The sequence below is a fragment of the Monashia sp. NPDC004114 genome (assembly GCF_053603855.1).
In genome coordinates this window covers 65,245-115,898 of record NZ_JBSGGK010000017.1, presented here as the reverse complement: position 1 = coordinate 115,898, position 50,654 = coordinate 65,245, and the positions used below count along the sequence as shown (strand labels likewise).

Below are 50,654 nucleotides of genomic sequence, written 5' to 3'. Positions count from 1 at the left end.
AGCTTCGACGGTAATAACCGCCGAAGCTCGCGACTGCTCGGTGTGTTGCGCGATCCGGGGGATCCGAATGGCCAGTCGACGTGGGACGTGGGTTCGGATCGCGGGGTGCGAGGATCGGGGGATGTACGTGCCTGCGTTCAACGCGATGGATGACGACGAGGTGCGGTCCTTCCTCGCCGCCCACCCGGCCGCGCACCTGGTCACTGTGGGCCCCGACGGGCGGCCCGACGCCACGCTGCTGCCGATCATCATCGACGAGTCCGGCGACAGCCCGCGAGTGCTCGGCCACTTCGCGCGGAGCAACGACCACTGGAGGCGGATCGCCGACGGTGGACCGGGACTCGTGGTCGTCTCCGGCGCCGACGCCTACATCTCGCCGAGCTGGTACGCCACCAAGGCCGAGCACGGCCGCGTCGTCCCGACCTGGAACTACTCCGAGGTGCACCTGTCCGGCCCCGTCGCCGTGCACGACGACCCGGACTGGGTGCTCGACATCGTCACCCGCCTGACCGAGCGGCACGAGGCGCATCGCGACCCGGCGTGGTCGCTCACCGACGCACCCGAGAAGTTCATCCACACCAGGCTCCGCGCGATCGTCGGCGTCGAGCTGGTCGTCGAGCAGATCGAGGGCAAGGCCAAGCTCGGCCAGAACCGCTCCGAGGCCGACCGCGCCGGAGCGGTCGCGGGGCTGCGAGCGGAAGAGGACCCGGCGGCATACGTCGTGGCTCGTGAGATGGAGTCGACGCTCGACTGAGCGCCGAACTGCTTGGGGCACAAGGGAACCGGGCTCCATCGGAACTTCAGTGGCTTGTCACAGACGCCCCACAGCGCCGGCCCCGAGGCTCGTCACATGGACACCACACCCCGCCCCGCAGACCCCCGTCCGACCGTCCGCACGGCCCTGCGTCGCGGGCTCGGCGCCGCTGGCGCCGCCGTGGCGGTCGCATTCGTCGGCACGACCGGCCTCGGGGCCGCACAGGCCCACGCCGCCGGCATCGCCGGAGGGCTGGAGTTCGTGGGCACAGCCAAGCCGCATCACCACAGGGTGCCTGCCGCCCACCCGGCCAACCTGCCCGCAGCCACGACCGTCGCCGTGCGCTACTCGTTCAACAACGGTGAGCTGATCCGGCTCTGATCGAGCCGACGCCGCCCCGCGGGGGTCAGCTGCCCGGAGACAGCCACGCGTGCACGAGCGGCACGACCGACGCGCCCTCACCGCTCGCGGCCGCCACACGCTTCATCGACCCCGACCTGATGTCGCCCGCCGCGAAGACGCCGGGCACGGTCGTCTCGAGGCTCTCGGGCGGCAGGCCGTTGCGCCACTTGTCCTGCGGCACGTCGCGGCCGGTCAGGACGAACCCGCGCTCGTCGCGGGCGAGCGCGTCCGGCAGCCACTCGCAGTAGGGCGCGGCCCCGATGAGCAGGAACAGCCCACGGCACTCGCGGCGTCGCACCGTGCCGTCGGCAGTGTTGCGGATCGTGACCCACCCGAGCCGGGCGTCGTCGCCGGGGCCGCCCTCGACCACCTCGGAGCACGGCTGCACGGTGATCCTCGGGTTGTAGTGGATCTCGCCGACGAGGTACTGCGACATCGTCTCCTCGAGCGAGTTGCGACGCACGAGGATCGTCACCGACCGGGCGAACCTCGCCAGGTGGATCGCGGCCTGACCCGCCGAGTTGCCACCGCCGACGACGATGACGTCGTAGCCCTCCATCTCGCGGGCGGCGGTCATCGCGCTGCCGTAGTTGACGCCGAGCCCGATGAGAGGCTCGATGCCGGGCGCGTCGAGGCGGCGGTACTTGACGCCGGCCGACACGACGACGGCGCGGGCCCGGACGTCGCCGCCCTCGGTGCACAGAACATGCGGCGTGCTCGTGCCGTCCTCGTCGGGCTCGCCCGGGACGAACGATGTCACGGGCCAGCCGGTGAAGAACCGGGTGCCGAAGCGGATCGCCTGGTTGCGGGCGCGCTGCGACAGGCGCATCCCGGAGATGCCGCGTGGGAAGCCGAGGTAGTTGCGGATCATCGACGACGTGCCGGCCTGCCCGCCGATGGCCTCGGCCTCGAGCACGATCGTCGACAGACCTTCGGACGAGGCGTACACCGCCGCGGCCAGGCCCGCCGGCCCGGCCCCGACGATCGCAAGGTCCACGACCTGGTCGACGTCGATGTCGGCCGGGCGCCCGTAGATGCGCACGGCGACGTCGTGCACGCTCGTCGCCGTGCCGATCGTCTTGTCCATGGCCTGCACGATCGGGAAGACGGGCTCGCCGTCGACGTGCGAGAGCACGAGCCGCCCCTCCTCGCTGTCGGGTGCGTACACCCGGTTGGGCATTCCCATCCGGTCGAGGTAGTCGCGGATGCTCAGGGTCAGTGCGTCCTGGACGGGTGACACGATGCGCACCGTCACGACCTCGGGCTCGGCCACGGTCGAGCCCCAGTCGGACAGCAGCTCGCACACCGCCGTGTGGAACTCCTCGTCGCGCACGCCGCGGGGCATGAGGAGGTATGCGTCGTACTTGCCCTTTGCCAGGCCGGACCTCAGGCCCTCGGCGTCCTCCCGGAACATCGACCAGTGGGCGGCGATGAGGCGTCGTGCGGTCGGCACGGTCGCGCGCCACCAGTGGAACGCCTCGAGCACATTGGCGTCGGGCAGCCGTGACTCGGACACGAACATGGCGACCTGGCCGCCGTCGGCGACGACCTGCTTGGCCACGGTCTTGGCCTCGGCCGCAGACGTCGCGGTGCGGATGTCGTAGTCGCGCCGGTAGCGGCCGAACTCGTCGGCCAGCTGGTCGGTGCGGGTCTCGGACACGAGGATGAGGGCCGGCATCACCCCATCGATCCTAGGAGAGAACGGCCCGCGGGTACCGAGGCGGCAACGCTTTCGTCATTTTGGGGTGAACCGTCCACCCCTGGTGCCAGGCTACGTTCGATCGTGGATGACCGCACCGATCGAGGGACTCACGACAGGGACCGAGGGAGCCACCGATGTCACGGATGTTCAGGCACACCACCGCAGTCGCCGCAGCAGGCTTGGCCGGCATGCTCGCCCTGGCCGCATGCAGCTCGAGCGACACGCCCAGCAACACGACGGGCGGCTCGCCGAGCGCAGGCGGCACAGGGGGAGGCGGTGGCGCGACGATCACGTTCTTGGTCCCGTCGGGCAGCCCGGCCGACGTCACCCTCATCCAGAACGTCGTCAAGCCGTGGGAGGACCAGACCGGCAACAAGGTCGAGGTCGCCGCGGCGGCGAGCGACATCGGCAAGGAGCTGACCGATGCCTTCAAGGCGGGCACGCCACCGGACCTGTTCTTCACCGACGCCGGGGTCTTCGCCACCTACGCCAAGGACGGCAACCTCTTCGCCTACGGCGACCAGCTCGACATGACGAGCGACTTCTACCCGCAGCTCGTGCAGACCTTCACCAACGGTGGCAAGTTCTACTGCGCGCCGACGGGCTTCACGACCCTCGCCCTCGTCATCAACCCGGACCTGTGGAGCGCAGCCGGCCTGACGACGACCCAGGTGCCGACGACGTGGGGCCAGCTCGAGACCATCGCCCAGAAGCTCACGGCCAACGGCGTCAAGGGCCTCGTCGTCGGCGACACCATCGACCGCGTCGGCGCCTTCATGCGCCAGGCCGGAGGCTGGATCGTCAACGCCGACCAGACCAGGATGACGGCCGACACCGCGACAAACCTCACCGGCGTGACCGAGGTGCAGAAGCTGCTCGAGGGCGGCAGCGCGGCATACCCGAAGGCACTCGGTGCCACGACGAGCGCCGAGGCGTACGGCATGGGCAAGGCCGCGATGACGATCGAGGACAACACGATCAAGGCGGTGCTCAAGAACAGCTACCCCAACACGAAGTTCATCGCGGTCGAGCTGCCCGCCGGTCCGGCGTCGAAGGGCACCCTCGCGTTCGCGGACTGCTACGGCATCGCCGCCGCGAGCAAGAACCAGCCCGCCGCCGTCGACCTCGTGAGGTTCCTGTCGACGACCAACCCGTCGATGCAGCTCGCGGGCGGGCTCGGATTCATGCCCCCGCTCCGGTCGGCCCAGCAGGCCTTCGTGGGGCAGTTCCCGTCCGACAAGGCGTTCGTCGCCGGGGTGACCTACGCGACGCCGCCGGTGACGGTCGCCGGCATGGAGACAGCGCTCGACTCGTTCGACGCGAAGCTGGCCGGCCTGCCCGATGCGGACCCGAAGGCGATGCTGCAGCAGCTGCAGAAGGACGGCGACGCGGTCTTCCAGCAGTGAGCTGACACCCCTTCGACTGTCATGGCGGTGCCCTAGGGTCACCGGCATGACAGTTGTCGGAGCGGACGGGCTGGCCAGACCCACCTGGGCGTCGGTGGATCCACTGCTGATGGAGTACTACGACACCGAGTGGGGGATGCCGGTCCGCGACGAGCACGGGATGTACGAGCGGATCTGCCTCGAAGGGTTCCAGTCCGGCCTGTCGTGGGCCACGATCCTGCGCAAGAGGCCGGCATTCCGGGCGGCCTTCGCCGACTTCGACCCCGACGTCGTGGCCGGGTTCACCGACGCCGACGTCGAGCGGCTCATGGGTGACGCGGGCATCGTCCGCAACCGCGCGAAGATCCGGGCCGCGATCACCAACGCGCGCGCGACGGTCGCGCTGCGCGAGGAGGGCGGGCTCGTCGACCTCGTCTGGGGCTTCAAGCCGGCCGACACGCCTCGTCCCAACGACTACTCCGAGCTGCCGACCGTTTCAGAGGAGTCGAAGGCCCTGTCGAAAGCCTTGCGCAAGAAGGGTTTTGCCTTCGTCGGTCCGACGACCATGTATGCGCTCATGGAGGCCGTGGGCATCATCGACGCGCATCTCATGACCAGCCATCGTCGCGGGTCATCGGGCATCTGGCCCGCCTGACGAGCCATGGATCAAGGGGCTCACCGCTCGAGGATCGCCCGGGCTGCGTTGTGACCGGGGATGCCGCTCACACCCCCGCCGCGGCGGGCTCCAGCGCTCGCGAGGACGACGTTCCCGTATGCCGTCTCGACGCCCCACGAGCCCACGTCGCCGGGCCGCTCGGCCCAGGGCCACTGCAGTGAGCGGTGGAAGATGTGACCGCCGGGCAGCCCGAGCGCGTGCTCGAGGTCGACCGGGCTCCGGGCCTCGATGCACGGGTTCCCGGCGGCGTCGTGCACGAGCAGGGGCTCGAGGGGCTCGGCGAGCACGGAGTCGATCGACCGGATGGTGGCCTCCAGGGCCTGCTTCGTCGCGCCGTCGTTGTCGACCCTGAAGAGACGGGCGGGCAGGTGCAGCGCGAAGACCGTCAGGGTCTGCACGTCCGTCGCAGCGAGCGCCGGCCCGAGGATCGACCGGTCGCTCAGGGTGTGGCAGTAGAGCTCGCACGGCGGAAGGTCGGGGATGCGACCGGCGCGGGCGGCGGCATACGCCCGCTCCAGCTGGGCAAAGCCCTCGTTGACGTGGAAGGTGCCTGCGAACGCGGCACGCGGGTCGACCGACTCGTCACGCAGGCGCGGCAGCCGGCTGAGCAGCAGGTTGACCTTGAGCTGCGAGCCCTCGACGTCCTGCTCGGTCGGCACCGGCGGTGCGCCGCTCGCCGCGAGCAGCCGGTTGAGCACCTCCGGGGCGCACCCCGCGACGATGGTGGACGCCCGGGCGGTGTGCGTCGTGGCCGAAGTCCGGCCGGCAGACCACCGGTCGGCCGGCGCGGCGGAGTCGGTCCACGCGACCACACCTGTCGACGGGTCGACGGAGCAGACCTCGGCGCTCGTCACGACCATCGCTCCCGCTGAGACCGCAGCTGCCGCAAGCGAGTCCGTCACTGCGCCCATCCCGCCGACCGGCACGTCCCAGTCGCCGGTCCCGCCGCCGAACAGCATGTAGAGCAGACAGATGTTCGGTCGCAGGCCGGCGTCGTCGAGGGACGCGAACGTCCCGATCAGCGCGTCGGTGGCGATGATGCCGCGCACGGTGTCGTCCGTTGTGACGGCGCGGACCAGGTCACCCACCGGTCGGGTCGTCAGCGCGTCGAAGAGGTCGTCGTCGCCCACGAGCCCTCGCAGGTGCTCGCGGGATCGCAGCGGCTCGAGCGTGGTCGGGAAGACCCGCTCGGCGAGCCGGCCCATGCGCGCGTAGAAGGCCGACCACCCGGCATAGGCCGCATCGCCGCCGGTGAGGTCGCCGAACCGCGCGCGTGTGGCGGGCTCGTCGGCGCTGTCGACGAGCACACCCTGCTCGGGCCGCGCTGGGAACGGGGTGTACGACGAGAACCGGCGACGCACGAGCCGGACGTCGAGACCGAGGTCGGTGACGATCTGCCGCGGGAGCAGCGACACGAGATACGAGTAGCGCGACAGGCGGGCGTCGACGCCGTCGAACGGCCGGGTGGACACCGCTGCGCCGCCGACCCACCCCGACCTCTCGAGGACCAGGACGCGGCGCCCCGCCCGCGCGAGGTACGCGGCGGCGGTCAGCCCGTTGTGACCGCCGCCGACGACGACGTCGTCAAACCGCATTCATCAATGGTGCGTCGCAGCCCAGGCCGCGTCCTGCTTCGCGTTGGCGGCGCGGTCCGCGGCGTCGATGCTGGCCCGGCTCGTGAGGTCGACGCCTGCCTTGGCGGCTGCCGCCTTGGCCTGCGGTGTCGTCAGGTCAGGCAGCACGAACTCCTTGGGCGCGATGAGCCGGTCGGCCGCGGCATACCGGGCGGCATCCGTGGTGATCGCGCTCGCAGAGTAGGTGGCGGCCGCGGCGGCCACCACGGCGACGCCGAAGGCCGGCTTGGTGACGACGGCATAGCCGTCACGGTGCCCGGCGATGTTGGGGTGGTAGCTCTCGCCGACCGGGTTGGACAGGCCGTTGATCCACTCGACGGAGTCGCACACCGCGTGCCCGACGAACTTCGAGGTCGGGTTGACGAAGGTGAAGCCCTTGGCCGCGGCGGCGGTGGCGGTCCGTGAGTTGAGCAGGTCGGCCGTCGCGTTGAGCCGCGTCTCCTCCGCCGACGAGAACCACGTCAGCAGGTTGCAGTCCTGGCCGTTGAAGATCCGCGGGTACCCGACGACGATCACCTTCGCGTTCGGCGCCTTGCTCCGGATCGAGGTGTACAGCGTCGAAAGGCGCCCGGGCAGCGTGTTGTTGATGATGTTCTGCGCCGTGTCGATGGCCCCGTTGCAGTTGCTCAGCCATCCCGGCTTCGCGCACTCGGTGAGCACGCTGGCGAAGCCGGCGTCGTTACCGCCCACCGAGATCGTCACGTATGCCGTCGCACTCGTCAGCGCGGACAGCTGGGTGTTCGTGACGTCGGCGACCGTCGCGCCCGAGCAGGCGCGGAAGGTCAGGGCCAGACCGAGGGAGGCGGCGTCGAGCGACGGGTAGGCGTAGACCGACCGCTGGCAGGACGTGCCGTCGTTGATGTAGGTCCGGGTGCCGGTGCCGGAGGAGTACGAGTCGCCCAAGGCGACATAGCTGGCGGCCGCGGCCACGGCGGGTGTGGCGGCCGCGAGAGCAGCGCCGGTCCGGTGAGGATGGCCAGCCCGGCGCCGACGAGCCGGCGGCGGGTCGTGCGGCGGGTCGGGTGGCGGGTCAGCTGGCGGGTCACTGACTGGGGGATGGGGATGACGGGCCTGCTCTTCACGACGCACTCCTTTGTGGTCGAAGGCTGATGACCGGACAGTAGGACGGCGGGCACGGGTCCGCAGGCTGAATCGCTCATTCCAGCCGGCGGTCGCCGAGCAGCGCCCCGACCCACCGCGTGCGGGGGTCGACGTCGACGAGCAGCGCCTTGGCGAACAACGTGAGGGGGACCGCGAGGATCGCACCGACGGGACCGATGATGGCCGCCCAGACGACGAGCGACAGGAACGTCACGGTTGCCGACAGCCCGACCGCATCACCGACGAGCCGAGGCTGGATCACCGACTGGATGACGAGGTTGACGACGCTGTAGGCCACGATCACGGTGAGGCACAGCTGCCAGCCACCTTCGAGCAGTGCCAGCACGGCCGGCGGGATGAGGCCGATGACGAAGCCGATGTTGGGGATGTAGTTGGTGATGAACGCCAGGAGCCCCCAGAGGAGCGGCGCCGGCACGCCGAGGGCCCACAGCATCAGGGTGTCGATGACGGCTACGACGAAGCCGAAGACCGACGACACGATGAGGTAGCGCCGGGTCAGGTGGGTGAAGCTGCCTAACGCCTCGACGAAGGCCGGACGCTCGTCCTGGAGGCGCTCGAGGGAGGCCGTGAACCGGCTCGCGTCCATGCAGGTGAAGAGCACCAGGGCCAGGACGAAGACCAGGCTCGTCAGCGCCGACACCACCCCACCGAACAGCCCGGCGAGCCACGAGCTGAGGCCGTTCAGGTCGAGGGACGACAGCATCGCGTCACTCTGTGGTGCCTGGACACCCAGCCCCGCCAGCCACGACGTGACCTCGCCGACGAGGTCGTCGAACTTGGCGGCATACGTCGGTATGAGCTCGGCGAACCGCGCCACCGACACGACGAGGAGCGCGACGAACACGATCAGGCCGACGGTCACGACGAGGATCGCGGCGGTCGCGCCGAGCCAGCGCGGGGCGCCGCGGTCGACCAGGAGCGTGCGGATCGGGCTCGCAGCGACCGTGAGCACGAGAGCGAGGAAGGCCGGCGCCACCAGGCCGGAGATCCGGTGCAGCCCGAGCACGAAGACGAGGCCCGCCGCCAGGCCGACGATGACGACGAGCCCACGCGGCAGCAGCTGCCCGCCGGCCGGCACAGGGGCGCCCGGCGGCACGTGGGTGGATGGCTCCGGTTGCGACGGCATGGGCGCCGCGGGGGCGGCCTCAGTCCTCGCCGAACGTCGCGAGCAGCTTCGCCTCGTCGTCCCCGGAGAGGTTGGACTGGATCAGGGTCGGGCGGAGCTCCTCGAAGGCCGGCAGGACCTTGTCGAGCACCGCGTCGGAGGTCAGCGCGAACAGCGCCGACGTGCCGGGCGTGACCTCCTTGCGGACGTTGTCGATGAAGGAGTCGTCGATGCCGACGTCGCTGAGGGCACCGGCCAGCGCGCCGGTCGCGGCACCGATCGCCACACCGAGCAGGGGCACGAAGAAGAGCAGCCCGAAGAGCAGCCCCCAGAAGGACCCGCCGAGGGCGCCCTTGCCGGCGAGGTTGTTCAGCTGGCGCGTCTTCGGCTTCTTCTTGTCCGAGGGCCAGGACACCGTGGCGGCGTCGTGCAGGGTGATGAGCTCTTGGCTGACGAGATCACGCAGGGTCTCCACGGCCTGGTCGGCACCCTCAGCCGAGTCGAACTTCCAGACGGTCAGGGTTGCCATGTGTTCCTCCCGGTGAGGGTCGGTTGGTGGACGGGAGTCGGGCGAGCCGACCCCTGCAGCGTCCTCCCGCGGTCGTCCGGGAGACCTCATCCGGCGCGGGTGAAGCGACCTGGGCGGGACACGGCGGTGATGCGTCTCCGCGGGGCATGCCGGGGCCTAGGCTGACGGCATACGACCGTGCGCGGGGTGGAACGGCACGGTCGACCCGGACAGGAGGACATCGTGGGGTTCCCGGAGAACGTGCTGGCCAAGGGCGAGCGCGTCGAGCGCAGCCTTCATCCGCACTGGCTCACCGTCGTCATCCCGACCCTGTTCGGACTGGTGCTCGCGGCCCTGTGCGTGGTCGCCGTGTGGGCCACGCCCAACGACAGCACCGGCAACCGGATCCAGCTCATCGCGGTCATCCTGCTCGTCCTCGTCGCGATCCCGCTCGTCGTCGTGCCGTACCTGCGGTGGCGGACCACCCACTACGTCATCACGACGCACCGGGTCATGGTGCGCCGCGGCATCCTGACCAAGAACGGCAAGGACATCACGCTGTCGAAGATCACCGACGTGAGCTTCCAGCAGACCCTCCTGGACCGCATCATCGGTGCGGGGTCGCTGCACATCGAGTCCGCCGGCGACAGCCCGGACGAGAACCTCAGCTACATCCCGCGCAGCAACGAGGTGCAGCAGCTGATCAACCGGCTCATCGACCAGGACGACCTACGCCGCCGGTCCTACGGCCGTGGCGGGTCCGGCGACGACTACGGCAGTGGCACCGGCAGTGGCACCGGCAATGAGAACGGCGATCACTACGACGACGACACGACCGACGACACCCGGGCGATGCCCAAGGGCAAGCGGGACCGGCCGGAGCTCGCCGAGGAGTGACCGCGCGGCCGGCGCGGCCTGAACGACCTCCAGAGGCGGGTGTGGCTGTCGTCACGGGCACTCCCGCCTGTTGCTAGGACGTCCTACAGTCTGATCATGGCTTCGACGACGAGCTCCCCGACGACCACCACCGACACCTTCCGGGCGGCCCGCGACCAGCTGCTCGCCCTGCGCGGTGACCACGAACGCGCCGTGGCGGAGTTCCGCTTCCCCGACGTCGGCGACCGCTGGAACTGGGCGGTCGACTGGTTCGACGCGGTCGGCCGGGGCAACGACCGGGCCTGCCTGACGATCGTCGAGGAGGACGAGTCGGCGCGATCGGTGACGTTCGACGAGATGGCCCGACGCAGCGACCAGGTCGCCGCCTGGCTCGGGTCGCTCGGCGTCCGCCGCGGCGACTCGGTGATCCTCATGCTCGGCAACCAGGTCGAGCTCTGGGAGGCGATGCTGGGCGTCATCAAGCTCGGCGCCGTCCTCATGCCCACCACCACGGCCGTCGGGCCGGGCGACCTCGTCGACCGCATGGAGCGTGGCGGCGCCCGCGCGGTCATCACCAACGCGCGCGAGGTGCACAAGTTCACCGAGGTGCCCGGGGACTACGTTCGCGTCGTCGTCGGGTCCGCCGACGGCGAGGACGTCACCGGCTGGGAGCCTTATGCCGCGTCGAACGACGTCGAGGCCGGCCCGGCTCCGCATCCCGGCACCACCCCCGACGACCGCATGCTGCTCTACTTCACCTCCGGCACGACGAGCCGTCCCAAGCTCGTGGAGCACACCCAGCGGTCCTACCCGGTGGGCCACCTGTCGACGATGTACTGGATCGGGCTCAAGCCCGGCGACGTCCACCTCAACATCTCGAGCCCCGGCTGGGCCAAGCATGCCTGGTCGTGCTTCTTCGCACCGTGGATCGCCGAGGCGACGATCTTCATCTACAACTACGCGAGGTTCGACGCCGCGGCGCTGCTTCGGGTGCTGCGCACTCACGAGGTGACCTCGATCTGTGCGCCGCCGACGGTGTGGCGCATGCTCATCAAGTCCGACCTGTCCGGTGGCCCCGGCTCGCTCCGCGAGGTCATCGGGGCCGGCGAGCCGCTCAACCCGGAGGTCATCGCCCAGGTCGAGAAGGCGTGGGGCCTGACGATCCGCGACGGGTACGGCCAGACCGAGATGACCGCCGCCGTCGGCAACACCCCGGGCTCGCTGCTCAAGCCGGGGTCGATGGGGCGGCCGCTGCCCGGCTGTCCGGTCGTCGTCGTCGACCCGGTCACGAACACGCTCGTCACCGAGCTGGACGCCACCGGCCACCGGGAGGGCGAGATCTGCCTGGACCTGTCGGCCCACCCGGTCCCGCTCATGACCGGCTACCAGGGCGACGAGAAGCGCAACGCCGAGGCGATGGCCGGTGGTTTCTACCACACGGGCGACGTCGCGTCGGTCGACCCCGACGGCTACATCACGTACATCGGCCGCACCGACGACGTGTTCAAGGCCAGTGACTACAAGATCAGCCCCTTCGAGCTGGAGTCGGTCCTCATCGAGCACCCCGCCGTCGCCGAGGCTGCGGTCGTGCCGGCCCCCGACCCGGTCCGGCTCGCCGTGCCCAAGGCGTACATCGCGCTCGCCCCCGGCCACGAGCCTGGGCCCGAGGTCGCCCTGTCGATCCTGGCGCATGCCCGCGAGAAGCTCGCGCCGTGGCAGCGGGTCCGCCGGATCGAGTTCTACGAGCTGCCGAAGACGATCTCCGGCAAGATCCGCCGCGTCGAGCTGCGCGGGCGCGAGAACGACCTGGAGGCCACGCACGCGCAGCAGCCGGCGCTGGAGTGGCGCGACGACCAGTTCCCCGAGCTCAGGGCCTGATCGTCGAGGTGGTGGGCGTCGGCGTCGCGGGGGTCGTCCCGGTGGACGTGCTCCCGGGCTGCGCCGGGTCGCCTGGCGGCGGCAGGTCCCGGATCGTCGTGTCGTCGACCCGTCCGCAGGTCCGCTTGTCCGTCGACGCCGGCTGCCCGGGCTGCTCCCTCGTCTCCGGTGGTCGGTACGGGTCGATGCGGGCGCCGCTGATCACCTGCACGCTGTCGTAGGCCGGCCGGCCCTCGAGCAGGTTGCGGAAGCTGTAGCGGGTCAGTGTCGTCAGCTCGCATGCCGGGCCGAACGAGAGGATGTCGAAGGAGTACGGCTGCCCGTTCAGCTCCTCGCCCGGACCCGCCACGTAGTGCGACACGACCCCGCCCCCGGTGAACGTCCCCACCTGGATCCGGTTGCCCTCCAAGGCCGGCGAGTGCATGTGCCCGTTGACCAGGAGACGTCCGGCGTCGACGTACCGGGCGGCATACGGCTCGTGCGTGACGACGATGTCGGGCTCCGGCTGGTCGGCCAGGGTCGCGTTGTACGCGTCGACGGCGGGCTTCTCCTTGGCGACGGGGTCCTGGTTGTCGTCGCCGAAGTAGCGCGGGTCGTTGAAACCGGTGATCCGCAGGCCGTGGAAGGTCAGCTCGCGAAGGGTGCCCCCGCCGTCCTGCAGCAGCACGACGTTCTTGATCCGCGCCAGGCGGGTGAGCAGCGCCCGGTCGTGCGGGGACGACTGGTCGTGGTTGCCGGAGGTGAAGATGTAGGGCACGCCGAGCGACGCGATCCCGCGGAACATCCCGGCGACCTCGGCCTCCTGCACCTGGCCGAAGTTGAGCAGGTCTCCACTGTCGACGACCGCGTCGATCTGCTCCTCCTCGATGATCGAGCGCATCAGGGCGTACTGGTTCGCGCCGTGGATGTCGGAGACGAGCAGCAGCCGCGCCGAGACCGGCTCCTCGACGTTGCCCTGGACGTACTTCTGCTGGAGCGCCTGGGTCACGGCGAGCAGGTTGCGGAAGTAGGGCGTGACCTGGGCGGCGCGTGCCTCGACGTTGGCGAGCAGGCCGGCGTTGCGCTGGACGACACCGAGGACGCCGGTCGTGCTGTAGGCCGCGAAGCGGCTGGGCTGGTACGTCGTGGCGATGCCGACGAAGGTCACGGCACACGCGGTGACCATGGCACTGACCACGACCGCGACATGGTGCCGGCGGGTCTGGCGCTGCCGGATGTAGTGGGAGGCCGTGGCGAGAGCGAGTGCCGCGACGGCCGCCCCGCCGGCGAACCGGATCCCGACGCCGCTCGCGGCCTGCATGATCGCCGCCGAGATCTCGTCGTTCGAGGGCTGCAGCGCCCGGACGTCGACGTTCTTGCGCGTGAAGAGGTTCATGATCTCCTCGCGCACGGCGACCTCGATGTCGATGCCGGGCGCGACGAGCGGTGAGTCGAACTGCACGTCGACATCGCCGATGATCGTCGGGGCGTGCAGGTCAGGCGTATGCCGGGGGATCGGGTCGAGGCGGAGCACCGCGCGGTACTGGGACGTCTCGACGACGGTCGGTGCGAGGTTGGTCGCCGCGACGCCGCCGAGGTAGCAGACCGCGAGCATGGCGAACCAGGCCACCACGTGCCTGCCGCGCCGCATCCAGGTGCTCGCAGCGACCGTCCGGGCCTTGTCCATCAAGGAGTGGTCCATCGCAAGACGCATCGTCCCCACCCTAGGGCGGCGAACCTGTCGAGGCCGGTGACGTGAGCTTTCGCGAAGACCGTCGGGGCCGCCGCGGGTGGAAATCGTTACCGAGCCGGCCGTGTTCGGTAAAGACCCCGGCCACTCGCCGAGACGACACCTCGACTGCACTCGAAGTTCACCCGCGCATGCTCCGATTGGACAGCAGAAGGAGGAGCCATGGGGTCAGCTCATCGAAGGGGCATCGTCGCCACCCTCGCAGCCGTGTATGCCGTCCTCCTCCTTTTCGGGCAGCGCCTCCTCGGCGACCGGGCCGGGGTCACGATCCTCGTCGCAAGCTTCGTGGTCGGCTTCATGGTGCTGTTGCTGATCGTCGCCCCCTGGGCGGCTCGAGGGCGTCCGGGGCCCAGCCGTCGCGTTCCGCCGGGCCCGCGGCGATAGCCCGCCGGCCGTAGTCTGGCCCGGTGACTCTCGAGCACCGCCCGGAGCGGATCATCCTCGTGCGCCATGGGGAGTCCGAAGGGAACGTCGACGACACCATCTACGAGCGCGTGCCAGACCACCGGATCGGTCTGACGCCCAAGGGTTTCGAGCAGGCCCGCCGCACCGGGGAGAAGATCCGCGGGCTGCTCGGCACCGAGTCGTGCGAGGTCTATGTCTCGCCCTACCACCGCACCCGGCAGACGCTGGAGGCGCTCGGGCTGCCCGTGGCGGAATACGACGTGCGGCTCGAGCCGCGCCTGCGCGAGCAGGACTGGGCCAACTTCCAGGACGCGAAGGACATCGCCCAGCAGCGGGAGCTGCGCGACCGCTACGGCCACTTCTACTACCGCTTCACCGACGGGGAGTCGGGATCCGACGTCTACGACCGGGTGTCGACCTTCCTCGAGTCGATGTTCCGCAACTTCGTCACGCCGACGGCGCCCCGCAACGTCGTCATCGTCACGCATGGCCTGACGATGCGGCTCTTCTGCATGCGCTGGTTCCACTGGAGCGTGGAGTACTTCGAGTCGCTGGAGAACCCTGAGAACGCGCAGCCGGTCGTGCTGCTGCGGCAGCCCGACTACAAGTACAAGCTGGCCTCGCCCTTCAGCCAGTGGGACCCGTCGTGCGTGCCGACCGAGCGCGAGCGGTCGAGCTGGCTGTGACGAAGCGGCCACTCGACCAGGAGACACACGTCGAGTGGTCACTTCGATACATCACACGCGCCGCCGACATGCGCCAGAGTCGGACCACCGACCGGCTCTGACCTGATCTCAGGGGAGGTCTCAGAGGTACTGGCCGGTCGGGCCGCCCTCGCGCCGCTGGTCCGGTCCTTGCTGGTGGCCGGGCGGGATGCCGTAGGAGGCCCCGGGCCCCGGCGGCAGGGCGCGCATCTGGGCCAGCTGCTGCTGCGCTGCCATCTGCTGGGCCACGAGCGCGGTCTGGATGCCGTGGAACAGGCCCTCGAGCCAGCCGACGAGCTGGGCCTGCGCGATGCGGAGCTCGGCGTCGCTCGGCTCCTCGTCGCGGAACGGCAGGGCGATCCGGTCGAGCTCTTCGACCAGCTCCGGGGCGAGGCCGTCCTTGAGCTCCTCGATCGACCGGTGGTGGATGTCGGCGAGGCGGCGCCGGCCCGCCTCGTCGAGCGGGGAGTTGCGCACCTCTTCGAGCAGCTGCTTGATCATCGACCCGATGCGCATCACCTTCGCCGGCTCCTCGACGAGGTCGGCCGGGTTGGTGCGCTGGCGCTCGGGACCGTCGTCGGCGGGCCGGTCGGGCGACTGGCCGTTGGGCGCCGTGGCGACTCCCATCCCGTCGGGGGTGACCACGACGATGCGCGGGTCGTCCGGTGTGATGCCTTCGATGCTCTGGCCCTGCTGCGTCGCGTCGTCGCTCATGTTTCCATCCTGCCTCACGCCTACCCCCAACCGCGCGGCTCGCGTCACCAGGTGGTGCGGCGGGTCACCACGGGGGCACGCCGGATCGACACCCAGGCAAGGATCCCGGCCACGACGGGAACCGCGCCACGCCGACGACCGCACCGATGGGCGAGAGGTAGACCGCTTGTGACGCAGCCATCGCTCGCCTGCTGCGCCGCGTGGCTCCGACGCCGCCGAGCGTGCCCAGCAGCGGAGCCGACTCGGACTGGCCGAGGGCGCGGGCGATCGCGACCCGCTGCTGCTGGCCGCCGGACATCTGGTCGGGGTACCGGTCCGCGAGATCACGCAGCCGCAGCTGCTCGAGGGCGTCGAGCCCCTGCCCTCGGGCGCGCCGCACGGACCACCCGTCGAGCTCCAGCGGGAGCCCGATGTTCTCGGCGGCCGTCAGGCTGGGGGATGAGGTTGAGATGACACCGTCAGCGACGCATGGCTCAGCGCGACGACCTCGGTCTGTCCCGCGCCGTGGACGCGAGTCACGTCGTCGAGCACGAGAGCGGGGCGGGCGGTGGGCGGCGCCGCGGTCACGACCGGCCCTCCCGTCCAGAGCCGGCACCGGCAGCGCTGTGCGACCGGGCCGCGTCGCGAAGGTCGTCGTCCTCCGTGACGTCGCCGGCCGGCATACCGAAGGGGCCGTGCAGCGAGCCGTGGCGGGCGAGTGTGGACTCGACGTGGTCGAGCCAGCGGACCTCCGCCTCGGCCGCGAAGAGCAGGTTCTCCAGGACGAGGAGCCAGGCGATGTCGCGTGGTGCCACGCCCTCGTCCGACGAGTCCTCGGCGCGGCTCTTGAGCCGCGTGAGGTCGCGAAGGTGCTTCAAGGTCGCCGTGCGCTGGGTCTGGACGACTCGCGGCACGTCGACACCCGGGGAGGAGACCGCGAGCGCGAGCTTGATGACGAGCTCGTCGCGCGGGGTGCTGTCCCGGTCGACCGGCGTGAGCCACCAGGAGGCGGTGGCGGCGCGGCCCCGGTCGGTCAGGCGGTAGACGATGCGGCCCTCGTCGTCGGCGGCCTCGGGCTTCGGCGCGGCGGGCTCGACCAGACCGTCGCGCTCGAGGCGCGCGAGGGTCTGTAGACCTGCCCGACGTTGAGCGGCCAGGTCCCGCCGGTGCGGGCCTCGAACTCGCTGCGCAGCCGGGCGCCATACATCGGCTCCTCGGCGAGCAGCGCGAGCAGCCCCTGCTTCGCCGACATGAGCGACCCCCTGGATACTCGGTATATAACCTGCTCAGGCGATGAATACCGAGTATCTCAGGGGGAGCGCAAGCCCGTCGCGTCCAGTGTGCTCAGCGCATGCCGGCCGAGGCGAACCACGGGTGGTGCAGGTCGTGGTACGACACGTCGCTCATGGCCGAGTTCATGTCGGACATCTGGTCCATCATCTCGGCGGGCATCTCCTTCATCTCGCCCTCGCGCGCCTCGGCCTCGGTCGTGAACGCGATGGTCTGGGTGAAGAAGCCGTCCTTGTCGATCGCGATGGTGCCGCCGATGATGTCCGGCCGTGCCTTGTGGAGCATGTCCATCGGCTGGTCCATCATCATCCGGAACTTCTCGGAGTCGCTCAGGCGGCCTTGGATGACCTGGACGAAGCCGGCGGAGTCGGAGCCGCCGTCGAGCATCATCGTCACGTCGTCGCAGTCGTGGAACGTCGCCTCGCCGTCGAAGAGTCGGGCCGTCTCCTCCCACCAGGCGCCCTGCTCCGGACGCATCGAGTTGTGTTCTGCCGACTCACGCGAGTCGAAACGCACGATCCCCATGAACTCGTTGTCGTCCGTCACTCCGTACGTCCCGCCGAGCCAGCCGATGGCGCCCGGCTCGAGCTCGTCACGCCACCGGTCCATCTGCCGGTGCATCGCGTCGACGTCGTTGCACGTGCCCTGGATTACCTGGATGAACACCTCAGAAACCTCCCGCGGGTCGGGGGCCGCTTCCTGCCGAAGTGGTCCATCTGTCGACGGTACGCCGCCGTCGGCGCTGCGTCACCGGACGAGTCGGACAGGTCAGGTGGTCAGCAGGATCTTCCCGATGTGGCCGGAGGCCTCCATCTCGCGATGGGCGTCGGCGGCGCGCCCGAGGGGGTGCCGCGAGTGGACGACCGGCCGCACGTCACCGGACTCGACGAGCGGCCAGACGTGCTCGCGCACTGCCGCGACGATCGCCGCCTTCTCCGTGGCCGGGCGGGCGCGCAGGGTCGTGGCGATCACGGCGCCCCGCTTGGCCATCAGCATGCCCATGTCGAGCTCCGCCTTGCGGCCGCCCTGCAGGCCGATCGTCACGAGCCGGCCGTTGGTGGCGAGGACCTCGACGTTGCGGCCGAGGTACTTCGCGCCCATGTTGTCCAGGACGACGTCTGCGCCGTGGCCGCCGGTCTCCTCGCGGACCTTCTGGACGAAGTCCTCGTCCTTGTAGTTGACGAGGATCTCGGCGCCCAGCGCGCGGCACGCCGCGAGCTTCTCCGCGCTGCCGGCGGTGACGGCCACATGGGCACCCACAGCCCTGGCGAGCTGGATGGCCATCGTCCCGATGCCCGAGCTGCCGCCGTGGACGAGCAGGAACTGTCCCGGCTGGATGTTGGCGACGAGAAAGACGTTGGACCACACCGTCGCGGTGACCTCGGGCAGTGCGGCTGCCTCTTCGAGCGTCACGCCCTGCGGCACGGGCAGCAGCTGGCCGACCGGAACGGCGACCCGCTCGGCGTAGCCGCCGCCCTCGAGCAGCGCGCAGACCTCGTCACCCACGTGCCAGCCCGTGACGTCCCGGCCGAGCGCCGCGATGCGTCCGCTCACCTCGAGGCCGGGGTACTCGGAGGCGCCGGGTGGCGGGGCGTAGTGACCCTGCCGCTGCATGATGTCGGCGCGGTTCACACCCGCGGCGACGACGTCGACGAGCACCTCGCCCGGGCCGGGCACCGGGTCGGGAACCTCGTCGAGGACGAGCTGGTCGGCATCTCCTGGCTCCTGGACCGTGATGGCGCGCATGGCCCCACCCTAGGGTCCGCGCCCACTCGGGCTGAGCCGGCGGGAGATGTCCTCGGCGGTCGCGCGAGCCCGCGCCACGAGGTCGGCGACGTGCTCAGGCGTCGCGTCCGTCGACCGCAGGGTCACGGCGATGGCGGCCAGGGGCCGGCCGACGCGGTCGAGCACGGGGACGGCGACCGAGGAGAGGTCGGGCGTGACCGTGCCCTCCTCGCGGGCGTGGCCGTCGGCGCGGGTCCGCGTGAGTATGCCGCGCAGCTCGGCAAGTGACCGCGGTCCGGTGCCGTTGCGCTGCACGAACGAGGCCCGGTCGGGATACAGCGCGCGCACCTGGCTCGCCGGCAGTGCCGAGAGCATGGCGAGCCCGCTCGCGGTGAGGTGGCCGGGCAGCCGGACCCCGACATCGGTGACGAGCATCGGCTGCCCCGGCGCGCGCTCCTCGAGCAGGTAGATGACGTCGCGGCCGTCGAGCGTCGCGAAGTGGGCGTTGCGGCCGCACTGGTCGACGAGGCGGCGCATCGCAGCCCGCGCGACGCGCGCGAGCGGAGCCTGGCGCTGGTACGCGGAGCCGAGCTCGTATGCCGCGGGGCCGAGCCCGAAGCGACGCTCCTCGGGGTAGTGGGTGACGTACCCGCGGGCGGCGAGGACCTTGAGCAGGTGGTAGACCGAGCTGCGCGGCAGCCCCAGGTCACGGGCGATGGATGCCGCCGGGACGGGCTCGGCGTGACGCGAGAGGTGCTCCAGCACATCGAGCGCGTTGGCGGCCGCAGGTGCGTTGGACGTCGTCCCCACCTCCTCGACCCGCGATCGTCAGCGTCTCGTATCCCAGACAATTGTGCTCCTGCGGGGGGTGAATCGCCACCGTTCTGGCGGTTCCATGGTTGTCATGAGCACTGAGTTGTTGGCGCCTCGCTTCGCCCCGGCGCGTGCCGCGACGCCCCGGGGGCGTGGCCTTCCTCCGCTGCGCTCGCTCGTTCCTCACTCGCTCCGCTGCGTCCAGGCCACGCCGGCGCCGCGGCTGTCTCAGAATGGTGATCTCGCATGAGCACTACGCTTCCAGGGACCTCGACGACAACCGTCTCCGTCGGTGTCGGCCCGCTCTCCTTCGAGGACGTCATCGCGGTGGCCCGGCACGACGCCCGGGTCGACCTGTCGCCGGACGCCGAGACCGAGATCGCCCGCAGCCGGTCGGTCGTCGAGGCCCTCGCCCACGACACGAAGCCGCACTACGGCGTCTCCACCGGTTTCGGCGCGCTGGCCACCCGGCACATCCCCTCCGACCTGCGAGCCCAGCTCCAGCGGTCGCTGGTGCGCTCCCACGCCGCCGGCACCGGCCCGGAGGTCGAGCGGGAGGTCGTGCGGGCCCTCATGCTGCTGCGCCTCTCGACGCTCGCCACCGGGCGCACCGGCGTACGCCTCGAGACCGCGCGGACGTATGCCGCGATGCTGAGTGCGGGGATCACCCCGGTCGTGCACGAGTACGGCTCGCTCGGCTGTTCGGGCGACCTCGCGCCCCTCGCGCACTGCGCCCTGGCCGCGATGGGCGAGGGCCCCGTCCGAGACCGCGACGGCAACCTGACCGACGCGCGAACAGCGTTGGTGGCCAACGGCATACAGCCGATCGAGCTTCGTGAGAAAGAGGGTCTGGCCCTCATCAACGGGACCGACGGCATGCTGGGCATGCTCGTTCTCGCCATCGACGACCTGCGGCATCTGCTCAAGGTCGCCGACATCTCGGCCGCCATGAGTGTCGAGGGGCTGATGGGCACCGACAACGTGTTCCGCGCCGACCTCCACGAGCTGCGCCCGCATCCGGGCCAGGCAGCATCGGCGGCGAACATCCTTGCTGTCATGGCGGACTCGCCGATCCGCGCCTCGCACGACACCGACGACGACACTCGGGTCCAGGACGCCTACTCGCTCCGGTGCGCCCCGCAGGTGCACGGCGGCGCCCGCGACACCGTCGAGCACGCCGCGCGGGTCGCCGCCGCAGAGCTCGCCTCCGCCGTCGACAACCCGGTCGTGACCAAGGACGGCCGCGTCGAGTCCAACGGCAACTTCCACGGTGCTCCGGTGGCCTACGTCCTCGACTTCCTCGCGATCGTCGCCGCCGATGTCGCGTCGATGGCCGAGCGCCGCACCGACCGGTTCCTCGACAAGGCCCGCAACCACGGGCTGCCGCCGTTCCTGGCCGACGACCCCGGCGTCGACTCGGGCTTCATGATCGCGCAGTACACCCAGGCCGCCATGGTCTCGGAGCTGAAGCGGCTCGCGGCGCCGGCCTCGGTCGACTCCATCCCGAGCTCGGCCATGCAGGAGGACCACGTCTCGATGGGCTGGTCGGCTGCGCGGAAGCTGCGCCGGTCGGTCGACGCGCTCAGCCGGGTGCTCGCCATCGAGCTGCTCACCGCGGCGCGCGGCATCCAGCTGCGGGCTCCCATCGAGCCGGGTCCGGCGTCCGCGGCGGTGATCCAGGCGATGGACGCCGTGACGAACACCGCGCCGGGGCCCGACCGCTTCCTGGCGCCGGACATCGAGGGCGCGTGGCACGCGGTGCAGGACCGCTCCGTCGTCGCCGCCGCCGAGACCGCCACCGGCCCCCTCCGCTGATCCCCGATCCCCACCCCACCTCGAACCCGACCGAAGCTCGCCGAGCCGAGAAAGGAAACTGACATGGACGGTGCACGTCCCGTTCGCGCCCCGCGCGGCACCCAGCTGACCGCACAGTCGTGGGCCACCGAGGCTCCGCTGCGCATGCTCATGAACAACCTCGACCCCGAGAACGCCGAGCGGCCCGACGACCTCGTCGTCTACGGCGGCACCGGGCGCGCGGCCCGCGACTGGAAGTCCTTCGACGCGATGGTCCGCACCCTGACCACGCTGAAGCAGGACGAGACGATGCTCGTCCAGTCGGGCCGACCCGTCGGTGTCTTCCAGACCCACGAGTGGGCGCCGCGCGTGCTCATCGCCAACAGCAACCTCGTCGGCGACTGGGCCACGTGGCCGGAGTTCCGGCGACTCGAGCACCTCGGCCTGACGATGTACGGCCAGATGACGGCCGGGTCGTGGATCTACATCGGCACGCAGGGCATCGTCCAGGGCACTTACGAGACCTTCGCCGCGATCGCCGAGAAGAAGTTCGGCGGCACGCTCGCCGGCACGCTGACCCTCACGGGCGGCTGCGGCGGCATGGGTGGCGCCCAGCCCCTGGCGGTGACCCTCAACGACGGCGCCTGCCTCATCGTCGACGTCGACCCCGCGCGCCTGCACCGCCGGGTCGAGCACCGGTATCTCGACGAGGTCGCCGACAACCTCGACGACGCGGTGGACAAGGCCCTACGCGCCAAGCAGGAGCGGCGCGGCTGGTCCGTCGGTGTCGTCGGCAATGCGGCCGAGATCTTCCCCGAGCTGCTCCGGCGCGGCGTGGACATCGACATCGTCACCGACCAGACGTCGGCGCACGACCCGCTGTCCTACCTCCCCGAGGGCATCGCGCTCGAGGACTGGGCCGAGTACGCCGAGAAGAAGCCCGAGGACTTCACCGACCGCGCCCGGGCCTCGATGGCCAAGCACGTGCAGGCGATGGTCGAGTTCCAGGACGCCGGCGCCGAGGTCTTCGACTACGGCAACTCGATCCGTGACGAGGCGCGACTCGGCGGGTACGACCGCGCGTTCGAGTTCCCGGGGTTCGTGCCGGCATACATCCGGCCGCTCTTCTGCGAGGGCAAGGGCCCGTTCCGGTGGGCCGCTCTCTCGGGCGACCCGAAGGACATCGCCGCGACCGACAAGGCCGTGCTCGACCTCTTCCCCGACAACGACCGCCTCCACAAGTGGATCCGTGGGGCGCAGGAGCGGATCGCGTTCCAGGGCCTGCCGGCGCGCATCTGCTGGCTCGGCTACGGCGAGCGCGACAAGGCCGGGCTCGCCTTCAACGAGCTGGTCCGCACCGGAGAGGTCAGCGCCCCGATCGTCATCGGCCGCGACCACCTCGACTCCGGCTCGGTCGCGAGCCCGTACCGCGAGACCGAGGCCATGGCCGACGGCTCCGACGCGATCGCCGACTGGCCCCTGCTCAACGCCCTCGTCAACACGAGCTCCGGCGCCAGCTGGGTGTCGATCCACCACGGTGGCGGTGTCGGCATCGGGCGCTCGATCCACGCCGGCCAGGTGTCCCTCGCCGACGGCACGGACCTCGCCGCGCAGAAGCTCGCCCGCGTCCTCACCAACGACCCCGGCATGGGCGTTATCCGGCACGTCGACGCCGGGTACGAGATCGCCGACCGGGTCGCGCACGAGCGTGGCGTCCGCATCCCGATGCAGGAAGGCTGAGCACGACAGCCCCATGCCCGGTCGAGTGAGCGCCCAGTCTCAGCCGTACCACCGCCCCGTGGGACTGGTGGGGCGCGTGGGACGGAGCGCTCACCCGACCGGGACGGACTGGGGCGCCCTGGCAGCGTGGAGGTCGGCGCAGCCGGAGAGGCTGGCGCAGGCGGAGAGGCTCGCGCAGGCGGAGAGGTCGGCGCAGGCGGACTCAGCCTGGGCGGCGGACCTCTTCGTCGGAGATGTCGGCCACCGTCGCGCCCAGCTCGCGGATCACGTCGTCGCCGCTCAGCGTGAGCCCGACGCCGTGCGCACCGCCGCCGAGCGAGATCGTGCGGCCGACGAGGTGCGTGTCGGCGATGACCGGCAGGCGCTGGGCGGACCCGAACGGCGTGATGGTGCCCCGCTCGTAGCCGGTCACCGCCTTGGCGGCCGCGGCGTCGGGCATCGAGATGCGGTTGGTCCCGAGCAGGGCCCGGACCTTGGGCCAGGAGAAGGTGCGGTCACCGGGTACGAGGACGAAGACATGCTCGTCCTCCGACCTGCGCACGACGAGAGTCTTGATGAGGTCCCGCGGCTCGATGCCCCTGGCCGCGGCGGCCTCCTCGAGGCTCCCGACCCTGCCATGCCGGGTGACGGTGTGCGAGATGCCGGCGGCGCGGACCGCGTCGATCGCCGGCGTGCGGATCGGCGCCGAGTCGCTACGCTCAGCGGTGTCATCGCGGTCAGGGTCCATGTGAGCAAGGGTAGTGACGACGTCGGTGTGCTCCACCGGCATACCGAGGAGTGATGAGCGCAGTGACGACCAGCTTCGACCGGATGTGGGCCGACCTCGAGCCCATCGGTCGGGCCGCCGACACCGGTGGCTACCGGAGGTACGCGTGGACGCGCACCGACCGCGACCTGCGGGAGTGGTTCGCGGGCGAGTGTGCCGAGCGAGGGCTCGACGTGGTCGAGGACCGCGCCGGCAACCAGTGGGCCTGGTGGGGTGACCCCGACACGACGCCGGGTGTGGTCATCGGCTCGCACCTCGACTCCGTGCCCGACGGGGGCGCCTTCGACGGCCCGCTCGGGGTGGTCAGCGCCCTCGCGGCGGTCGATGCGCTGCGCGAAGCGGGCGTCGAGCCCGACGTGCCGCTCGGGGTGGTGAACTTCGTCGACGAGGAGGGCGCGCGGTTCGGCATCGCCTGCGCGGGCTCGCGCATCATCACCGGTGCCCTCGACGCCGACCGGGCCCGGTCCCTGACCGACACCGACGGCATCTCGATGGCGCGGGCCTGGCAGGACGCCGGCCGCGACCCGGAGCAGCTCGGGCGCGACGAGGAGACGCTGCGCCGCATCGGTCGCTTCGTCGAGCTGCACGTCGAGCAGGGCAAGGCGCTCGCGCTCGCGCCCGACGGCAGCGAGGTGCTCGACGACCCCGCCCGCGCGGTCGCGGTCGGCACCGACATCTGGCCTCACGGCCGCTGGCGCATCGACATCCCGGGCGAGGCGAACCACGCCGGCACCACGCGCATCGAGGACCGCCGCGACGCGATGCTCGGGCTCGCCGCCGTCGTGCAGGCCGCCCGCTCGTATGCCGTCGGCCTGGGTTGCGTCGCGACGGTCGGCAAGGTGGTCGTCGAGCCCGGTGGCGTCAACGCGATCCCGAGCCACGTCACCGCATGGCTCGACGCCCGGGGGCGCAGCGAGCACGCAGTCCAGTCGACGGTGGACGCGGTCGGGTCGGTCGTGAGCCGCGACGGCGGCACGACGACCCTCGAGTCGTGGACTCCCACGACGCGCTTCGACGCGTCCCTCGTGTCCCGGCTGCACGGCATACTGCCCGATGCGCCCCTGCTCGGCACGGGGGCGGGCCATGACGCGGGAATCCTTGCCACGCATGGGATTCCGAGCGCGATGCTCTTCGTGCGCAACCCCACCGGCGTGTCCCACTCACCCGCCGAGTGGGCTTCTCCCGCAGACTGTCACCATGGGGTCCAGGCCCTCACCACGGTCGTCACCGCGCTGTGCACACGGAAGGACGCTCATGAAGGACTCGACGCGATGAGCAGGAAGCGATGAACTCCTTCTGGTGCGAGAGTGCCTGGCTCACCGGTGGGTTCGCACGCCGCGTGCGGCTCGTCACCTCGGACGGGCTGCTCAAGGAGGTCCTGGTCGACGCCGACCCGGAGCCGAGCGACGTCCAGCTGCGCGGCGTCACGCTGCCCGGGATGGCCAACGCCCACAGCCACGCCTTCCACCGCGCGCTGCGCGGTCGAGTCAACGGCGGGGGAGGCAACTTCTGGAGCTGGCGCGAGCAGATGTATGCCGCCGCGGAGCAGCTGAACCCCGACACGTACTTCGCGCTCGCGCGGGCGGTGTTCGCCGAGATGGTCCTGGCGGGCATCACCGTGGTCGGCGAGTTCCACTATGTCCACCACCGGCCCGGTGGCCAGCGGTACGGCGACCCCAACGCGATGGGCCTCGCCGTGCGGCAGGCGGCCGAGGAGGCCGGCATCCGGCTCACTCTCCTCGACACGTGCTACCTCGAGGGTGGGCTCAACGGGGGCGGGCACGTCGAGCTGCACCCCGGCCAGCTGCGGTTCAGCGACGGCTCGGTCGACGCGTGGGCGGAGCGGATGGCTGCCCGCAAGCCCTCGAACCGCGTCCGGCTCGGCGCGGCGATCCACTCGGTGCGAGCGGTGCGGCGCGAGGACCTGCCGAAGGTCGTCGAGGCGGCCGGTGAGCTGCCGCTGCATGTGCACCTGTCCGAGCAGCACGGCGAGAACCTCGCGTGCCAGATGTACTACGGCATGACCCCGACCGAGCTGCTGGACGAGGCGGGCGCCCTCGGGAGCCACCTGACCAGCGTCCACGCGACGCACCTGACCGACCGTGACATCGAGCTGCTCGGCGGCACGGGCACCGGTGCCTGCTTCTGCCCGACGACGGAGCGTGACCTGGCCGACGGCATCGGCCCGGCGCGGGCGCTGCACGACGCCGGCGCACCCCTGTCTCTCGGCTCGGACCAGCACGTGGTCATCGACCCGTTCGAGGAGCTGCGCGGCGTGGAGATGCACGAGCGGCTCATCACCAACGAGCGCGACCGGTTCTCGGCCAACGACCTGCTCCTCGCCGCGTCCTTCAACGGCTACCGCGCTCTCGGCTGGTCCGACGGCGGGCACCTGTCCAAGGGCGGGCTGGCCGACTTCGTCACCGTGCGCACCGACACCGTCAACACCGCGGGCTCGGCGCCCGACCAGATCATCTACTCGTGCGTCGCCTCGGACGTCTCGACCGTCGTGGTCGGCGGTGACGTCGTCGTCAGCGACGGGCGGCACCGCATCGGCGACGTCGGCCGGCTCCTCGGCAGCGCCATCGACCGGGTCGCCGGCGGGGTCCACGTATGAGCATGCTGGTCACCGGCATCGCGGAGCTCGTCACGAACGACCCTGAGCGTGGGGATGCCTCGAGTCGACCGGGCGGCCACGACGACGCCGGCGACCGGCTGCTCGGCATCGTCCGCGACGCGGCGGTCGTCGTGTCCGACGGGGTCATCGAGTGGGTCGGACCCGAAAGTGAGGCGCCCGACGCGGACGAGCGCCGTGACCTCGGCGGCCGCGCGGTGATCCCCGGTTTCGTCGACTCGCACACGCACCTCGTGTTCGCGGGCGACCGCTCGGCGGAGTTCGCCGCGCGGATGACCGGCGCCCCCTATGACGGCGGAGGCATCAAGGTCTCCGTCGCGGCTACCCGGGCCGCGTCCGACGACGAGCTCCGGTCACTCGTCGCGGCGAGGGTCGCCGAGATGCGGGCCCAGGGCACGACCACCGTCGAGATCAAGAGCGGCTACGGGCTCACCCTCGAGGACGAGCTGCGGTCGCTGCGCATCGCGCGTGAGGTCACCACCCACACGACGTTCCTCGGCGCGCACGTGGTGCCGCCGGAGTATGCCGCCGACCGTGCGGCATACGTCGACCTCGTCACCGGCCCGATGCTGACGGCGATCCGGGACGCGGGGGGTGCGGACCTTGCCGAGAGCATCGACGTGTTCTGCGAGCCGCACTCATCGCACGCCTTCGACGGCGACGAGGCGCGCACGATCCTCGAAGCGGGTCGCGCAGCCGGGCTGCGCCTGCGGGTGCACGGCAACCAGCTCGGGCACGGCCCCGGCGTGCGGCTCGCCTGCGAGCTCGGAGCGTCCAGCGTCGACCACTGCACGTTCCTCGACGACGCCGACGTCGAAGCCCTCGTGGCCGCCCGCGGGACGACCGTCGCGACCCTGCTGCCCGGGGTGGAGTTCTCGACCCGGTCGCCCTACCCGGACGCGCGCGGGCTCATCGACGCCGGCGTCGAGGTGGCGCTCGCCTCGGACTGCAACCCCGGCACCTGCTACTCCTCGTCGATGCCGTTCGCCATCGCCCTGGCCGTGCGGGAGATGGGCATGACGCCCGCCGAGGCGCTGCACGCAGCCACAGCGGTGTCGGCGCGCTCGCTCGGCCTCGACCGCCGGGTCGCGTCCGGGCAGCCTGCCGAGCTCGCCCTCATCGATGGACCGAGCCACCTGCACCTCAGCTACCGCGCGGGCGTGCCGATCGTGCGAGCGCTCGACCTCTGAGCCGCCTCAGGTGTGGGAGTCCCCGTTGGCATGGACACACTTGAGGACCGAGCCGGGACCCGGGTGGATCAGCCCGGTGTGCCCGTCGGCCCACTCGACGACGTACGGCGGCCCGCCGTCGGGGCCCTTGACCTCGACGATCGTGCCCTCGCGAGTCGACTGCCCGACGTGCTCGGCAGCCATCGTGATGCGGTCACCAACCTGCGCCTCCATCGGCACACCTCCTCCGGACGGGCTCTCCTACCAAGCACACCATCTCCGGACCGTCCGCGGGAAGGGCCAGCGCAGATTCGTGGCCCCGTGATGTCAGACCGCAGTCTGACGACCCACTCTCGCGGCTCACCTAGGCTCGTGGTCGTGACCGAGGGGACCGTCTACGACTGGCTGCAGCGCCGCCCGATGCTCCTCGACGTCCCGCTCGCGGGAGCGCTCTCGCTGCTCAGCCTGGTCATGGCAGGCGCCGGTCAGGGCTACTGGTGGAGCATCGTCACGGGCCTGGCCAACCTCGCGCTCATCGTGCGGCGCACCCGTCCGGCCCTGGCCTTCGGCGTGGTGAGCGTCGCCCTCGCGCTGCGCGTCGTCCCGTACGACAACCTGCTGCCGGGGGACGTCGCGTTCCTCGTCGCCATCTACTCGCTGGCCGCCTACGAGCGCCGCCGACCAGTGCGCCTGGCGGGTCTGGTCGTGGCCGCGCTCGGCTCCGCGATCGCGGCGTGGCGGTTCACCGGCGTGGGCGGTGCGACCCCGACCACGGGAGCGGTCGTGTTCACCTTCATCGCGTGCGCGGGCACGTCGCTGTCCGCGTGGACGCTGGGCGACCTCAAACGGGCCCGTCTCCAGCGCCTCGCAGACCTCCAGGAGCGTGCCGAGCGGATCGAGCGGGTGCGCGAGCAGGAGCTCCAGCTCGCGGCGCAGCAGGAGCGTGCCTCGGTCGCTCGCGAGATGCACGACGTCATCGCGCACGCGCTGTCGGTGATCGTCGTGCAGGCCGACGGCGCCGCGTATGCCGCCGAGCGCAGTCCCGAGGGCGCGCTGGCCCGGTCTGTGGGCGCGTTGCACACCATCGGCAGCACGGCCCGCGACGCGCTCGGTGAGACCCGCCGGCTGGTCGGCGTCCTGCGCGACCCTGACACCGGCATGGAGCTCGCTCCCGCGGCAGGTCTCGACCTGCTCGACGACCTCGTGGCCGGCGTTCGGTCGGCCGGGGTGCCGGTCACGCTGGCTGTCCGGCTGGCCCCAGCGGGCGGGGAGGCCCCGCGGCCCATGGGGCTCGACCTGGCGGCATACCGGGTCGTGCAGGAGTCGCTGACCAACGTCATCAAGCACGCCGGTCCCGGTGCCAGCGCGACAGTGGAGGTGGAGGAGCGGCCAACCAGGCTGCGAATCTCCGTGTGCGACAACGGAGTCGGCGCTGCGAGCGTCGATGACGGTCGGGGACACGGCCTGCACGGCATGCGCGAGCGGGTCGCCGTCCACGGCGGCACCCTCACCGCCGGCCCGCGGCCCGGTGGCGGCTTCGAAGTCCTCGCCACGATCCCGACGCAGGCCGCCCATGGCTGAGCAGCCGATCCGCATCATGCTCGTGGACGACCAGGCGCTGGTGCGCGCCGGGTTCCGGATGGTCCTCGACGCCGAGCCGGGCATCGAGGTCGTCGCCGAGTGCTCGGACGGGCAGGCGGCCGTCGACGCTGTGCCGGGCCGCGCCGTGGATGTGATCCTCATGGACGTCCGGATGCCGCGCCTCGACGGGATCGAGGCCACCCGGCGGATCCTCGGCCGGCCGGAGCCGCGTCCGCGCGTGCTGGTCCTGACGACGTTCGACCTCGACGAGTACGTCTACGCCGCGTTGCGGGTCGGGGCGGCGGGCTTCCTGCTCAAGGACGCCGGCCCGGCCGAGCTGCTCTCGGCCATCCGGGCGGTGCACGCGGGGGACGCCGTCGTGGCCCCCGGGCCGACCCGGCGCCTGCTCGACCGGTTCGTCCCGACGCTGCCGGGCGGCACGTCCTCGCGCACCGCCGACCGCCTCGGCCTGCTGACCGACCGCGAGCGCGAGGTGTTCGAGGCGGTCGGCCGGGGCCTCAACAACGCCGAGATCGCAGCCACGCTGCACGTCGCGGAGGCGACGGTGAAGACGCACGTCGGTCGCGTGCTCGCCAAGCTCGGGCTGCGCGACCGCGTGCAGGTCGTCGTGCTGGCCTACGAGTCCGGGGTCGTGCGCGCGGGCGGGGCCTAGCGCCCCTTACCGGCCCGGTTGATCGCCTTCTGCAGGCGGTAGTCCCGGCGTGCCGTCTTGCGCACGAGCTTGTTGTGCGCCTTGACGTCCTCGGGGGTGAGCTTCTCGCTCTCCAGCGCCTGGGGGAGGTGGCCGGCGGACTTGCGGTAGTACTCGACCGCTCCCCGCTCGGCGGCGACGCGCGCGGTCGTGACGAGCATCGAGGAGAGCGCGGTGAACAGGACGACGTCGCGGGTGCGCTCGTTGTCGAAGTCGCGCCGCACCGGCACGTTGCGGCCGGTGGCGACCTTCCAGCCACGCCGCGCGACCTTGGTCGCGACCGCGGTTGCAAGCAGCGTGGTCCCGGTTGACATGACCCTCCAGACGAACCCGCCGGCGGCGGTACGGTGGGGCTTCTCGTCGGGTCGCTGGGCCGGTTCGGTCCGCTTGGCAGCCATGCTGTGACTGTCCCATGAGGGCGGGGTAAAGTCACCCCGACAACCGAATACACAACTGAACAGCACGACCCATTCATCACGACAGGGGAGCGCCCTTGCGCTGAGAGTGCGGCAGCCCAGAAGGGCCAGGCCGCAGACCCTCGAACCTGCTCCGGTTAGCACCGGCGAAGGAAGTCGGTAATTCTCAGGCCACTGCACGGCATACGCACGTATGCCGCCAGCTGGCCTCCCCGAGGTATCCATCGGAACCCGGGAGATCAGACATGTCCACCACCATCACTGCCAGCGGTCCACTGACCCGCTGGCGCACCATCGACCTGCTCACGTGCGCCTTCCTGGGCGTCGCCTTCGGTGTCGCCTACTGGGCGTGGGGCCTGGCCTATGCCGCCCCCTCCAACGCGGTCTCGGCGGGCTTCCCGCCGCTCGCGGCGCTGTTCGCGTGGCCCTGGCTCGTCGCCGGCATGGTCGGGATGCTCGTCATCCGCCGCCCCGGCGCGGCCCTCTTCACCGAGCTGCTCGCGGCGATCGTCTCGGCGCTCATCGGCACCCAGTGGGGCCTGACCACGCTCGTGTCGGGCCTCGTCCAGGGTCTCGGCGTCGAGATCGGCTTCGCCCTCTTCGCGTATGCCGTCTACAGCTGGGCACCGCTCGTGATCGGCGGCTTCCTCGGCGGCGCGTTCGAGGCCGTCTACGAGTGGTACTCCTACTGGACCGACTGGGGCTGGGGCTACAAGATCGCCTACCTGTTCCTGCTCGGTGCGTCGGTCGCCGTGTTCGGCTCGCTCCTGTCGGTCGGCATCACGAAGGCCCTCGCAGCGGCCGGTGCGCTCAACCCGTTCCCGCCGGGACAGGAGGTCCGCGAGCGCCGCACGCTGGCCGGCTCGAGGTGATGCCGGACGTCGTGCCTTCTCGCGACGGCCTGGACGGGGGTGCGCCGTCGGGGGCCGGGGTCGAGGTCAGCGACCTCACCTGGCGCCCGTACGGCCGCTCCCGGCCGGTCCTCGAGCATCTCGACCTGACGATCGAGCCCGGCGAGCGCGTGCTGCTCGCCGGGCCGAGCGGGTCGGGCAAGTCGACCCTGCTCAGAGCCGTCGCCGGCCTGCTCCTCACCGCCGACTCCGGCGACCTGCATGGCACGGTCGAGGTGGATGGCGTTGCACCGCAAGAGGTTCCGGGCGCTGTCGGGTTGGTGCTCCAGGATCCGGGTGCGGGGATCGTCGCCTCGACCGTCGGGCGTGACGTGGCCTTCGGGCTCGAGAACGTCTCGACGGTGCCCGGCTCGATGCCGCAGCGGGTCGCCGCCGCGCTGGCTGAGGTCGGGCTGACGATGTCTCCCGACAGCCCGCCGTCGACGCTGAGCGGGGGCGAGTCCCAGCGGCTCGCCCTCGCCGGGGCGCTCGTCATGGAGCCGTCGGTCCTCCTGCTCGACGAGCCGACCGCCATGCTCGACGCCGTGACGGCGGACGAGGTGCGCGCCGTCGTCGCCGAGGTCGTGGCTCGTCGCGGCCTCACCCTCGTCGTCGTCGAGCACCGTCTGGAGGGCTGGCTCGACCTCGTCGACCGGATCGTCGTTCTCGATGCACAGGGTGCTGTGGTCGCCGACGGTCAACCACACGACGTGCTGGCGCAGCGGGGGGAATCGCTTGCGGCGCAAGGGATCTGGGTGCCCGGCGTGCCTGACCCGGAGCCTGTGGCAGTGTCGCTGCCGATGGGGTCGGCGGGCTCGACCGCGGCCTCAGCCGTCGTGCATCGTGGGCGCGTCGTCGTGTCCGCACGCGACGTCGACGTCGAGCGCCGGAGCCGCCGGCTCGGCGAGCAGTCGAGGTCGACTCTGGCGGTCGCGGACGCGGACCTCGAGGTGCGTGCGGGGGAGACCCTGGCGATCGTCGGCCCGAGCGGCGCGGGCAAGTCGACGCTCATGGCCGCGATGGGCGGGCTCGTCGCCCCGACCTCGGGAGCCGTCGAGATGGCCCTGCCGCTGACCCCGGGCGAGGTCGCGCCGGGCGAGGCGGGGGGCCGCCGTCCGGCGCGCGAGCGGCTGGTGCCGCCGAGCGAGTGGCGGGCCAAGGACCTCGCGCGCGTCGTGTCGTGGGTGCCGCAACGCGCCGCCAGCGCCATCGTCGGCCGAACCGTCCGCGACGACATCCTGGCGACGCCGCGGGCACTGGGCCTGCCTGCCAGTCCACCCGGCGACGGGCCGGTCCAGGTCGGCGCCGGGGCGGTGGAGGCGCGGGTCGACACGCTGCTGGATGCCCTCGGCCTCACCCATCTCGCCGACGCCGACCCGCGGCAGCTCTCGGGTGGCGAGCAGCGCCGTCTGGCGATGGCCTCGGCGATCGCGCACGCGCCGGCGCTCGTGCTCGCGGACGAGCCGACCGTCGGCCAGGACCGCCTCACCTGGGCTGCCGTGACGGGCGTCCTCGACGCGGCACGCCGGGAGGGGTCCGCGGTCGTCGTCACGACCCACGACCCGGGTGTCGTCGCGCGGGCTGACCGGGTCGCCGCGCTGACCCAGCCGGAGCAGCCGCCGGCTGACCCCGAGCCCGAGCGGCGGCCGCTGCTGGCCCGCGTCGGGCCGCTCGCCCTGCTCCTCGCCGCACTCAGCGTGCTTCCGCTCCCGGCCCTGCTGTCGAGCTGGCGGCAGGGCCTGGCCGTGCTCGCGGTCGAGGTCGTCCTCGGGGTCGTCGGGCTCGTCGCGCCCGGCCCCGGACGGCGGCCGCAGGGTCGCCTGCGTGGAGTGCTGGCTCGCCTGGCCCCGGCCGCGATCGCGGTCGCCGGCGTCGCCTGGTCGGCCTGGCTGCTGGGCGGCCGTGACATCGAGGTCGCGGCGGGTGCCGCCCTGCGCGTGCTCTGCCTCATCGTCCCCTCTGCAGTCGTCGTCGGCTTCATCGACCCGGAGCGACTCGGTGACCACCTGGCCCAGCGAGTGCACCTACCGGCGCGTCCGGTCGTCGCCGCCACGGCCGCGCTGCAGCGGCTCCAGGCGTTCGACGCGCTGTGGGTCGAGCTCATGACGACGCGGCGGGTCCGCGGCATCCGCGCCGACGCGGGCGTCGTGGCACGGACCCGTGAGGCCGTGGTCGTGACGGGCGGGTTGCTCGTCGGCGCGCTCGGCCAGGCCTCCAACCTCGCACTTGCGATGGATGCCCGCGGCTTCGCCGAGGCCCGCCGGCGCACGTGGGCGGGTGACGCACCGTGGCGGACGCCCGACACCCTCGCGGTCCTCGCGGGCCTCGTCATCATCGCTGCCGGCGTTGCCGCGCGGCTGTTCCTGCCGTGACCGTCCCGGAAGGCACAATGGGGACGCACGCGAAGGCGACTGGAAGGGGCCACCCGTGCCCGACTCAGCTGGACCACCTGCTCGCCTGACGGCATACCCCCGCCGGGGGACTCCACTGCGCTGGGCCCCCGTGACGCTGGCGTATGCCGCCGGGCTCGGGCTGGTCGTCACGCTCGCCGGCTGCGGCCAGCCGGCGCCCTCCAGTCCGGGCGGAGGTCTGGAGCCCACCGTGAGCGTCCCCGTCCAGCCCACCATCGCACCCGTGACACCGTCCGACGATGTGCCCTCCGACCCATCGGCGGCGGTCGACGAGGACCCCTACGACGCGTCGTCGAGCCTGACCAGCGGCACGTGCGAGCCGTCCGGCGACGTGTGGAGCTTCACCGGCACGCTGAAGAACTCCGACACGCAGCAGCACACCTTCTCGGTCGGCGTCTTCATCATCAAGACCTCGGACAGCTCGCAGGTGGCGAGCAAGGAGGTCGAGGTGCCGGTCGCGCCCGGAGCGACCGCACCCGTCAAGGTCGAGGGCTTCTGGAAGGGCCCGAAGACGGGTGTCGAGTGCCTCACCGGCGTGACGATCAAGGGCCTCTAGCGGTGCGGCTCTTCCTCGTACGTCATGGCCAGACCCAGGCCAACGTCTCGCGCCAGCTCGACACTGCCGTGCCCGGGCTGGACCTCACCGACGAGGGCCGTTCGCAGGCGGTCATGCTCGCCTCGCGCCTCGGGGGCGAGGACCTCGGCGCGATCTACACCTCCGACCTCGTCCGCACCCAGCAGACGGCGGCGCCGCTCGCCGAGCTGCTCGGCCTGACGATGGTCGTGCTGCCGGGGCTGCGCGAGATCCAGGCGGGTGACTACGAGATGTCGACCGACTGGAAGCCCTACATCGACGCCGTCGTCCGCTGGCGCGACGACCCGGCGCACGCGATCCCGGGCGGGGACAGCGGGGTCGGTTTCATGACTCGCTACGAGGCGGCGATCCGGCGCATCGCCACGGACGGCCACGAGTCGGCCGTCGCGGTCAGCCACGGCGCCGCGATGCGCGTGTGGTGTGCCGCAACGCTGCACCTGCCGGCGGAGTTCTTCGACACACGACGTGTCGACAACACCCACGTCGTGACGATGGAGGGCGACCCCGACTCGGGCTGGCGCCTGCTCGCGTGGGGGGACGAGCCGGTCACCCATGGGTGAGGTCGCCGCATCCGAGCCGGCGCCGGTTCGCGGGTCGCATCGCGGGCTGTGGCGGTGGGCAGGGTGCGCGGCCGCCGTGGCTCTGGCGGCCTCGTCATGGGGATCGGGCGCGCGGCCGGAGCTCAACATCGGCATCCTCTGGCCGGGGATCGAGCCGTGGCGCGCGACCGGTGGGTCGCCTTTGCTGGCAACGGTATCCGTCTTGGCGATGGGCCTCCTCGTCGTCGCCTGGTGGCGGCTGCGGTGGGCGCCGGTGTCGCTCCGCTGGTGGTGGACCACCATCGCGCTGTGGTTCGTGCCGCTCGTCGCGTCCGTGCCGCTCTACAGCCGAGACCTGTACTCGTATGCCGCTCAAGGTGCCCTCTGGGCGGATGGGCTCAACCCGTACGAGCATGCGGTGCGCGAGCTCGACTCCGACTGGCGGGCGTCCACGGCACCGACCTGGCTGGACACGCCGACGCCGTACGGGCCTTTCTGGCTGCTCCTCGCGCGTGGCGTGGCCACCGTCTCCGGCGGCCACCTCTGGCTGGCCCTGCTGCTGCTGCGGCTGCTCGCCGTCGTGGGCGTTGTCGTCATCGCGTGGGCGGTGGCCGACATCGCCCGGCGCCTCGGCGCCTCGACCGGGAAGGCGACCTGGCTCGGTGTGGCGTGCCCGCTCGTCGGTGCCCACTTCGTCAGCGGCGCCCACAATGACGCGCTCATGGTGGCTGCGGTGCTGGCGGCGGTCGCGCTCGCCCTGCGCCGTCGCTTCGTCGTGGCGTGCCTCGTGATCGCCCTCGGCGCGATGGTCAAGGTCACCGCCGTCATCGCCCTGCCCTTCATCGCCCTGATGTGGGCGCGCGGCCTTCAGCCTCGGCGCGTGGGTGCCTCGTCCGAGGGCGTGGTGGCCTGGGGGCAGGTCGTGCGTGCGGGGCTGTTCAGTGTGCTGGTCGCCGGGGTGCCGATGGTTGCGGTCTCAGTGCTCACCGGCCTCGGGTTCGGCTGGGTCAACCCGGCCTCGACCCCGGGCAAGAACGAGCAGTGGACCTCGATCCCGACCTCGCTGGGCATCGCGGTCCAGGCGATCGGCCACCTGCTCGGTCAGGGCGACTGGCGCGACCCGGCAGTCAGTGCGGCGAGGGCGGCCGGCCTGGTCGTGCTCGCGCTGCTGCTCGTCCTCGTCTGGCTGGGCGCCGCCAAGGCTCTGGACCGAGTCGGCCTGGCTGACGAGGCCGCTGCACGGGAGGACCGGGCCCGGGTCGTCCGGGGGATCGGCTGGGCGATGCTGGCCGCGGTCGTGCTGGCGCCGGTGTTCCTGCCCTGGTACTACCTCTGGGTCCTGCCCGTCCTCGCCGTCTCGCTCGAGCCGCGCTTGGGCCGGGGTGCGGCGACGGCGCTCGCTGCAGTCGCCTCGGTCATCTGCTTCATGACCCTGCCCGAGGGCTACAGCCTCGCGCTGCGCACGACCGGAGTCGGCGTCCCGGTCGCGATCGTCGCGACGGTTCTGCTCGTCCGCGTGGGGGCACGGACCGGTCGGCGCCTCGACTGGCGGCACCTGCCGGACCTGTCGCGGCCGCTGCTCGCTCGCCGCTCGACCTGACCCGGCCCGGGCGACGTTGGGTGTGCATCGTCACGGATCGGCGACGCCTCGGTCCGAAGGCTGGCCGGGTGAACCGCGGTGCCAGACACTGTCCCGGTGACAGACTCCGGCTTCAGTGACGAGGCCAAACGCCGTCGACGGCGCACACCTCCGCCGGCCACGCAGCCTGCCTACCGTGCCCCGACCAGCCCCACCCCGGCATACCCGACACCGACCCCCACACCGGCCCCGACGCCGCGGCGTCACCGGCGTCGGCTCAGTGCCGGTTTCCTCTTCTTCCTCGTCGTCATCCTCGGGCTGCTCGCGTTCGCCGGCTGGGCCTGGGCCGGTCGGACCTATACGGCTGACCTGGACGCGTACGACGCACTCGGTGTGGCCATCACCGAGATGGACCGGAGCATCACGCCGCTCGAGCACAGCGAGGTGCCGCCCTGTCGCGACTCCGCCGAGGGGGTCATCACGCGCACCTACCCGCCGTCGACCGGACCCCAGGCCGCCGAGGTCATCGGCTACCTCGAGCAGAAGGGCTGGACCGAGACCCCGGCCGGCGCGCCGGACATCGCACACCTGACCAAGGTCGAGGCGGGGCACCTGCTGACCATCGACGTCGCCGCCCCCACCCGCACCCAGCTCGTCTCGTCGCTGACCGGACGCAGCCCCGCGTCCTCGCTCGCCTGCCTCGTCCGCTGAGCAGCTCAGAGACTCCGCCGCCCGACCTCCGTCGAGTGGGCGCTCCGTCCCACGTGCCACGCGGGTTGAGACGTAGGTCACGGAAGCGGTGGGCCACATGGTGGGAAATCCGCGGTCCCCGGCATACGGCAGTGCCACCCTTGACCCCATGCGTGCGGTCTCCCAGAGCAAGAAGCTGCAGAACGTCTGCTACGAGATCCGGGGACCGGTGCTCGCCGAGGCCAAGCGCCTCGAGGAGGAGGGCCACCGCATCCTCAAGCTCAACATCGGCAACCCCGCGCCGTTCGGTTTCGAGGCGCCCGAGGACATCCTCGTCGACGTCATCCAGGAGCTGCCGACCGCGCAGGGGTACAGCGACAGCAAGGGCATCCTGTCGGCCCGCCGCGCGATCGCCCAGCACTACGAGGTGCGCGACTTCCCGCACGTGAGCGTCGAGGACATCTACCTCGGCAACGGCGTCTCCGAGCTCATCGTCATGGCCATGCAGGGCCTGCTCGACAACGGCGACGAGGTGCTCATCCCGGCCCCCGACTACCCCCTCTGGACGGCGGCGGCCAGCCTCGCCGGCGGACGGCCGGTCCACTACATCTGCGACGAGCAGGCCGGCTGGGCGCCGGACCTCGACGACATCCGCAGCAAGGTCACCGACCGGACCAAGGCGATCGTCGTGATCAACCCGAACAACCCGACCGGCGCCGTCTACCCGCGCGAGGTCCTGGCCGAGATCGCCGAGATCGCCCGGCAGCACGAGCTCATCGTCATGGCCGACGAGATCTACGACAAGATCCTCTACGACGGCGCCACCCATACGTCGGTGGCCGCGCTCGCACCCGACCTGCTCTGCCTGACGTTCAACGGACTCTCCAAGGCGTACCGCGTCGCCGGGTTCCGCTCCGGCTGGCTCGCGATCACCGGCCCCAAGGAGCACGCACGCAACTACCTCGAGGGCCTGGACATCCTCGCCAACATGCGGCTGTGCGCGAACGTGCCCGCGCAGCATGCGATCCAGGTCGCGCTCGGCGGCCGCCAGTCGATCAACGACCTGATCCTTCCCGGTGGTCGCCTCCTCGAGCAGCGCAACGTCGCCTGGGAGCTGCTGAACCAGATCGACGGCGTCAGCTGCACCAAGCCGCAGGGTGCCCTCTACCTCTTCCCGCGACTCGACCCAGCGGTGCACCACATCGAGGACGACGAGCGGTTCGCCCTCGACCTGCTCCGCGAGCAGCACATGCTCGTCGTCCACGGCACCGGCTTCAACTGGGCCACGCCCGACCACTTCCGGCTCGTGTTCCTCCCGCGCGTCGAGGACCTCGAGGACGCCGTGGGCCGGCTCGAGAAGTTCCTCGGGACCTACGCCAGGTAGTCTCGCTCAGACCTGCGTCGAGGCCCACCACTTGACCAGCAGACCGAGCACGACGGCCCACAGGACGGTGAGCACCAGCGAGAGCCCGATCGCGAGCAGGGCAGGCCTGCGGCCACCCGGCTCCCGGCGCGCCAGGCTGAGCCCACCGAGCGCAAGACCGAGCAGCTGCGGCAGGAACGTGATGCCGAAGACCACACCGACCAACGACACGACGACCGCCGCACGGGCGAGCGGGGCGTCGGCCGCCAGGCTGGGAGCCGACCCGACGGCACTGCGGCGCAGAGCGCCGGCTCCATCCTCGTCGTCCTCCGGGGGACGATCCACGTCGGTCACGCGTTCAGGGTAACGATGGACACCAGCACCAGGGCGGGCGCGTCGCCCCGCGGAGCAGCCGCTCCGCGTCCGTATGCCGTCGGCTCTTCTCCAGTCGAGCCGTATGCCGTCCGGTGGGTAGGATCCCGAACGCTCGCCGTGCTCGGGGCTGGGGTCCTCGCCACCCTCGCGCTCACCGCCTGCAGCTCCGACCCGACCCTGTCCGACCTGCCGCCCGACGTCGCCCAGGCCCGGCCGACGATCAGCGCTGAGGAGGCCGGCTTCGTGCTCAAGGCCGAGAAGCTCGGCGCGAAGATCACCGGCGAGTCGGTCGACGACGACATCGAGACCGGCACCACGACCTGCTGGGCGCTCGCGAACGGCGGGCTCACGCTGCGCCAGATCGCGGTCGACGACCAGGGCGCGCCCCTCGGCAACACCGGCGACGCCCTGCGCACCAAGCAGCTGATGGCGGCCGGCGTCCAGGCCTTCTGCCCCGACCACGACGACGAGGTGTCCCAGCTCGGCCTGCCGTAGCCCAGGCCGACGGAATACCCCGAGCCCGGGTGGTCGTTGCGCTGGTGTGAGTCGACCCCGCGCCCAGCTGAACATTCTCGACCTCGTGCCCGTCGTCGAGGGCGGCACCGCCGGCGAGGCGATCGCCTCGACCGTCGACCTGGCCCGGCATGCCGAGAAGTGGGGCTACGGGCGGTACTGGATGGCCGAGCACCACAACATGCGCGGGGTCGCGTCGAGCGCCACGGCGGTGCTCATCGGCCATGTCGCGGACCACACCGAGACCATCCGCGTCGGGGCGGGCGGCATCATGCTCCCGAACCACGCGCCCTACGTGGTCGCGGAGCAGTTCGGCACCCTCGAGACCATGCACCCGGGCCGGATCGACCTCGGGCTGGGCCGTGCGCCGGGCACCGACCCGTTCACGACCCGAGCCCTGCGCCGCAACGAGGCCGCGGCGATGAACTTCGCGGGCGAGGTCCAGGAGCTGATCGGCTACCTCGGCGACCCCGACCCCGACCAGAAGGTGCGCGCATTCCCCGGAGAAGGCACCCGCGTGCCGATCTGGATCCTCGGTTCGAGCCACGGCGGCGCGCAGGTGGCTGCCGCTCTCGGCCTGCCGTACTCCTTCGCCTCGCACTTCGCCCCCGCCGCGCTGATGAGCGCTCTCGAGGTCTACCGGAGCCAGTTCCAGCCCTCGACCGAGCCCGGCGGACTGGACGCGCCGCGCATCATGGCCGGCGCGAACATCATGGTCGCCGAGACGGCCGAGGAGGCCGAGCGGCTGTTCACGAGCGTCCTGCGCCGCTTCCACGGCATCGTCACCGGCCGCCGAACCGGGCTTCCCGAGCCCGAGGGCGACATCGCGAGCCTGCTGGCGCAGTGGTCTCCGGCCGAGCGGCAGGCGGTGAGCGAGATGACCCGGGTCTCGCTCGTCGGGACGCCCGACCAGGTGTGCGAGGGCCTGTCCGGGTTCGTCGAGGCGACCGGCGTCGACGAGGTGATCGTCACCTGCGGGGCCTTCGACCACGAGGACCGGCTGCGCTCGTTCGAGCTCCTCGCGGACGCGTGGATCTGATCGCACCCGAACCTGACGCGATCCCGACTCTCTGAGAGGCTGCCTCCATGAGCACCGATGCCGACCTGCGCACGATCACCCTGACCCGCGACAGCCAGGGCCGCTACACGGCCCGCAACCGGCGCGGCGGTTCCATCTCGGTCAGCTCGGGGACCGACGAGCTGTCGCCGGTCGAGCTGCTGCTGGCGGGAATCGCGGCGTGCACCGCCGTCGACGTCGACACGGTGACGACCCGGCGCGCCGAGCCGGAGAGCTTCGAGGTCGAGGTCACTGCGGACAAGGTCAAGGACGAGAACGGCAACCACCTGCAGGACATCAACGTCACCTTCCGGGTGCGCTTTCCCGACGGCGATGCCGGTGACGCTGCCCGGGAGATGCTGCCCAAGCTGGTCAGGCGGTCGCACGACGAGTGGTGCACCGTGAGCCGCACCGTCGAGCTCGGCGCGAAGGTCACCGCGAAGGTCGAGTGACCTGGCGCCAGGCTGCTCGCCCGGGGTCAGTGGTAGACGACGACCTTGTCGCCGATCTTCACCTGGAAGTAGAGCGCCTTGATCTGGGCCAGGTCCGCGATGTTGACACAGCCGTGGCTGGCGCTCGTGTAGCCGAGACGCGCGAAGTTGGAGGAGTAGTGCACGGCCTGGCCGCCCGAGAAGAACATGGAGTACGGCATGGGCGTGAAGTAGAGGTTCGAGATGACGTACTCGTACTTCTTGAAGACCTTGAAGGTGCCCTCGCGCGTCTCGAGCCCCGGCCGGCCGAAGCGGGCCCACATCGACGTCTTCACCGCCCCGTCGACGACCCACGTAAGGGTTCGGGTCCCCTTGTCGACGCACATGACCCGGCCGGTTCGACAGCGGGTGTCGAGGGCCGCGATCGACGGGAGCGTTGGACGCAGGCCGGCCGCGAAGCGGTACTGGTCGAAGGTGCCCGGGGTGTAGGTGAGGCTGAGCAGCTTGCCCCACGTGCGTTTGTCGACGGCCCCTGACTGGGGCAGGTCGTAGGCCCGCTGGAACGCCAGCACCTTCTGGCCGAGCGTCCAGCCGTAGACGCCCGAGATGGCGTACGGCCACAGGCCTTTGGCACGCAGCCGCAGCTGGAGCTCCTTGACGTTGTTGGCCGCAGCGGACGTGCTCAGCACCGTCGGTGTCGCGGTGAGCGACACGAGCCGCGTCCAGGTGCGGGTGTCGAGGACCGCGGACTGAGGAAGGTTCTGGTCGAGCTGGAAGGTCCGCACCCGCTGAGTGAGCGTCCACCCGAAGTAGCCGGAGACGGCATACGTCCAGTAGGACGCCTTGACGAGGCGCAGCCGCACCATGAGGTCCTTCACGGCGTATCCGGACTCGCCCTCCTCGAGGCGGGTCGGGGTGGCGGTCAGGGCGACCAGCCGCGACCAGGTGCGCTCGTCGACGACGCCACTGTCCGGAAGGCCTTGGTCGCGCTGGAAGGCGAGCACGGTCTGCCCGAGGGTCCAGCCGTACACACCCGAGATCGCGTAGGGCCAGTAGGAGGCCTTGACGAGCTTGAGCCGCACCTGGAGGTCCTTGACCTTGGCCGCGGGCGCATTCGTGGGGATGACGACCGGCGAGGGCTGCTGCGTCGTGGAAGGCGTTGATGAAGGCGTCGACGGAGGCGTCGTGGGTGCCGTCGTCGTGGTCGCGGCAGTAGTGGTCGGAGCGGTAGTGGTCGGAGCGGTCGTGGCCGGCTCGCTCGTCGTGTCGGTCGGGGCTCCGGTGTCCGTCGTCGTCTCGCCGGCCGACGCAGGACTCTGGGACTGGCCCTGGGTCGCGGGCGGAGTCGGCGTGCCGGTGCTGTCGTCAGCCCGTGCGGCCGGAGCGGCGGCTACGAGGGCGAGTGTCACGAGCGTCACGAGCGTGGCTGCGGCCAGCTGCGCGGCGCGCGTCGAGTCAATACGGATGGTCTTCATGCTTCCCCCTGTGTCCCGACCCTCGGGCGGTCGTCGAGCTCCGGCGCGGCAGCGCGTCTCATTCTGGCAGGCCACGCCGACATCGGCGCGCCATCGCCTCACCCATGAGGACGCATCAGGCGCCGCAATGGTTGTCACACAGCGGCTCTCGGTTCGGATGACCTCAGCGAGGTCTAGTGGTCCGTCCCTTCCGAGCTGAGACCGAGACCGAGGTCGACCATCTTGACGAGGCGCGGGGCGAGCTCGGCAATGGCGTCCTTGGGCAGCCCGCGCAGCGGTCCGTCCAGGGCGAGCATGGCCATGCCGTGAACGGCGGACCATGCGAGCAGCTCGGCCCCCGGTCGTTCCCCCGTGGGCAGCACCCCGACGTCGACCATGTCATCCAGCGAGTCGGACAGCAGCTGGAACGGCGTCCGCCCGGACGCTCCGGCGGCGTCGGCCGAGGCGGAGCGACTGAGGTCGACGGGGACGGCGAACGCCGTGCGGAACAGCCCGGGCTCGCTCATCGCGAACCGCAGGTACCCCACGCCCACCGCGCGGAACCGCGCCCGCGCTTTGGCTCCGGGGTCGAGATCGCCTGGTACCGCGTCCATCGCCGCGCTGATGACATCCGCAGCCCGGCTCTGGGCACGCGACACGACCTCGCCGAGGAGGGCGTCGCGATCCGCGAAATGGCGGTATGCCGCATTGGCCGACACGCCGACGCGGCGCGTCGCCTCGCGCAGCACCACCGCGTCGGGCCCGCCCTCGCGTGCGAGGTCCATGCCCGCATCGAGCAGAGCCCGCCGAAGATCACCGTGGTGGTACGTGGCCCGGGGCGTCACGGCATACCGCTCCGGATCTGCGGCGGCGGACGAGCTCACGCTCCCATGATGCTCCCCCGGGATCCGCCACGTCCGCAGCCTCCGCCGCAGCACCTCGAACCGGCGGAAGCGGGGAGACCAGCGGTCAGAAGCCGAAGCGGCGTGCCGTCGCCCGCACGGCCTCGGCCGAAGAGCGCAGACCGGCGAGCTCGGCCTCGGTCATCGGAACCTCGACGCGCTCGCCGACGCCGCCGGAGTGCACGACCGCGGGGACCGAGAGGCAGACGTCGCCGATGCCGTAGTAGTCGTCGAGCAGGGACGAGACGGGCAGGATCCGGCGCTCGTCATAGACCACGGCCTCGACGATCCGGGTCGCGGCCAGGCCGATGGCGTAGTTCGTCGCACCCTTGCCCTCGATGACGCGGTAGGCGGACTCGACGACATCGCGGGCGATCCTGGCCCGTGCAGGCTCGTCGAGGGATGGCCGCCCCTGCGAGTCACGCCACTCCAGGAGAGGGACCGACCCGACCGAGGCCGTCGACCACAGCGGCAGCTCCGAGTCGCCGTGCTCGCCGACGACATACGCGTGGACACTCTGCGCGGCGACGCCGATGTGCTCCGCCAGCAGGAACCGGAGACGGGACGAGTCGAGCACCGTCCCCGACCCGAACAACCGCGCGGGGGGCAGCCCGGACACCTTCAGAGCGGCATACGTGACGACGTCGACCGGGTTGGTGACCATGACGTGGAGGGCCTCGGGCGCGACCTCGACGAGGCGCGGCAGCACCTGCTTGACGATGCCGATGGTCGACTCGGCGAGGTCGAGCCGGGACTGGCCGGGCTTCTGCTTCGCGCCGGCCGTGAAGACCACGACGTCGGAGTCCGCGAGCACCGAGATGTCGTCAGAGCCCTGGACCCGCGCCATCGGGACGAACTGTATGCCGTGGCTCAGGTCGAGCGCCTCGGCTCGCACCTTCGCTGCGTTGAGGTCGAACAGCGCCACGGTCTGGGCTGCGCCTCGCATCAGCGTGGCATACGCGAGGGTCGCCCCGACGGCACCAGCACCGACGATGCCGACCTTGGTCGTCCGGCGGCCGGTCCGCGCGCCGTCGCCACTGGTCGCGTGCGTGGTCGGGGAGGACGTGCTGCCGGTCACGGCATCGGGCTCAGGGTTGTCGGTCGTGTTCTCGGACATCGGCGCTCCCGGCGGTCGAGGGTCGGCGCTCCTAGGCTAGCCAGGGGCGGTGGCTGCACGCTGCGGAGTCTCGTGCGATGGTTCGGGGCGCCTGAGCGCCAAGGCAGCCCATGCGGTCACGGCCAGCGCGGCGAGCAGGTAGGCGTTGCCGACCACCTGCTCGAAGGGGCTCCACCCGTACTCGCGACCCTGGCCGTACGGCGGCCACAGGATCGGTCGGATGACGAACACGGCGGTCCACGCGGCCGCCACCCATCGACGGCGCTCCCAGAGCGCGAGCGCCATGGGCACCGCCCAGACCCAGTGATGGGACCAGGCGACCGGTGAGGCGAGCAGCATCGCCAGAGCGGTGATGCAGGTGGCGAGAACCCGGTCGCCGCGCCCCCACCAGGCCGCCCCCACAGCCAGGACTGCGGCCGAGACCGGCAGCGCGACAGCGAGCCACACAGCGATCGACGGCCGGTGGTCGAGGAGCCGGGTGAGCGCGCCGTAGACCGACTGGTTGTGGGCGAGCGCCGGTGGCCCGATGCGCCCGGCGTCGATCAGCCCGTGCGTCCAGTACGACACCGCATAGGAGGGCGCGACGGCGAACCCAAGCCCGACGGTGGCGGCGAACGTCAGCGTCGCACGGGTTGCCATCGCGCGGCGCCCCACGACGAGCAGCAGCACGACGAAGGCGAGGGGCGTCAGCTTGATGCCGGCCGCGATCCCGAGGAGGACGCCGGACCAGCGACGGTCGGGTCCGAGCAGGTCCACGAGGACGGCCAGCATGAGGAGGATGTTGACCTGGCCGAACGTGAGGTTCTGCCAGACCGGCTCGAGTGCCAGCGCTCCCGCGGTGAGCAGGGCGACGAGCCACCCCGGAGACGGCTGGGCGAGCGCACGGCGCACGACCACGATGACCGCGGCGAGCGCCGCGACCGATGCCCCTGTCCAGAGCCCGGCCGCGAGCCACGCCGGGACGGCACCGACCGGTGTCATGACGACCGCGGCGAACGGCGGGTAGGTGAAGCGCAGCCCGGTCACCGGGTCTCGCGACCCGAGCGGTGGCGCATCGCCGAGGAGCGCCCGCCCGCCGAACTGGTACACGAGCAGGTCGGTGAAGCCGCCGCGGCGGGCTCCCGCGGCGACGGCGACCACGACGAGGACCAGGACCGGGACGGGCCCGTTCAGCAGGCGGGAGCGTCCTTCCTGCGCGCGAGCCAGAGGCACGCCCATGCCCGCATCGTACGCAGCGTGGTGGTCGTCCGGATCAGGCGAAGAGCTCCCGCAGGCAGGCCGTGAACATGTCCGTATGGGCGGCCACGTCAGCCGCCGTCGTGTCGGGGCACATCAGGGCCATGTTGTGGAATGGAGTGAGCAGGATCCCGCGGTTCAGCGCGTAGAGATGCAGGTACTGCTGGAGCTCGAAGTCATCAGCATCATGAGCTTCCTGTCCGTTCTTGGACGGGGCGGCCGAGAAGTTGTACTCGGCTCGGGCGCCGAGGCGCGTCACGTGCCAGTCGGCGCCCACGGCGTCGATGCCCGACTGGACCCCATCCGCCCAGGCGCCGGCCAGCGGCACCATGTGTTCGAACGCGGCGGGCGTCATGACCCGCTCGAGGGTCGCCTTCATCGCGGCCATCGACAGGCCGTTGCCGGCGAGCGTGCCGCCGATACCACCCACGTCGATGTCCTCCAGCTCGACGGATCGCGCGATCCGGTCGGCGACATCCTGTGTGAAACCAAATGTGCCACAAGGGATTCCGCCGCCGATCGACTTGCCGATGACGAGCAGGTCGGGGGAGAGTCCGTGGGCTCCGGTGAAGCCCGAGGGCCCCGCGCAGATCGTGTGCGTCTCGTCGTTGATGAGCATTGCGCCGTATGCCGTCGCCAGCTCGCGGATGCCCTCGTTGTAGCCCTCGTCCGGCAGCACGATGCCGATGTTCGTCAGGGCGGGCTCGACGAGGATCGCCGCCACGTCGCCGTAGGCGAGCGCCTTCTCGAGCGCGTCCAGGTCGTTGAACTCGACGACGCGGGTCGTCTCGGCCGTGTCGACCGGGGCGCCGATGTTGTTGCGCCGGTTGACGGTCGAGCCGTCGTCGCCGAGCGTCGCGAAGGCCTCGTCGACCGACCCGTGGTAGCAGTAGTTGTGGACGACGACCTTGGACCGTCCGGTGAGGTGCCGGGCGTACCGGATGGCGTGCCGGTTCGCGTCGGTCGCGGTGAGCGTGAACTGCCAGTAGGGCAGTCCGAACCGCTCCGACAGGCCCGTGGACACGGCGATGGCGTCCTCGGTCGGCAGCATCGTCGTGATGCCGCGGGCGAGCTGGGCCGTCACCGCCTCGAGGGTCGGCGCCGGCGAGTGCCCCATCATCGCGCCGGTGTCGCCGAGGCAGAGGTCGACGTGGTCGATGCCGTCGACGCAGGTGAAGTGGGCGCCGCTGGCCTGCTCGACGAACACCGGGAAGTCTCCCGGCCACTTGACCATCCAGCTCATCGGGACCCCGCCGGGCATGTGGGCCTTCGCGCGCTCGGCCAAGGCCTGGGACCGGGGTCGGGCGGTGACGAAGGCGGCTCGCTCCCGCGCGTGCAGCTCGGCCAGTCGGGCACGGTCGACGTTGCTCATGGGCGCATCATGCCCTCCCCGTCCTCACGACGGAAGTGGTCGGCAGGGCGGCCCGCACCTACGGAATCCGCAGCTTGGGGCGCCGGAGTGCGCCACCGTGGACATACCACGGAAGGGGCTGGCCGCGCTGGTCGACACCTACGGAATCCGTAGGTGTTGGAACGGGATTCCAGTGAAAAGTGAGTTTCGCGTCTTCCCTCCGCGCTCATCCTGGCAGTGCATAATCCGGGCATGCCTGCGAGCGGTTACCGGGGCCTGAGCCTGTGGCACGACACCATCGACGACGACCTCGCGCCCCGCGCGTCGCTCGGTAGCGACCTCGAGGTCGACGTCGCGATCGTCGGCGCGGGCTACACGGGGCTCTGGACGGCATACCACCTGCTGCGGGTCGACCCGACGATCCGGGTGGCCCTCCTCGAGAAGGAGGTCGCCGGCTTCGGCGCTTCGGGCCGCAACGGCGGCTGGTGCTCGGCCCTCTTCCCGGCGTCACTCAAGCGGATGGCGAGCGAGCGCGGCCGCGATGCGGCGATCCGTATGCAGCTGCGGCTGCACGACACTGTCGCCGAGGTGGGCCGCATCGCGCAGGAGGAAGGCATCGACTGCCACTTCGACCAGGGTGGCTACCTGTCCGTCGCGCGCAACCCGGCGCAGCTCGAGCGCGTACGCGAGGAGGTCGCCGACTACCGGTCGTGGGGGTTCGGGGAGGCAGACCACCGTCTCCTCGACGCGCACGAGGTGGCCGAGTTCGCCCACGTGTCCGAGGTGCTCGGTGGGTCGTGGACCCCGCACTGCGCGGCGATCCATCCCGCCCGGCTGGTCCGAGGCCTTGCCCGCGTCGTCGAGGAGCGCGGTGCCGTCATCCACGAGCGCACGAGCGCGGTCGACATCCGGAGCCGGCGCATCGTCACGGCCCACGGCACGGTGCGCGCCGAGCATGTCGTGCTGGCCACCGAGGGATACACGCCGACCGTGGCCGGCCGTCGCCGCGCCATCGCCCCGGTCTACTCGCTGATGACCGCGACGGAGCCGCTGTCCGATGACATCTGGGCGCAGATCGGTCTCGAGCGCCGGACGACGTTCGCCGACAACCGCCATCTGACGATCTACGGCCAGCGCACCCGCGACGGTCGCATCGCGTTCGGCGGCCGTGGCGCCCCGTACCACTACGCCTCCAAGGTCTCGCCGGCCTTCGACCGCGACGACCGCGTCCACGCAGCGCTTCGCCGCATCCTCGTCGAGCTGTTTCCGGTCCTGGAGGACGTGAGCTTCACCCACGCCTGGGGAGGCAACCTCGGCGTCCCCCGCGACTGGTTCCCCTCGGTGCGCCACGACCGGCACACCGGTCTCGCGTTCGCGGGTGGCTATGTCGGCGACGGGGTGGCCACCTCGGCGCTCGCCGGCCGCACCCTTGCCGCGATGATCACCGGTGACGACCCGGAGGACCTCACGTCGCTGCCGTGGGCCGGCCGCACGTCCCGCGCCTGGGAGCCCGAGCCGTTCCGTTGGATCGGTGTCAACGCAGTGACCGCGCTGATGTCGTCGGCCGACTGGTCGGAGCGCCGCACCGGACGTCAGTCACGCGCCGCGTCCGCCTTCTGGAGCGCGATGGGCCACTAGCGCTCCAGCGAGGCGAAGACCCCATCCCGGAGGACGGGCACGACGTCGGATGCGTCGACCTCCGCAGCGACCGCGACGTCTTCGGGCCAGCCCTGCTCGACCAGCTCGCGGCCGCTCGCACACGCGAGCAGCGCCTCGCTGACGCCATCCTCCACGGCTGTCCACGCAGCTGCCGCGGCCACGGCCTCGGGGCTCAGCAGCAACGGGCCGCCGCGGTGCTCGAGCCGCGCGGCCAGCGCCGCGACGACCGCCCCGGCTCCCCACAGGTCCTCGACCGCGGGGCGGAGCGACCCGTCCGGCCAGCGCTCCCCCGCGGGCACGAGCACGACGGCCGGCTGCCGCCCCCGAGCCGCCTCGAGCCGCTCGACCAGCCACGCCGCTACAGCCCGGTGGTTGCGCAGCGAGGCGGCGACGACCTCAGCCCCTGCGTCCGCCAGCAACGCACTGATCGTGGAGCCGTTGGGCGACGGTAGGACCAGGTCGCTCACTGCGCTTGCCTCGCGAATCGAGCTGGGGGACAGGCTGATTCCGCCCTTCGTGCGCGCCCGGGACCGCGGTTGTGCGAGCACGGCTCGGCGCGAGTCGGCATAAGCCTGCGCGGTCTCGTCCTTCCACCGGTAGGGATGCACTCGCATCCCCGCGTCGACGCCCACAGACACGCAGGTCGTGAAGCTGAGGACGTCGACGACGACGGCTGCGACCGCCGCACCGGACCGGACGGCATACGCCGTCAGCCCCTCCGCGCCAGTCGGGCCCCACTCGACCCGCACGACATGATGATCCTGGCTGTGCCACGCGTGCATGTCGGCCAACCTATCGGCCGACGATCGCGCCGCCCTGGCCCTGCAGGTGGGCTCGACCGTCAGCCGCCGAAGTCCTGGGTCCAGTACGAGCCGGACGAGCCGGACGAGGCTCGGCCGACGCCGATCGCGGTGAACCGGCAGTCGAGGATGTTGTCCCGGTCGGCGCGGCTGCCCATCCAGATCGTCATCACCGCCTTGGCAGAGGAGGGACCGGCCGCGATGTTCTCCCCGACCGGCCCGCCGCGGTAGCCAGCTGCCCGGAGCCGAGAGACGAAGGACTCCCCGTTGGATCCGTCGTGCGACAGCTGGTCGTTCTCCGCCATGTCGGCGCTGTGGGCCTGGGCGGCCCGCTGCAGGGACGCGCTGATGACGAGCGGGCGGCATCCAGCCCGGGCCCGCTCGATGTTGACGAGGTTCACGACGTCGTTGACGAGCCCTCCGTTGCCGGCGCCACCCCTCTCCGGCGGCGACGGCCGGGGGGACGGCGCGGGCGCGGGCGCCTGTCGAGCCGACGCGCGAGGACTCGGCACGGCACGAGCGTCGGCAGCCGTCACGACGGCCAGCGGAGTCGTGGGTGTCGCGGTGGGCAGAGCGGTCGGCGTGTTCGTCGGCGCGGTCCGCGACGGCTCGGGCTCCTCACTCGACGGTGGTGTCGACGCGGTGGGCCCTGGTGTGTGCCCGGGCCAGCCCATGCCTCCGGACTTCACGAGGACGGCGACGCCGGCGGCGACGAGCAGTGCCGACGCGGTGAGCGTGGCCACCGCCGCACGGCGCGTCACGACCGCCGGGTCGGTGTGCCGTCCCATGTGCACCTTTCGTCAACGTTCGTGAGCGGTGCCCAACCATACGTCCGCGCGGAGCGCACGGGGTGTCTCAGTGGGTGGTGTTCGTCGGTGGTTCGTGCCCGGCGTGCTGGCCGTCCAGCTCCCGGACCAGCCCGGCCGGGGCGGTCCGCCGGTAGGAGGCATCGACGAGCTCGCCCACCTCGGCCCAGTCGACGCCGTCGCCCCCGTCGTCGTTGCGCAGGTTGAGTCCCAGCCAGCCATAGGGCCCGAGGTATGCCGGCTCGAACACCCGCCCGTCGTCGAGCAGCGCCGGGCGGTCGGCCGAGTCCGGGACGAACAGCAGCGCCTGCGCGTATGGCCACGGGTCGTGGTCGCCTCTGATGACGCCGCCGTAGACCGCGAAAACCTTCCTGGTGAAGAAGTTCGGGCGGCCGTGTGACACCTTCTCGTCGGCGCCGGGCAGGGCCAGGCAGATCTGTCTGAGCCGCACGAGGTACGGGTCCGCCGTGTCGAACATGCGCGGGTGCTCCACGCGCCAACCGTATGCCGCCCCCGACCCTCGCGGTCGCCTGAGCGCCCCCCGTGTTGTCCCCGCTTTCACGTCGAGTGGGCGCTCCGCCCCACCAGCCCCACGTCGAGTGGGCGCTGCGCCCCACCAGCCCCACGTCGAGTGGGCGCTGCGCCCCACCAGCCCCACGTCGAGTGGGCGCT

Annotated in this window: 51 protein-coding genes and 1 riboswitch; of the genes, 26 read left to right on the top strand and 25 right to left on the bottom strand. The window is 71.4% G+C overall.

Features of this window, described 5'->3' with window-relative positions:
* Positions 1-121: 121 nt before the first annotated feature.
* Complete coding sequence (locus ACWEOW_RS19740; protein ID WP_452270947.1) at positions 122-754, top strand: FMN-binding negative transcriptional regulator; 633 nt, start codon at positions 122-124, stop codon at positions 752-754.
* A gap of 96 nt (positions 755-850) precedes the next feature.
* Positions 851-1,135 carry a hypothetical protein gene (locus ACWEOW_RS19735; RefSeq protein WP_452270946.1) on the top strand — a complete coding sequence of 95 codons (285 nt, stop codon included), beginning with the start codon at positions 851-853 and terminating at the stop codon, positions 1,133-1,135.
* Between the two features lie 25 nt (positions 1,136-1,160).
* Here the strand turns inward: ACWEOW_RS19735 and ACWEOW_RS19730 are convergent, their stop codons facing one another.
* Positions 1,161-2,834 (bottom strand): FAD-dependent oxidoreductase, encoded by a 1,674-nt coding sequence (locus ACWEOW_RS19730; protein ID WP_452270945.1) that lies wholly within the window; start codon positions 2,832-2,834, stop codon positions 1,161-1,163.
* Between the two features lie 158 nt (positions 2,835-2,992).
* Here ACWEOW_RS19730 and ACWEOW_RS19725 point away from each other — a divergent pair, with 158 nt between their 5' ends.
* The gene (locus ACWEOW_RS19725) at positions 2,993-4,264 is read left to right on the top strand and encodes an ABC transporter substrate-binding protein (RefSeq protein ID WP_452270944.1); all 1,272 of its coding nucleotides are present in this window, start codon (positions 2,993-2,995) and stop codon (positions 4,262-4,264) included.
* Between the two features lie 46 nt (positions 4,265-4,310).
* Complete coding sequence (locus ACWEOW_RS19720; protein ID WP_452270943.1) at positions 4,311-4,898, top strand: DNA-3-methyladenine glycosylase I; 588 nt, start codon at positions 4,311-4,313, stop codon at positions 4,896-4,898.
* A 20-nt stretch (positions 4,899-4,918) separates the two neighbouring features.
* Here the strand turns inward: ACWEOW_RS19720 and ACWEOW_RS19715 are convergent, their stop codons facing one another.
* The 4 genes from ACWEOW_RS19715 to ACWEOW_RS19700 form a co-directional block, all read right to left on the bottom strand.
* A complete protein-coding gene (locus ACWEOW_RS19715; protein WP_452270942.1) occupies positions 4,919-6,514 on the bottom strand; it encodes a phytoene desaturase family protein in 1,596 nt (531 codons plus the stop codon).
* 3 nt (positions 6,515-6,517) lie between these two features.
* Complete coding sequence (locus tag ACWEOW_RS19710) at positions 6,518-7,483, bottom strand: SGNH/GDSL hydrolase family protein (RefSeq protein WP_452270941.1); 966 nt, start codon at positions 7,481-7,483, stop codon at positions 6,518-6,520.
* 226 nt (positions 7,484-7,709) lie between these two features.
* Entirely contained in the window at positions 7,710-8,801 is a 1,092-nt protein-coding gene (locus ACWEOW_RS19705; protein WP_452270940.1) for an AI-2E family transporter, read from the bottom strand.
* Positions 8,802-8,820: 19 nt separating this feature from the next.
* Positions 8,821-9,309, bottom strand: coding sequence for a DUF1269 domain-containing protein (locus ACWEOW_RS19700; RefSeq protein WP_452270939.1), 489 nt, complete (start codon positions 9,307-9,309; stop codon positions 8,821-8,823).
* A gap of 222 nt (positions 9,310-9,531) precedes the next feature.
* Here ACWEOW_RS19700 and ACWEOW_RS19695 point away from each other — a divergent pair, with 222 nt between their 5' ends.
* Entirely contained in the window at positions 9,532-10,185 is a 654-nt protein-coding gene (locus tag ACWEOW_RS19695; RefSeq protein WP_452270938.1) for a PH domain-containing protein, read from the top strand.
* Positions 10,186-10,281: 96 nt separating this feature from the next.
* A complete protein-coding gene (locus ACWEOW_RS19690; RefSeq protein ID WP_452270937.1) occupies positions 10,282-12,042 on the top strand; it encodes an AMP-binding protein in 1,761 nt (586 codons plus the stop codon).
* Here ACWEOW_RS19690 and ACWEOW_RS19685 read toward each other — a convergent pair.
* Positions 12,032-13,735: a metallophosphoesterase family protein gene (locus ACWEOW_RS19685; protein WP_452270936.1), complete on the bottom strand. Its 1,704-nt coding sequence runs from the start codon at positions 13,733-13,735 to the stop codon at positions 12,032-12,034. The genes ACWEOW_RS19690 and ACWEOW_RS19685 overlap by 11 nt on opposite strands.
* Before the next feature lie 198 nt (positions 13,736-13,933).
* On the opposite strand from ACWEOW_RS19685, the gene ACWEOW_RS19680 reads away from it, so the two are divergent.
* Together ACWEOW_RS19680 and ACWEOW_RS19675 are read left to right on the top strand one after the other, a co-directional pair.
* Entirely contained in the window at positions 13,934-14,155 is a 222-nt protein-coding gene (locus ACWEOW_RS19680) for a hypothetical protein (protein ID WP_452270935.1), read from the top strand.
* A gap of 23 nt (positions 14,156-14,178) precedes the next feature.
* Complete coding sequence (locus ACWEOW_RS19675; RefSeq protein WP_452270934.1) at positions 14,179-14,862, top strand: histidine phosphatase family protein; 684 nt, start codon at positions 14,179-14,181, stop codon at positions 14,860-14,862.
* Between the two features lie 120 nt (positions 14,863-14,982).
* Here the strand turns inward: ACWEOW_RS19675 and ACWEOW_RS19670 are convergent, their stop codons facing one another.
* The 7 genes from ACWEOW_RS19670 to ACWEOW_RS19640 all read right to left on the bottom strand — a co-directional run bounded on the left by ACWEOW_RS19670 (position 14,983) and on the right by ACWEOW_RS19640 (position 19,398).
* Positions 14,983-15,594, bottom strand: coding sequence for a bacterial proteasome activator family protein (locus tag ACWEOW_RS19670; RefSeq protein ID WP_452270933.1), 612 nt, complete (start codon positions 15,592-15,594; stop codon positions 14,983-14,985).
* 64 nt (positions 15,595-15,658) lie between these two features.
* On the bottom strand, positions 15,659-16,189 hold the full coding sequence (locus ACWEOW_RS19665) for an ATP-binding cassette domain-containing protein (RefSeq protein WP_452270932.1): 531 nt from the start codon (positions 16,187-16,189) through the stop codon (positions 15,659-15,661).
* Positions 16,158-16,487: a hypothetical protein gene (locus ACWEOW_RS19660; RefSeq protein ID WP_452270931.1), complete on the bottom strand. Its 330-nt coding sequence runs from the start codon at positions 16,485-16,487 to the stop codon at positions 16,158-16,160. Before ACWEOW_RS19660 ends, ACWEOW_RS19665 begins: the two co-directional genes overlap by 32 nt.
* A 119-nt stretch (positions 16,488-16,606) precedes the next feature.
* On the bottom strand, positions 16,607-16,825 hold the full coding sequence (locus ACWEOW_RS19655; RefSeq protein WP_452270930.1) for a PadR family transcriptional regulator: 219 nt from the start codon (positions 16,823-16,825) through the stop codon (positions 16,607-16,609).
* Positions 16,826-16,917: 92 nt separating this feature from the next.
* Entirely contained in the window at positions 16,918-17,529 is a 612-nt protein-coding gene (locus ACWEOW_RS19650; RefSeq protein ID WP_452270929.1) for a hypothetical protein, read from the bottom strand.
* Between the two features lie 102 nt (positions 17,530-17,631).
* Positions 17,632-18,609 carry an NAD(P)H-quinone oxidoreductase gene (locus ACWEOW_RS19645; protein WP_452270928.1) on the bottom strand — a complete coding sequence of 326 codons (978 nt, stop codon included), beginning with the start codon at positions 18,607-18,609 and terminating at the stop codon, positions 17,632-17,634.
* Between the two features lie 9 nt (positions 18,610-18,618).
* Positions 18,619-19,398 (bottom strand): IclR family transcriptional regulator, encoded by a 780-nt coding sequence (locus ACWEOW_RS19640; RefSeq protein ID WP_452270927.1) that lies wholly within the window; start codon positions 19,396-19,398, stop codon positions 18,619-18,621.
* Positions 19,399-19,647: 249 nt separating this feature from the next.
* Between ACWEOW_RS19640 and hutH the strand changes: the two genes are divergently transcribed.
* Positions 19,648-21,216, top strand: a complete 1,569-nt coding sequence (hutH, locus tag ACWEOW_RS19635) for a histidine ammonia-lyase (RefSeq protein WP_452270926.1) — start codon at positions 19,648-19,650, stop codon at positions 21,214-21,216.
* Positions 21,217-21,279: 63 nt separating this feature from the next.
* Positions 21,280-22,935: a urocanate hydratase gene (gene hutU / locus ACWEOW_RS19630; RefSeq protein WP_452270925.1), complete on the top strand. Its 1,656-nt coding sequence runs from the start codon at positions 21,280-21,282 to the stop codon at positions 22,933-22,935.
* Between the two features lie 202 nt (positions 22,936-23,137).
* On the opposite strand, the gene ACWEOW_RS19625 is transcribed toward hutU, so the two are convergent.
* Entirely contained in the window at positions 23,138-23,662 is a 525-nt protein-coding gene (locus ACWEOW_RS19625) for an aminoacyl-tRNA deacylase (RefSeq protein ID WP_452270924.1), read from the bottom strand.
* Between the two features lie 53 nt (positions 23,663-23,715).
* On the opposite strand from ACWEOW_RS19625, the gene ACWEOW_RS19620 reads away from it, so the two are divergent.
* From ACWEOW_RS19620 to hutI, 3 genes are read left to right on the top strand one after another with little or no spacing between them, the layout of a single operon-like run.
* Positions 23,716-24,990 carry an allantoate amidohydrolase gene (locus tag ACWEOW_RS19620; RefSeq protein WP_452270923.1) on the top strand — a complete coding sequence of 425 codons (1,275 nt, stop codon included), beginning with the start codon at positions 23,716-23,718 and terminating at the stop codon, positions 24,988-24,990.
* Positions 24,987-26,318, top strand: coding sequence for a formimidoylglutamate deiminase (locus ACWEOW_RS19615; protein ID WP_452270922.1), 1,332 nt, complete (start codon positions 24,987-24,989; stop codon positions 26,316-26,318). The genes ACWEOW_RS19620 and ACWEOW_RS19615 overlap by 4 nt, the downstream gene beginning before the upstream one ends.
* On the top strand, positions 26,315-27,526 hold the full coding sequence (gene hutI / locus ACWEOW_RS19610; RefSeq protein ID WP_452270921.1) for an imidazolonepropionase: 1,212 nt from the start codon (positions 26,315-26,317) through the stop codon (positions 27,524-27,526). The genes ACWEOW_RS19615 and hutI overlap by 4 nt, the downstream gene beginning before the upstream one ends.
* A gap of 6 nt (positions 27,527-27,532) precedes the next feature.
* On the opposite strand, the gene ACWEOW_RS19605 is transcribed toward hutI, so the two are convergent.
* The gene (locus ACWEOW_RS19605) at positions 27,533-27,739 is read right to left on the bottom strand and encodes a DUF1918 domain-containing protein (protein WP_452270920.1); all 207 of its coding nucleotides are present in this window, start codon (positions 27,737-27,739) and stop codon (positions 27,533-27,535) included.
* A gap of 144 nt (positions 27,740-27,883) precedes the next feature.
* On the opposite strand from ACWEOW_RS19605, the gene ACWEOW_RS19600 reads away from it, so the two are divergent.
* Both ACWEOW_RS19600 and ACWEOW_RS19595 read left to right on the top strand, forming a co-directional pair.
* Positions 27,884-29,086 (top strand): sensor histidine kinase, encoded by a 1,203-nt coding sequence (locus tag ACWEOW_RS19600; RefSeq protein WP_452270919.1) that lies wholly within the window; start codon positions 27,884-27,886, stop codon positions 29,084-29,086.
* The gene (locus ACWEOW_RS19595) at positions 29,079-29,759 is read left to right on the top strand and encodes a response regulator transcription factor (RefSeq protein WP_452270918.1); all 681 of its coding nucleotides are present in this window, start codon (positions 29,079-29,081) and stop codon (positions 29,757-29,759) included. The genes ACWEOW_RS19600 and ACWEOW_RS19595 overlap by 8 nt, the downstream gene beginning before the upstream one ends.
* Here ACWEOW_RS19595 and ACWEOW_RS19590 read toward each other — a convergent pair.
* Positions 29,756-30,196 (bottom strand): DUF4235 domain-containing protein, encoded by a 441-nt coding sequence (locus ACWEOW_RS19590; RefSeq protein WP_452270917.1) that lies wholly within the window; start codon positions 30,194-30,196, stop codon positions 29,756-29,758. The genes ACWEOW_RS19595 and ACWEOW_RS19590 overlap by 4 nt on opposite strands.
* Positions 30,197-30,269: 73 nt before the next feature.
* Positions 30,270-30,386, top strand: a riboswitch (TPP riboswitch).
* A 73-nt stretch (positions 30,387-30,459) separates the two neighbouring features.
* On the opposite strand from ACWEOW_RS19590, the gene ACWEOW_RS19585 reads away from it, so the two are divergent.
* The 7 genes from ACWEOW_RS19585 (at position 30,460) to ACWEOW_RS19555 (ending at position 38,302) form a co-directional block, all read left to right on the top strand.
* Positions 30,460-31,086, top strand: coding sequence for an ECF transporter S component (locus tag ACWEOW_RS19585; RefSeq protein ID WP_452270916.1), 627 nt, complete (start codon positions 30,460-30,462; stop codon positions 31,084-31,086).
* Positions 31,087-31,097: 11 nt separating this feature from the next.
* Positions 31,098-33,476, top strand: coding sequence for an ATP-binding cassette domain-containing protein (locus ACWEOW_RS19580; RefSeq protein ID WP_452270915.1), 2,379 nt, complete (start codon positions 31,098-31,100; stop codon positions 33,474-33,476).
* A 55-nt stretch (positions 33,477-33,531) separates the two neighbouring features.
* A complete protein-coding gene (locus ACWEOW_RS19575; protein ID WP_452270914.1) occupies positions 33,532-34,071 on the top strand; it encodes a hypothetical protein in 540 nt (179 codons plus the stop codon).
* Between the two features lie 2 nt (positions 34,072-34,073).
* Positions 34,074-34,670, top strand: a complete 597-nt coding sequence (locus tag ACWEOW_RS19570; RefSeq protein ID WP_452270913.1) for a histidine phosphatase family protein — start codon at positions 34,074-34,076, stop codon at positions 34,668-34,670.
* Positions 34,663-36,249, top strand: a complete 1,587-nt coding sequence (gene mptB / locus ACWEOW_RS19565) for a polyprenol phosphomannose-dependent alpha 1,6 mannosyltransferase MptB (protein ID WP_452270912.1) — start codon at positions 34,663-34,665, stop codon at positions 36,247-36,249. The genes ACWEOW_RS19570 and mptB overlap by 8 nt, the downstream gene beginning before the upstream one ends.
* A gap of 96 nt (positions 36,250-36,345) precedes the next feature.
* The gene (locus tag ACWEOW_RS19560; protein WP_452270911.1) at positions 36,346-36,939 is read left to right on the top strand and encodes a hypothetical protein; all 594 of its coding nucleotides are present in this window, start codon (positions 36,346-36,348) and stop codon (positions 36,937-36,939) included.
* A 148-nt stretch (positions 36,940-37,087) separates the two neighbouring features.
* The gene (locus ACWEOW_RS19555; RefSeq protein WP_452270910.1) at positions 37,088-38,302 is read left to right on the top strand and encodes a pyridoxal phosphate-dependent aminotransferase; all 1,215 of its coding nucleotides are present in this window, start codon (positions 37,088-37,090) and stop codon (positions 38,300-38,302) included.
* A gap of 6 nt (positions 38,303-38,308) precedes the next feature.
* Here ACWEOW_RS19555 and ACWEOW_RS19550 read toward each other — a convergent pair whose 3' ends face one another.
* A complete protein-coding gene (locus ACWEOW_RS19550; RefSeq protein ID WP_452270909.1) occupies positions 38,309-38,635 on the bottom strand; it encodes a hypothetical protein in 327 nt (108 codons plus the stop codon).
* A gap of 15 nt (positions 38,636-38,650) precedes the next feature.
* Here ACWEOW_RS19550 and ACWEOW_RS19545 point away from each other — a divergent pair, with 15 nt between their 5' ends.
* From ACWEOW_RS19545 to ACWEOW_RS19535, 3 genes are read left to right on the top strand one after another with little or no spacing between them, the layout of a single operon-like run.
* Positions 38,651-39,151, top strand: a complete 501-nt coding sequence (locus ACWEOW_RS19545; RefSeq protein WP_452270908.1) for a hypothetical protein — start codon at positions 38,651-38,653, stop codon at positions 39,149-39,151.
* A gap of 46 nt (positions 39,152-39,197) precedes the next feature.
* Positions 39,198-40,208 carry an LLM class flavin-dependent oxidoreductase gene (locus ACWEOW_RS19540; protein WP_452270907.1) on the top strand — a complete coding sequence of 337 codons (1,011 nt, stop codon included), beginning with the start codon at positions 39,198-39,200 and terminating at the stop codon, positions 40,206-40,208.
* Positions 40,209-40,255: 47 nt separating this feature from the next.
* Positions 40,256-40,678 (top strand): OsmC family protein, encoded by a 423-nt coding sequence (locus ACWEOW_RS19535; RefSeq protein WP_452270906.1) that lies wholly within the window; start codon positions 40,256-40,258, stop codon positions 40,676-40,678.
* Between the two features lie 26 nt (positions 40,679-40,704).
* Here the strand turns inward: ACWEOW_RS19535 and ACWEOW_RS19530 are convergent, their stop codons facing one another.
* The 5 genes from ACWEOW_RS19530 to ACWEOW_RS19510 all read right to left on the bottom strand — a co-directional run bounded on the left by ACWEOW_RS19530 (position 40,705) and on the right by ACWEOW_RS19510 (position 46,738).
* Positions 40,705-42,132: a L,D-transpeptidase family protein gene (locus ACWEOW_RS19530; RefSeq protein ID WP_452270905.1), complete on the bottom strand. Its 1,428-nt coding sequence runs from the start codon at positions 42,130-42,132 to the stop codon at positions 40,705-40,707.
* Positions 42,133-42,305: 173 nt separating this feature from the next.
* Positions 42,306-42,995, bottom strand: a complete 690-nt coding sequence (locus ACWEOW_RS19525) for a TetR/AcrR family transcriptional regulator (RefSeq protein ID WP_452270904.1) — start codon at positions 42,993-42,995, stop codon at positions 42,306-42,308.
* Between the two features lie 85 nt (positions 42,996-43,080).
* The gene (locus ACWEOW_RS19520) at positions 43,081-44,130 is read right to left on the bottom strand and encodes an L-lactate dehydrogenase (RefSeq protein ID WP_452270903.1); all 1,050 of its coding nucleotides are present in this window, start codon (positions 44,128-44,130) and stop codon (positions 43,081-43,083) included.
* 36 nt (positions 44,131-44,166) lie between these two features.
* Positions 44,167-45,348, bottom strand: coding sequence for a glycosyltransferase 87 family protein (locus tag ACWEOW_RS19515; protein WP_452270902.1), 1,182 nt, complete (start codon positions 45,346-45,348; stop codon positions 44,167-44,169).
* Positions 45,349-45,382: 34 nt separating this feature from the next.
* The gene (locus ACWEOW_RS19510; RefSeq protein ID WP_452270901.1) at positions 45,383-46,738 is read right to left on the bottom strand and encodes a transaminase; all 1,356 of its coding nucleotides are present in this window, start codon (positions 46,736-46,738) and stop codon (positions 45,383-45,385) included.
* Positions 46,739-46,969: 231 nt separating this feature from the next.
* On the opposite strand from ACWEOW_RS19510, the gene ACWEOW_RS19505 reads away from it, so the two are divergent.
* Positions 46,970-48,355, top strand: coding sequence for an NAD(P)/FAD-dependent oxidoreductase (locus ACWEOW_RS19505; RefSeq protein WP_452270900.1), 1,386 nt, complete (start codon positions 46,970-46,972; stop codon positions 48,353-48,355).
* On the opposite strand, the gene ACWEOW_RS19500 is transcribed toward ACWEOW_RS19505, so the two are convergent.
* The 3 genes from ACWEOW_RS19500 to ACWEOW_RS19490 all read right to left on the bottom strand — a co-directional run bounded on the left by ACWEOW_RS19500 (position 48,352) and on the right by ACWEOW_RS19490 (position 50,475).
* A complete protein-coding gene (locus ACWEOW_RS19500; protein WP_452270899.1) occupies positions 48,352-49,158 on the bottom strand; it encodes a 2-phosphosulfolactate phosphatase in 807 nt (268 codons plus the stop codon). The genes ACWEOW_RS19505 and ACWEOW_RS19500 overlap by 4 nt on opposite strands.
* A 59-nt stretch (positions 49,159-49,217) precedes the next feature.
* Positions 49,218-49,964 (bottom strand): CAP domain-containing protein, encoded by a 747-nt coding sequence (locus tag ACWEOW_RS19495; RefSeq protein WP_452270898.1) that lies wholly within the window; start codon positions 49,962-49,964, stop codon positions 49,218-49,220.
* A 67-nt stretch (positions 49,965-50,031) separates the two neighbouring features.
* Positions 50,032-50,475, bottom strand: a complete 444-nt coding sequence (locus ACWEOW_RS19490; protein ID WP_452270897.1) for an MmcQ/YjbR family DNA-binding protein — start codon at positions 50,473-50,475, stop codon at positions 50,032-50,034.
* Positions 50,476-50,654 lie beyond the last annotated feature (179 nt).

Bases quoted from the DNA above. Each gene is read 5' to 3' on its own strand.
- ACWEOW_RS19740 (WP_452270947.1), top strand. From the start codon at position 122: ATGTACGTGCCTGCGTTCAACGCGATGGATGACGACGAGGTGCGGTCC.
- ACWEOW_RS19735 (WP_452270946.1), top strand. From the start codon at position 851: ATGGACACCACACCCCGCCCCGCAGACCCCCGTCCGACCGTCCGCACG.
- ACWEOW_RS19730 (WP_452270945.1), bottom strand. From the start codon at position 2,834: ATGCCGGCCCTCATCCTCGTGTCCGAGACCCGCACCGACCAGCTGGCC.
- ACWEOW_RS19725 (WP_452270944.1), top strand. From the start codon at position 2,993: ATGTCACGGATGTTCAGGCACACCACCGCAGTCGCCGCAGCAGGCTTG.
- ACWEOW_RS19720 (WP_452270943.1), top strand. From the start codon at position 4,311: ATGACAGTTGTCGGAGCGGACGGGCTGGCCAGACCCACCTGGGCGTCG.
- ACWEOW_RS19715 (WP_452270942.1), bottom strand. From the start codon at position 6,514: ATGCGGTTTGACGACGTCGTCGTCGGCGGCGGTCACAACGGGCTGACC.
- ACWEOW_RS19705 (WP_452270940.1), bottom strand. From the start codon at position 8,801: ATGCCGTCGCAACCGGAGCCATCCACCCACGTGCCGCCGGGCGCCCCT.
- ACWEOW_RS19700 (WP_452270939.1), bottom strand. From the start codon at position 9,309: ATGGCAACCCTGACCGTCTGGAAGTTCGACTCGGCTGAGGGTGCCGAC.
- ACWEOW_RS19690 (WP_452270937.1), top strand. From the start codon at position 10,282: ATGGCTTCGACGACGAGCTCCCCGACGACCACCACCGACACCTTCCGG.
- ACWEOW_RS19685 (WP_452270936.1), bottom strand. From the start codon at position 13,735: ATGCGTCTTGCGATGGACCACTCCTTGATGGACAAGGCCCGGACGGTC.
- ACWEOW_RS19680 (WP_452270935.1), top strand. From the start codon at position 13,934: ATGGGGTCAGCTCATCGAAGGGGCATCGTCGCCACCCTCGCAGCCGTG.
- ACWEOW_RS19670 (WP_452270933.1), bottom strand. From the start codon at position 15,594: ATGAGCGACGACGCGACGCAGCAGGGCCAGAGCATCGAAGGCATCACA.
- ACWEOW_RS19655 (WP_452270930.1), bottom strand. From the start codon at position 16,825: ATGTCGGCGAAGCAGGGGCTGCTCGCGCTGCTCGCCGAGGAGCCGATG.
- ACWEOW_RS19645 (WP_452270928.1), bottom strand. From the start codon at position 18,609: ATGCGCGCCATCACGGTCCAGGAGCCAGGAGATGCCGACCAGCTCGTC.
- hutH (WP_452270926.1), top strand. From the start codon at position 19,648: ATGAGCACTACGCTTCCAGGGACCTCGACGACAACCGTCTCCGTCGGT.
- hutU (WP_452270925.1), top strand. From the start codon at position 21,280: ATGGACGGTGCACGTCCCGTTCGCGCCCCGCGCGGCACCCAGCTGACC.
- ACWEOW_RS19625 (WP_452270924.1), bottom strand. From the start codon at position 23,662: ATGGACCCTGACCGCGATGACACCGCTGAGCGTAGCGACTCGGCGCCG.
- ACWEOW_RS19620 (WP_452270923.1), top strand. From the start codon at position 23,716: ATGAGCGCAGTGACGACCAGCTTCGACCGGATGTGGGCCGACCTCGAG.
- ACWEOW_RS19615 (WP_452270922.1), top strand. From the start codon at position 24,987: ATGAACTCCTTCTGGTGCGAGAGTGCCTGGCTCACCGGTGGGTTCGCA.
- hutI (WP_452270921.1), top strand. From the start codon at position 26,315: ATGAGCATGCTGGTCACCGGCATCGCGGAGCTCGTCACGAACGACCCT.
- ACWEOW_RS19605 (WP_452270920.1), bottom strand. From the start codon at position 27,739: ATGGAGGCGCAGGTTGGTGACCGCATCACGATGGCTGCCGAGCACGTC.
- ACWEOW_RS19595 (WP_452270918.1), top strand. From the start codon at position 29,079: ATGGCTGAGCAGCCGATCCGCATCATGCTCGTGGACGACCAGGCGCTG.
- ACWEOW_RS19590 (WP_452270917.1), bottom strand. From the start codon at position 30,196: ATGGCTGCCAAGCGGACCGAACCGGCCCAGCGACCCGACGAGAAGCCC.
- ACWEOW_RS19585 (WP_452270916.1), top strand. From the start codon at position 30,460: ATGTCCACCACCATCACTGCCAGCGGTCCACTGACCCGCTGGCGCACC.
- mptB (WP_452270912.1), top strand. From the start codon at position 34,663: ATGGGTGAGGTCGCCGCATCCGAGCCGGCGCCGGTTCGCGGGTCGCAT.
- ACWEOW_RS19555 (WP_452270910.1), top strand. From the start codon at position 37,088: ATGCGTGCGGTCTCCCAGAGCAAGAAGCTGCAGAACGTCTGCTACGAG.
- ACWEOW_RS19545 (WP_452270908.1), top strand. From the start codon at position 38,651: ATGGACACCAGCACCAGGGCGGGCGCGTCGCCCCGCGGAGCAGCCGCT.
- ACWEOW_RS19535 (WP_452270906.1), top strand. From the start codon at position 40,256: ATGAGCACCGATGCCGACCTGCGCACGATCACCCTGACCCGCGACAGC.
- ACWEOW_RS19530 (WP_452270905.1), bottom strand. From the start codon at position 42,132: ATGAAGACCATCCGTATTGACTCGACGCGCGCCGCGCAGCTGGCCGCA.
- ACWEOW_RS19520 (WP_452270903.1), bottom strand. From the start codon at position 44,130: ATGTCCGAGAACACGACCGACAACCCTGAGCCCGATGCCGTGACCGGC.
- ACWEOW_RS19515 (WP_452270902.1), bottom strand. From the start codon at position 45,348: ATGGGCGTGCCTCTGGCTCGCGCGCAGGAAGGACGCTCCCGCCTGCTG.
- ACWEOW_RS19510 (WP_452270901.1), bottom strand. From the start codon at position 46,738: ATGAGCAACGTCGACCGTGCCCGACTGGCCGAGCTGCACGCGCGGGAG.
- ACWEOW_RS19505 (WP_452270900.1), top strand. From the start codon at position 46,970: ATGCCTGCGAGCGGTTACCGGGGCCTGAGCCTGTGGCACGACACCATC.
- ACWEOW_RS19500 (WP_452270899.1), bottom strand. From the start codon at position 49,158: ATGCACGCGTGGCACAGCCAGGATCATCATGTCGTGCGGGTCGAGTGG.
- ACWEOW_RS19495 (WP_452270898.1), bottom strand. From the start codon at position 49,964: ATGGGACGGCACACCGACCCGGCGGTCGTGACGCGCCGTGCGGCGGTG.